Below are 57671 nucleotides of genomic sequence, written 5' to 3'. Positions count from 1 at the left end.
TTCCGATCTATCCTCGCCAAGGAGTGCGACGACGAACCCCTTCGGAGCTGCCGCATTGCCAAAGAAACTGTAGGCCGTCATGGCCCGTGTCACCTTACCATTAACGGTCAGCAGGGCATCCCATTCGCCATCCGGAGTGTCGAGGATCACGTATTCGATCTGACGTTTGACGTCACCGCCGCCACAATAAACCACGCCCTCCGGGGCCTCGGTGCTTGCTATCTCCTGTGCCGCTCCGCCGCAGGCAGACCTGAGTGACTTGATGGCTGCACTGGACCCCGCGAGGTCGAAGATTCCATAGGTGATGTCCTGTTCGACCATGGAAAGGTTGACCGAGGCATTTGCCGCCAACTGATCCAGGACGAAACCGTAATCCTGCGCATCATTGAACGCGATCTCGACCGGGTAGTTGTCAACGATTTGAATGCTGGCGTTGTCCTGCCCGACCTGGAAAGCACCAGCTTCGGTCGTTCCGTCCTGCATGAAACGGATCGACAGTCCCCGCTTGGCCACTATGTCCTCGCTGTCTTCGTAGCCCGCGGGCGCAAAGCGAATTCGGTCGCATTGGAGCTCCAGCGTGGAGTCGTTGGATTGGATGAAAGCATTTGCTGTCGGTCCGGCAACGAAATTCCACTCTGCAAGGACTGGCGTAGCGATGGCGCAGGCCATCGCAAAGCCTAAAGGCATTTTTCGTTTCATTCTGGCTCCCCTCAAATCTCAACAGCTAATCTGGCAAGTTAGTCACGCTGCCGGTGGCCCGTAGGGGTTGGCCCCTTCCTCGGACGGCCGGGTCAGCCACCAGATCATCATGACCGTCAAGACCAATTGCAGCACCCAGACTACGATCATCCCGGTTACTCCGAGGAACGCTGCTGGGCCGCGCAGAACTTCCGGATCGTCTACGCCGCCCTCCAGTACGGAGAAGACCGCAACACCGCTCAGAATCGCAACCATGGTCGCAAACCCCAACGCCATTGGTAGAAGAAGGTACCATCCCGGGCGTCCGGTGTCGTGCAGTCGGCGCCACCCAGCAGCAAGCATCGGTAAGAAAACCGCGACTTGAAATAAGGGGTTAAGGACACTCGTGCCTTCGCCGGTTTCGGGGTTTGCGCCGAACATCGCCCTGTCTAGGACCGAAAAAACGATGTTGCACAAGATGACGAAAAGCACGAACCACCAGTATTCCGAACGTGTTGCCCGCCCTGAAAAGACGACGTATTTCGAAAGGCAGACTTTGATCGATTGCACAAACCCCATTCCAAGCTTACCTTTCTGTGGTTTTGCATTTGAAACTCCGTCATGGCATAGGATTTTGCGTTGCTAGTCAAGCCGCAAGACACGGCCTTCACCGTCGCCTGAAGCGGCTAAACAGACAGAGGATCCCGATGCCTTCAAAGCGAATTTTAGTAGTAGGCACTGCACTTGTTGCTGTTTGCGCCGCGTTCTGGGCTGGTTCAGTGATCCAGAAAGCCGCCTATCTTGACCGATGCCTCGATCTGGGCGGAGGCCGGGTCCCCGGCAACTACCCGATATGCGTGATCGATGGCACAACGGCACCCCTTCAACTTGGACCGATCGTAGTAACGGCGCGGGAGATTGTCGGTGGCGAAATACGCGAGGATCCAAATGGCCAGCCTCTTGTCGAGTTACGCCTAGTCCCTGACATTGCCGCTGCCCTTTCGGCATTCACCAAGGCATCTGTGGGTGGTTCGCTTGACATCAAGGTAGATGGAAGCCTGCTTCGCTCGGTCAACATCGTTGAAGGCGTTGAGGGAGACCGATTGATTCTTCCCATGCCCAAATCAGATGCGCATACACTCTCTCAAAGGCTCGAGCTGGACGGCCTTTGAGCCAGGATTTACACCTGAGTGGCGACTGGCTAGTGGTCGAAATCCGCTTCGACACAACTCGATGCCGCCGAATCCCGGGCCAGAGTCCGTGCCCGTGTGACGTTCTGGTTCGTTCATACGGATAGGTCAGAGGCCTGCACAGTTTGCACCTCGGACATCTCTGCAGTTGGTTTCCCTGTGAGTGGATTCAAAGTCTGCTCTTCTATCTGCGGCGCTGCTAACAATTTTGAGTTTCGAATTGCCACACTTGCGAGCGTCAGCACGGGACCACTTCCGGAATGGGCTCGAAGCAGACATTCGCTGCAACTTGCTTGAACGTCTCCTTCGCGGAAAATTTTACTGAAGCGGGAGATGCGTCTTCTTGCTTCAGTTCGTACAAGTGTTGCTAATAACGCTTTTCTCCTAGGTGCGCGATACCCGAAGCCAGTAGTCGTCTTGCCTCGTAGAGTTCACGCTGACCAGACATTAGGTTTGGAGGTAGAGCACCTATCTTTTCAGAATGCCGAATTGATATCTCTAACCTATCAGCCGCTTCGATTGCGGCTTTTAGTGCAGCCTTGATGGCGGTGCTATCAGAAATGGGCAGGCGAGTTCCAGCCATTCCTCCGTTGTCTGTCCATGACCCTCTCTTCATTTTTGTTCCTCGCTCAGGCGGCCCCATTTTGGTAGTAGTGACTTATCAATTGCGGCGGTCGTTCTATCCGTACGTCGCATTTCCTCGACCTCCGCACGGAGTGCGGACAGTTCTTCAAGCCCTTTGAGCTGGGCGTGACGACCCAGAACATCCTGAAGAAGCCTTGCCTGTTGCAAGCTGATTTCGCCCCGCGATGCTGCAGTTGTGGTCCGCTCTGAAGCGACGAGGATATCTTCAATTGAGCTCAATTTGTTCCTGTCAGCCAATTGAACGAAGTCAGAGCGTGTAGGAGGCCGAACCCGATCAACGAGCCATTGGGCTACGGTTGGATTGCCGTTATCAAGCTCGTCGGAAATTACATCAGTGGCGCGCCCGAGCATCTCTTCAAGCCGTTCGCCCGCAAGCCGTGCTGCGCGTGCTTTAATGCCATTTGCGCCCCGCGGTCGGCCGGTTGACTTTGGCGGTTTGTGCCCGGGCAGGAACTTGCCATCCGGGCCGCGTTTAGCTTGTTGCTCGTCATGCGGCATAGAACCGTCAATCTCGTCATTTATACGTCAATAATACTGACATAATAGCTTAACTTTGCGTTCTTGTCACTGTCTTCTGATTGACCCGTGGGTTAGCCCAATTGACAGCAGTTGAAGTCAGGAGAATTCAGTAATATGTGGGGTTTTATGTGGGGGCGAGATGTCCCAGCTGGCGGAAAACGCAGCGTTTTCAATGAGGGTATGGTGGCCCTAGGCTCCACCAAAATCCCCGCAATTTTCATAGTCCGCGAATTCAGTCCGGTTGGCGTTTGCCTGTCCGTTCTGATCCCCGCGAGCAACCGCTCCCCTTCTATTGCCACAAGGGGTTTTGCTGGCAGCGCAGGGACGGCCGCCGCTGAACCTGACCGCAGATGGCTATTCCGCGTCGCCCAAATAAGCCCTGATTGCGCGGCGGCTGCCGTCACTCCAGATACGGGTGAGCCAATTTGAGAACGCATCCGAGAATTGGGCCACCGTCACCGCATCGCCGTAGAGCTTGCGATTTTCGATCCAAACGCGCGGATTTTCCTTTGCAGCAAGGGCACGCGATTGCAACTGCCCCCAAATCGGGTCGTTCGCCTCGATTTCCGTCCCATCTTCGCGCGTTCCTGAACACATCCGGCACCAGAACGCCTCGGCCAGGGCAAGCCCACCCAACGATGAGCCCGCCTCTATCGCATCGCGCAACGTTGGCAGCAAAAATCCAGGGTGACGGGACGAGCCGTCAAAGGCCACGCGGCGCGTTGTGTCGTGGATGGCCTGGTTCGCGAAACGCCTCTCGATCAGGTCCAGATATCCCAATGGGCTCAGGCCGGGGACAGGTTTTACATGTTCGACAATGTCATCGACCTGAACCTTTCTGAAAAAGGCGGAAATGTCCTTGTCCTGCATACATTCAGCTATGGTCGGGACATGTAGAACCTCCCCCACATTGGCAAGGATCTGATGGCCGCCGTTCAGAATGCGCAGTTTCATCGCTTCGTAGGAGTGAACGTCGGCTGTCATTGTAACGCCAACGTCCTCCAGCTGAGGACGGCCAGCGCAAAAATTGTCCTCGATCACCCATTGGCGAAAGTTCTCGTGTGTCACAGGCGCGCGGTCATCCAGACCCAAGGCGCGGCATTGGGAAATAACCTGTTCGGTCGTTGCAGGAACGATGCAGTCAACCATCGAGTTCGGAAATGCCCCGTTCTCGTCGATCCAGTCGGCCAGAGCGGGGTCGGACAAGCGAGCGAGATCGACGACGCACCCTCGAAGAATCCTGCCGTTGCCTTGAAGGTTGTCACAGCTCAGGGCTGTGAACGGCCGCGCCCCGGCGATCATGCGCTGTTTCAACGCCGCGACGATTGCTCCGAATACGGTGACGGGGCTGTCCGGGTGCTGCGCGTCATGGCGGATGTCATCGTGCGACGTGTCAAAATCGCCCGTATTGGCGTCAAGGTAGTACCCGCCTTCGGTCACTGTAAGCGAGACGATACGTATGGCAGGGTCCGCCATTTCCTGGATCAACGGGGCGTTTCCCTCCTCGATCGGCAGATAATCCACCATCGGCCCGATCACCTCGGCGGACACGCCTGAAGGGTCCAATTCGATCAGCGTTGTGAGACAGTCCTGATCCATCAGCTTGCGGCGCATGTCCGCGTCATAGGCGCGAACCCCGGCCCCGATAATGGCCCAGTCCAGCGCGGCTCCTGTCTGCATCAACTGATGAATGTACCACGCCTGATGTGCACGATGAAAATTGCCCAACCCAATGTGAACAATGCCGGGCGTCAGGTCGTCCCTTTGGTAACGTGGCCGACCTATGTCGGGGCGCAGATCAGCGAGTGCGCCGCGCCCGAGCCGTACCGGTGGAGTGGTCAGAGGGTTCATCAGCTCATCCAGTTTCCGCCATCGACATTGTATGTCTGGGCCACGATGTATTCGGCGTCGTCCGAGGCCAGAAAAACCGCCATGCCTGTCAGATCCTCGGCCGACCCCATGCGTCCGAATGGCACTGCAGCCGCAACTTCCCGCTTTTTTTGACCCGGCTCCTTTCCTTCGTATTTGGCAAAAAACGCGTCTACACCGTCCCAATGCTCGCCATCGACAACACCAGGTGCGATGGCATTCACGTTGATCCCCTGCGAGATCAGGTTCAGACCCGCTGATTGGGTCAGAGAGATAACGGCCGCTTTACTGGCGCAGTAGACCGCGACCAGTGGCTCACCGCGCCGCCCGGCCTGAGACGCCATGTTTATGATGCGGCCCTTCACCTTGTTCTGAATCATGTGCCGCGCCACGGCCTGTAACGTGAAAAGCGTTCCGGCAACATTGATGTCGAAGACACGCTGATAATCGACGCGGTCGATTTCGGTGATCGGTGCTGCGGTAAAGATCGCGGCGTTGTTGATCAGGATGTCGATGGGTCCGAACTGCGCAGCGGTTTCGGCAACGGCAGCGTCGATGCTGTTTTGATCGCAAACGTCCATCTCGACTGCGACCGCAGCAGAGCCAATTTCATCCGCTGCAAGCCGTGCCCGGCCTATATCGATATCGGCAATGGAAACGCGCGCGCCTTCCGTTACATACGCCTTGGCGAATGCCAGACCGATCCCCCGCGCGGCACCTGTAATGAGTGCAGTTTTCCCTTCCAGCCGTCTCATTCAATCCTTAGCCCCTGCGCATCAAAACGATGAATGACATCCGCGCGCGGAGTCAGGTGGATGCGATCTCCGTGGCGGAATCCGACCTCGCCATCGGCACGGACAGTGATTGTTTCGGCCAATCCCGTCTCATGCACATGGAAGAACGTGTCCGAGCCGAGATGCTCGGATACGCTGACAACGCCCGACCACTCTCCGCTGCTGTCAGACACAGCGATATGTTCGGGGCGAATTCCGATCGTGTGCGCGTCATGTTTCGCGGCTTCTTCGCCAGAAATGAAGTTCATCTTGGGCGAGCCGATGAACCCGGCCACAAACAGGTTTCGCGGTGTTCGGTACAGCTCGAGCGGGCTGCCAACCTGTTCGATAATCCCGGCTTGAAGGACAACGATCTTGTCGGCCATCGTCATCGCTTCTACCTGATCGTGGGTGACGTAGATCATAGTGGTTTCAAGCCGCTCATGAAGTTCACTGATTTCAAGCCTCATGCCGACCCGCAACGCGGCGTCGAGGTTGGAGAGAGGCTCGTCAAAGAGAAAAGCTGCGGGTTCGCGAACGATGGCACGCCCGATTGCCACGCGCTGGCGCTGACCGCCCGACAATTGTCCGGGACGGCGGTCGAGGTAGTCGGTCAGGTTCAAAACCTGTGCAGCCCCCTCTACGCGGCGGTCAATTTCAGCCTGATCCAGCTTGGCCATGCGCAATGGGAAGGCAATGTTTTTGCGAACGGACATGTGCGGATAAAGCGCGTAGGACTGGAAAACCATCGCCAATCCGCGTTTGGCGGGCGGCACATCCGTGGCATCTGCCCCATCGATATCGATGGACCCCGACGTTATATCCTCCAGACCCGCAATCAGGCGCAAAAGGGTGGACTTTCCGCACCCCGATGGGCCGACGAAGACGGTGAACTCGCCATCCTCGATGGTCAGATCCAGCGGTGGGATAACCTGCACGTCGCCGAAGCTCTTGGTCACGGACTTGAGTTGTATGCGTCCCATAAATCGTCTTCCTTATTTCACAGCGCCGAAGGTCAGGCCGCGGACAAGTTGTTTCTGGCTGAACCAGCCAAGGATCAGGATTGGTGCAATCGCCATCGTCGAAGCCGCGCTGAGTTTGGCAAAGAACAAACCCTCGGGGCTGGAATAGCTGGCGATAAACGCCGTGAGCGGGGCCGCATCGACAGCGGTTAGGTTCAGCGTCCAGAACGCCTCGTTCCAGGCAAGGATGAAGTTCAAAAGCACGGTCGACGCAATGCCGGGAATGGCCATCGGAGTCAGAACGTAGAGGATTTCCTCTTTCAGCGAAGCGCCGTCCATTCGCGCGGCTTCCAGAATTTCTCCGGGAATTTCGCGGAAATAGGTGTAGAGCATCCAGACGATGATCGGCAGGTTGATCAGCATCAGCACGACCACCAACCCCCCGCGCGTATCCAGCAAACCCAGCCGGATAAACAGCAGATAAATCGGGTACAGCACACCGACGGCTGGCAGCATCTTGGTGGACAGCATCCACAGCAGAATATCTTTGGTGCGCTTTGAGGGCACAAAGGCCATCGCCCATGCCGCAGGCACCGCGATGATAACCCCCAACAGGGTCGAGCCCCCTGCGAGGATGACTGAATTCCACAGGAACCGCATATAGTCCGAGCGTTCCTGCACAACGGCATAGTTCTCGAGCGTCCAGTCAAAATTCAGGAACAGCGGTGGGCTGGCGATGGCCTGTGCCTCTGTCTTGAAGCTGGTCAGGATCGTCCAGAGGATCGGGAAAAAGATCAGCAGACCGACAGCCCAGGCAAGGGCGGTGTTCAGCGATTTGCGGCGGGGTGTGACGGCGCGGGCCATGACTGTTACCTCCTCACGCGTCCAGATTTTTGCCGACGATGCGCATCAGGAAGAACGCAACAATATTGGCAAGGATGATGGCATAGACCCCTCCGGCTGATCCGAGGCCGACATTCTGGCTTTCCAGCACACGCTGGAAAATCAGGTAGGTCAGGGTACGGGTGCCGAAAGCACCGCCAGTGGTCACGAAGATTTCCGCAAAGATCGACAACAGAAAGATGGTCTGGATCAGGATCACGATGGTTATCGCGCGGCCGAGATGCGGCAGGATGATATGATAAAACCGCTTTAGTGGCGGCGCTCCATCCATTTCAGCGGCCTCCAGTTGTTCACTGTCCAACGACTGGATCGCAGTCAGCAGGATCAGGGTCGCGAAGGGTAGCCACTGCCACGAGACGATCATGATGATCGAAGTCATCGACGCTTGGGACAGCCAGGAAATCGGCTCGGCCCCGAAAAAGCGCCACAGATGTGCCAGCAACCCATTCACCGGATCCATGAACATGTTTTTCCATACCAACGCGGACACAGTCGGCATGACAAAAAACGGAGCGATTACAAGGATGCGGACAACGCCTTGGCCCCACATTGGCTGGTCCAGCAACATCGCCAGAAGAACACCCAGAATGACCGTTATCACCAAGACACCGCCAACGATCACAAGTGTCGCCTGCACGGCCGGCCAGAACGAACTGGAAGAAACGAAGCGGATGTAGTTGTCCAACCCGACCCAGCCCAGATCACCGCCACGAAGAGGAAGGTATTTCTTGAAGGAAAAATACAGTGTCATCGTCAGCGGAACGAGCATCCAGCCAAGCAGCAAAACCACGGCAGGTGCCATCATCAGGCGAGCGACGGATCGGGAATGTTGAGTTGCCATGGCGCAAACCCTCTCTGTTCAGGCGTAGCACAAGCCTGCGAGAAAAACGCGAGTTGTAAAAGTGAGAGCGGGGGGCAACATGTGCCCACCCGCCGGGGAGAAGACCTCAGTACCCTGCGGCTTCCATTTCTTCAGCAGTGAATGCCTGAGCTTTTTCAAGCGCTTCGTCCACTGATTGCTGTCCGGCATAAACTGCCGAAAACTCCTGACTCACCTGCGTGGCGATGCCCGCAAATTCCGGGATCGCAACGAATTGGATACCGGTATAGGGCGTCGGCTGGGCGCAGCAGTTCTGCGGGTCAGCCGCCAGGATCGACTTGAGCGTCATCTGTGCGAAAGGGATATCCTTGTATTCCGGGTTTTCGTACAACGAGGTCCGCGCGCCCGGAGGCACATTGGCCCACCCTTCATTCTCGGCAACCAGTTCGATGTATTCCTTCGAGGTTGCCCACTCGATGAACTGCTTGGCCGCGTCCTCTTGCTGTGTGCCTGCCGGAATTGCCAAAGCCCATGCCCACAACCAGTTCGCGCGCTTGTCGACGCCTTCCGCGTTCGGAGCCAGCGCAAAGCCGACTTTGTCAGCCACGGTTGAATCGGTGGGATTTGTTACGAAGGACGCGGCGACAGTTGCATCAATCCACATTCCGCATTTGCCTTGCTGGAACAGTGACAGGTTTTCGTTGAAGCCGTTGGTGGCATAGCCTGCCGGACCGGATTCACCCATCATGTCGACAAAGAAGGTCAGCGCCTCTTTCCACTCGGGCTGGTCGAACTGAGGTTTCCAGTCCTCGTCAAACCAGCGCGCGCCAAACGAATTGCCGGTTACGGTGATAAAGGCACCGCCCTCACCCCAACCAGCCTTGCCGCGCAAACAGATTCCGTTGATGTCGTTGTCGCGGTCCGTCATGGCGGCCGCCGCCTCGCGGATGAACTGCCAGGTCGGGGCTTCGGGCATCTCCATGCCCGCTTTCTCCATCAGGTCCATGCGATACATGATCATCGAGCTTTCGCCGTAGAATGGCGCCGCATAGAGCGTACCTTCATGGCTCAGACCACCGGCCATAGCTGGTAGAAGGTCGCCGACGTCGTATTCCTCGGACAGACCATCCAGCGGCACCAGCCAACCATTCGAGCCCCAGATCGGGGTTTCGTACATCCCGATGGTCATGATGTCGAACTGGCCGCCCTTGGTCGTTATGTCCGTGGTGACACGCTGGCGCAGAACGTTTTCTTCCAGCGTCACCCACTCTACGTCGATGCCCGTCGCTTCGGTGAACTTGTCCGTATAGCCCTGCATCCGGATCATGTCGCCGTTGTTCACTGTCGCGATTGTGATGGATTGCGCGTGGGCTGCTGCCGTTGCGACGAATGTCAGTGCAGTCGCCGCACGAAGTGCGTTCTTCAGATACATCCCTGTCCTCCCTGAGCTTGGATGTCGTGCAGAGAGGGTAGTTTGTAAATTATCGCGGCGTCAATAAAAACTTTACGCGCGTTAATTTTTGAGCGTCACGCGGATTCCCTCAACACCAATCTGGCCGGAAACAGGGTCTCTGTCCGCGCATCAAATTTCCCACCACTTTCAATGAGTTCAAACAACGTCTCGACACTGCGCGCGGCAACGTTGTCATAGTCATGAGCCGCTGTAGTCAACGAGGGGCACGTGAATTTTGCAAAGGGATGATCATCATTAGAGGCCACCCGCAAAGCGCAATCCTCTCTGCGACCGACCCGAATCCCCTGCTCGTAACAGGCTGCCAGAAAGCCGATGGCAAGCCGGTCATTGCTGCACAGGACCGAATCTGTTCTCAGCTCGCCCTCCTCCAGAACCTTGAGCGCTCCGCGACGGCCGATATCCTCGAAGGCCCAGCCTTTGCCTTCGACCTTGATGACATGAGGCTCAAACCCCAGACGCTTCATCACCTCGTTATACGCCTTGCGCCGCTTGTTCGCGTTCGGGTTGGCCGGGGTGCGCATTTCAAAGAAAGACGGAGGTTCGCCCGTGCGGGTCATGTATTCCACGGTCTGGGAAACAAAGCTGAAGTTGTCCGAGCCGATGAAGGCCGCACCCAGCCCCTCCAGGTTACTGTCGAAAAGAACCGTCGGGACGTCGGTGCAGAATTTTTCGATCGCCGACTTGTCGGACGCCCGCCCCAGCGGTGCAAGCAGCACACCCGCAGGTTTCAGAGAGCGCAGGCTATCGAGTATCTCGTTCTCAAGCTTTTGTTCGCCGTGAGAACTGAACAAGGTTGGCCGATACCCTGCCGCAATGCAGCTTTGCTCGAGGTAGCGGGCGATTTCGGCAAAGAACGGGTCGGCCAGATAGGGCACCACGATACCGACGTTCTTTGTCAGTTTTCGGTTCTGATTGATGGCATAGATATTCGGGCGATAGTCAAACCGCTCAAGGGCTTCTTCTATCTTTGCGCGCGTGCTGGCACGCACACTGTCGGGGTCGTGAAAGTACTTTGAAACCGTCGGTCGTGAGATCCCACTTACTGCGGCAAACTCCTCCATGTTCTTTATCTTGGTCATCTGTCGGCCTGCACGTATTGATCCATTGCGATCTTGTCGCAACTTTACATATTCTTTGCGCGCGCCAAAAAATCAATACCACGTCTATTGCCGCCCAATCCAAGCCGAACTACAGATTCAACATGTTCATCGGGATTGATATCGGAACCTCGGCGGTCAAGGTCGTCTGCACGAGTGCGACGGACATTCTGGCTTCGGCTTCCATTGACATCCAAACATCTTCTCCTCAGCCCGGATGGTCAGAGCAAGTGCCCGATATCTGGTGGCGCGCGGCACGCACGGCGCTCAAACAGTTGAGCCGTCAGATCAGTCTGGCCGATGCGCAGGCCGTGGGGCTGTCGGGTCAAATGCACGGGGCCGTGCTTTTGGACGCGGAACTGCACCCGGTCAGACCCGCGATACTTTGGAATGACAACCGAGCCGCCCCACAATGCGAACAACTGCGCGCGGCCGTTCCGCAGATCGGGCAAATCGCCGGTGTTCTTCCCCTTCCGGGCTTCACGGCGCCCAAGGTCATGTGGCTTGAACAATCCGAACCTGAAAGTTACGGGCGGATCGCGCATATACTGTTGCCAAAGGACTATGTCGGCCTGCGCCTCCACGGTGAGATCGTGACAGATGTGTCAGATGCAGCCGGGACGCTTTGGCTGGATCAGTCCCGGCGGGAATGGAGCGCCCGGATCGCCGAGGCCACCTGCACCCAGCCGGATTGGTTGCCTCCGGTCAAACATGGGCATTGCGTTGTTGGGCAGATCACACCACAGGGCGCGCAGGAAACCGGGCTTCCGCGGGGCGTCCCCGTCGTTGCAGGCGGGGGCGATGCAGCAACGGGCGCGGTCTCTCTGGGTGCCACCGAAGCGGGTCGCGGCTTCATATCGCTTGGCACATCGGGTCAGCTTTTTGTTGCAGACCAACGCTATCGCCCTAATCCCGAAAGATACGTTCACGCATTTGCTCACACAGTGCCGGATCGCTGGTATCAAATGGCTGCGATGCTGAACGGCGCTAGGCCAATCGCGTGGATAGGTGGTCAGCTGGGTCTTTCCGCAGCCGAAGTTGTGGCGCTTGCTGAAACCGCAAACCGCACGCGAGCGCCCATTTTCCTGCCCTACCTAACGGGCGAGCGCAGCCCGCATGGAAACCCCCACATCCGCGCCTGCTTTCTTGGCCTTGAAGACGCCACAGGACGGGCTGAGATTTGCTATTCGGTTGTTGAGGCCATCGCCTTTAGTTTTGCCGACGCAATCGAAAGCTTTGGCAACACATTGGGCCAACTCTCGGCGATCGGCGGCGGCAGCCGGTCGGACCTGTTGCTTAGGCTGATCGCCTCAGCGACAGGCACACCGATCCTGAGACCCCAAGGCGCAGACAGCGGCCCGGCATTCGGCGCCGCACGCCTTGCCGCTTGTGGGGTTGGCGCACTGCGCATCAGCGACCTGGCCCAGCAACCACCAACTTTGCAAAAGTTTGAACCCGAAATCTTCGCAGCCCTACCTGACCGCTTGTCTACATTTCGGACAATCTACAGGTCCATCGAAAATGTTCAGTTGCCCATTGGTCTGAACTAAAGCCACCGATGAACATTCCTGGGCGCGTGAAGCAATGCGCCTCTTAGCGGCTTCCAAAAATCGCACCCAGAAAGTTCAAACGCCTGAAATTCAGCTTATGCTGAGGCCGGGACCGCCGGAATGACGCTGAGACGCTGTTCAAGATTTCAATGTTAGCTAAGTTAGTAGTGACGTTGGCCAAATGGAAATGAAGATGATTTGGAAGCGCTGGCATACCTGCGCGAATTTGATCCGCACTAGCGGTGCAACACACTTTTCACCATGCCGACCACAGGAGCAAAAGCTCAACTTGCTACCTTGCGGGGCGTCGCGCCCAAAGCGTCAGGGAATATGGTCGGCCCGCTGTGTCTAACGGATGGCCCAGATTTTCTGGCAATGCAAAGAACCAAGCGCGAGCAAGCTCGCAAATGAAACCGTGGTCTGCAAGTTGCGAAAGCAGCTTTGCGAATTTATCCTGATTGGTGGCGTCAATATGAACTTCGCAAACGATCATCTTGATCAAATGCAACTTCTCCTCGATATCATTGAATACATCATACTCCGCCCCCTCAATGTCGAGTTTCAACAGGTCGACCTGACGGTCAATCCATGGCCTCAGACTTCGCACATTAACTGTCACAATCTCTCCAAGCTGTTTCTTTTCGTGCAGCCGGTGGGTCAGGGTGCCCGCCATGCTGTCTACGCTGGAGACAAAAAACTCTGCAACACCGTCGCTGCCACCAAGAGCATAAGGTTCCAGAGCCACGTTTGACCACGCATTTGTGGACACGTTTTCAGCAGTGAGGTTACGATTGGATGCATCAGGTTCAAAGGCAACAATACGGGCATCGGGATAGAGAGATTTGAAGTAGGCAATGCTGAAACCACTGTGAGCGCCCCCATCAATAATGTACGGCTCAGGATCCTCCGCTGAGAAATAGTATTCTTCGCGAACGAAAATCTCATGCAAGAGGGTCCGCGCCGAAGACCGATCCGCAATCCTAAGCGTGCAGTTTTTCATAGTCAGGATATCGCCCGACAAGACAGCGTCCAAAATGGCTTGGTCGGCATCTTGACGGGTTGCGACACTCGGCCAGACCTCGTCCAAATCTTGCGCATCAATATCAATGTATTTCGACAGTTTTTTCTGCAAATACAATAACTCAGCCTGACCAGCCAAAGAATATTTGTCGAGGCGAAGTTCATCAGTGATTTCGACTTGTCGCTCGAGTGAAATGATCTGATTCTCAAACTGAAACTTGACCACAACAGGCTCAAGATCGCCCAAATCGCACTTGTGAAGCCCCCGGAATGACCATCCTGGTGCGTCGTTTTCATAGTCTGGGAACTGTTTCGAAACATCCTGTCGGCTTTGTCCATACTCTGCCTGTCCTAGAGCTTCACCCGCTTTACTGGATATGTGGATAGCAACCAACTGGCCCAATGCCCAACCGTTCGCCACGATGAGGCCCGATGATGGACTGAAACTTAGTCTGCTCACTGCTGCCTGATTAGGCAGTTCTTTCAGTTCACTGACGTCACTCATGGATACACTTCCCTAAGCATCGATTGGCTGGCTCTTTCGGAGAAGAATGCTTTTGCAGCAATCTGTCTCTCACAAAATAGGCGCCACAATTCATTTCGCAAAGTACAATCGAATTCTAGAACTTCTTGTCCCGTACAGAATTCCCGGTGATATCCGATAGGGTGCCCCACGAAGCGGTACAAACACAAACTGCATTTCGCATGTCTTATCTCACTCGCAGTATTAAACTTCGTCGCTCGACTTCCGCGACTCAGTAGCTTTATCTGCCGCTTCTTGACTACGTCTATCAAATGCGTGGTCAGAATAAGCAGCACTCGCACGAGCCGCGCGCGCATAGATAGGGTTCAAAAATGCCTCCAGCCGGGCTGCAAAATGCTCTGTATGCGCAACAGAAGCAACGCCGTCGTGAAGCACGTCTTCATCGGGCGGTTCGCCGTTGAGCACGGCGGCCAAAGCCATGCGCATCGCATCGGTGTCGCCTTTTGGCACAAAAGTCGTTAGCCCGCCACTGAATTCACGCAAGACAGGCAGGTCGTAAGCAATACAAGGCCGTCCCATATAGAGGCATTCAATCGGCGGATATCCGAAGCCCTCAAACAGCGAGGGGAACACCATACACTTCGAACGCGCGATTTGCTCAAACTTCTCAATATCGGAAATACCGTGCAACAGCTTTAGCGTCACATCGTGTTCGGCAAACGCGTCACGCAGCGTCTCTAGTTCCTGGGCTTCCGGCAAACTTGCCGTTCCGACAATGAGTGCAAAGGTGTATCCGCGGGTTGCTTCGGACAAAAGGGCGGTCAGGCTTTCTATATTCTTGTGCTCTGACTGCGCCCCAAACCGGCTGATACAAATAATCTGCTGTTCCGGTTTCAGTTGCATCGCACGCACCAGATCCGCGGCAGGCGTATTTATGGAAGGCGGCGCCACAGCAAAGACGCAGTCCTCAGCAGGTTGATAATATTGGCGAGCATAGTCGGCACTCGTGTTCGCCGATGACACAACGACATCCGAAAACGCCGATGTCGCCTGCCAGTGTTTCCACCTTTCCTCTGGTCTAGGGGTCTTGTTCCCCTCGTTGAACCAATTGGGTGACTCGAAGTTTACCAACACCGTCACAGCACCTGTCGATTTTGCCATTGCAAGTGACTGCTTGTAGAGCGTCGCGTCGTTTGACAGATCCGGAACGATGAACACGGCATCAAAATTGCCCTCAGGACGAACATGGAAACCGTTCACTACGAACTGAATATGTTCATGGTGTGAGTGTAGGTTGAAGTTGTACAACCACGCAGGATAATTGTTCATCCAAACCACCACATCATACCCGCTCGACGCCAGAGCTTCTGCGAGCATGCACGCATGGTACCGCCCGCCAGAGAACAAGGCATGCGGGCACTGCATGACGATACACACCCGCAGTCGGCTCCCGAATGCCGGTTCGTTTTTTGGGCCTGCAAATCTGGTTTTGGCATCCTCAGACTTGGTGAGAACCCGTTCAGGAGCCGGGCGTGCTTTCAACGCCGGGATGTGAGACGCTGTCAACGAATAATATCTCTTCCCCCACATCTCCCCAGCGACAAAAGACTGTTCGGTGCTTTTGACGAATCGAGTGTATGTTGCCGCCTGGCGGAGCGAGTTAAACGTCGGGTGGTATGCGTGACTGCTGTAGATCAGATCACGATAATGGGCGAGCTCCGAATGCGCCCAAAAGTTATCATTCTCATCCGCGTTTGGATTTCTGCCGTCAAAGCCAAGCAGATAAATTCTGTCGGCAAAGGTCGACGCCAGAGGCAACATGAGCGTATTCAGCGTGCTGCCCAACCTTGGAAGGGCAAAGTACCCGTTCAAGTCAATCACCGGATCGTCTGTAAGTTGGTCACAAAGAATTATCTTTTCGCTCAAATGGGGGTAATGCGCCGTCAGCACATATCCAATCCGCGCAGTCGTCAGGAAAAACGCACCAGACTGTGACAGGTATAGCTCAAGATCCCGCCTGAACCTTTCAGCATACTCAGATACTCCGAAATGGCTGACGACATCACCTGCACAAATGAAGTCCGGCTGTATATGCTTCATCAGTTTCGGGTTGGAAATTAATGTGCCGCATACAACCGTCAGACAATCTGAAAAATCATACTCAAAGGCTTGTTCGGTGGACGTCCCCGTACCTATGACGACCGCGTTACCGCTCCCGGCCGTCTCAACACCACTCAATGCTTTTTTCAGTTTCAGTGCGTTTTTGGTCAAAACCCGTGCACGGTCTTTTTCCGCCAACGCCAGCCATTGGACGATACAATAGCGCTCGAATTCTGGCGACATAGGGTCGTCGGTCGCAACGGTCAGAACTTCGCTGCCGGGAAAGGCCTCCCGAATGAACTCCAGAGTGTGCCTGTCGACAGATTTCCAGATCAATACAATCTTAGCTTTGAAAAGCCGCTCCACATAGGCGGTTTCATCGTCGATACACTCAATGTTTTCAGACTTAATTGTGTCGTTTTTTGAAAAGCCGACGGGCCGGACAGACGGGGCTTCGTGGCTAGTCCAGAAGCTGATCCGGTCCACGGAACTGCCGTTTCCGCCCAGATACCATTGTGCGCGGAAATAGTGGTCGGCGAGATCCTGTTCTGTTTCGAAACGCGGATAGTAAACCACTTCGGGCGATTTCCTATCCGCGTCCTGCGGCGCGCGGCCCCTTGCCTGTGCCATAACGAAAGCGAGGTCGGCAGCCATCATGGATGGCAGCGCAGCCGTTTTAGCGAACTCTATGCTAGGTGGTAAATTGGGGTTTCTGATCTCGATCGGAATTGTTGGCGATCTGACGTTGTCGTCGCCGGAAAGCGTCGCATATACTGTCTCGCCATCAATCACACTAGTGGATAGCCCATCGAAGATCCAGCTGGTCCGTGACTTGTGGTCAGGCGAGATGGCAAGGCCCGCAGGATTCCGGCCAGAAGAGAACACAAGGCGTGGAGGCGTGTCAGAACGACCGACGTCGCAGGATACATGGACGTTCATCCAACGACGGTCTGCATCGTAGAACGCGGCGATATGCAACGAACCCGGCCCATGATCCGAGCCCTCCGAATGGCCTTGGTTTGCATTGGCCTGCAACCGCGCAGCTGCACGCTTGCGTTTACGTTTTTTGCGAATAAGGATAGCCGCAACCAGCGGTACGGAAATAGGGAAGGTCAACAAGATCAAGGGCAGTGCAAAATAGGTTCGCTGACGCCGCAGCGAACGCATTTTTTTCTCCTGCAAGCGGACTTTCTCGCCAAGATGTTGTACCTCGGACGTTCTGCTGCTGAGCGCCAACTCAAGGGCTGCGGTATCCTGACCTTTGCTCAACTGCACCTCACGCGCTGGATGTCCGCCAGGCGCCTTACGGGGGGTGCGCTGCGATGATGATGTAAGCGCAAACAGGACATCTCCGATTTTTGCCGCAGCCATCCACGCCTGTGATCTCGCAGCGAGATTCAAAGTGTTCGCCTCAGATGGTGCACCGCTTTGTATCTCGCGCAGCAGATGTTGCGTGAGAGACAGCCCATTATCTTTCACCGAAGGTGTGAAGGGGGTCGTCACGCCAAATCCATCGACCCTCTTTACCGGCAACCCAATACGCAAAGCGTCCCGACAAATGGCAGTGGTTTCACCAAATCCTGCGATGAAGAAACGCGCTTTGGACAACAGTTCAGCGTGTTTGATCGGGGTGATATCTGCGATGTCCCAAAGCCCGATTTTATGTGTTTTGGCTGCGTCATACAACTTTCGCATTGCGGGTTGTGTGTCCTCACCTATTCCATAAGTGAAGGCGAATTCTAGTCCACCGAACTCAGGACGAAACAGGTCCACCAACGCATCTGCAACACCGGGATCATCAACCGGGACATCGACCACGATCACATCGTCACGCTCGGCCCAAGGGCATCGCAATGGCGCATAGCGTGCGCCCGGAAGAAACGCCGAGTCCAGTTTACTCAAAAGCAGGCGATCTAAGTTGTCAGGCACATCAACGTCAGACAAAGACAAAATACTGCAGTGAGAGTTCAACTTGCGCTGACGTTTTACTTCAGCCAACGCCCAAGATACCGGAGCCGCCACGAAGACAAAATTAGCAGCCCTGGCAGTATCAGGCGCCGAAACAGGCAGATGATCCGTCGCTGTCAGCCTGCGCACAGCCTCAATTTGGTCGGGATCGCTACAAATCAATTCGACAGATCCGCCAATCTCACTCATAACGGACGCGAGAATTAAACCGCTGTAGTCGGCCTTTTCATCCCCGGAAAGCAGGAACACCGAATGTGAATTAATAAAGTAGTCAGGATCGCGTACGTCTTCTGCAGCATACCAGCGCGTTGCAGCGAATGGTTGCGGTTTTGGGTTCACGCCTATAACTTTAGCACTGATGGTAAGTGGAGCCGGGTTGATATCAACTTTATCCCAGCGGCCGTCATAAACGTTGTCGAGCATTTCGAAACGTTTTGTAAGTGCAGACTTTTGATCGGGACTGGTGGCATCATTATAGGTGTTGCGTGCATCTGTTACGCCGCATAACCTCATGTAACGGTCGTACGTAAAAGACCGTGCGCGATACGGAAAATGGTGCAACTCGATGGTTTCGTCGGGCTCACTCAGAGGCTCGTCACACAAGCCCATGTGGAAACCGGACTTCGCACGTATAGCTGACCTGCCCCTTACATACTTATGTAAAGGGTGTTTCCAATGTCGTTGTTTGCAATGCCACGCAGGAAAAGTTGTTGTGTCAAACGCCTCGCAGTCAGGCATGAAATCCCAAGGATGAAAACCGGGTTCGTACTGTGGCCAAGCGCGTGGGAAATGATTGATTTGGACCGCCCCGACTATCCGGTGCATGTCTGGCAGGCGATTTACTAAATCAAAGATGCGCTCACCGGACGGACCGCAGGGTAACTCGTCACAATCCAGCCAAAGCCACCAGATCTCTTCATGCTCTGACTCTTCAGACTGGCGTTCAACGAGGTCATTCATGATGCGGATGCGCTGCATCTCGTCATACATATCCGTTTCAAATGTATGTGCTATTTCCGCGCCTGCCTTGAGCGCTTCGATCGTGGTTCGGTCGCTGCTACCATTGTCAACAAGCAAAACACGTTCAGCCCCCTGAGCGAAGGCGTTGGAGACGGTTGCAGCAATGATATCGACTTCGTTGTAAGCGCCGATTATCGCCCATAAAGGAGTCTTGGCCATGTCAGGCTACCCATTCGCGATTGGATATGGATATCGCCTCTTCCAGCGTGTCTGCCGGGCGTTTGTCCCCAATCATGATTGCGCTTTTTCCCGATGGCAGGCCTGATGCTATTGCTGCGACTTCGGCTTGGTATGCCTGATCCCGCTCGGCGCGGTATGACACGGACAAAAACACTTTGTCGACGTCTCGCGCAGCATCTAAGATGCGTGTTGAGATCTTTTCACTGCCTTCGTCGTAAAATTCTACCTCGGTGTCGTTTGGTGCACGCTTTCCCAGCGCGACGAGTAGTTTTTGTCTATATTCTGTCGGACAGGCGTTCTGCGCACGCAACAGATCCGTTTCATTTTCAGACAAGGCCACGATGAGCGCTGTTTTCTGCTTGTACGCGAACTGGTTGTTGCGTGTTGGTATGTCTGCAAAAACCGTTTCAAAATCGACTTTCTGAAATGAATTCAGCTTGGTGCCCGGCGTGGCGTTGAAGACCTGAACGTTTTTCGACCGAAGTGTTTCGGCAGCACATGCATAAGCCAGATCAGTCATTTTAAAGTCCGGAACGTTCCAAACAACACCCTTGTCATCCGCCATGTAGTTGTCGATAAAATGGCTTGAGGACTCAGAATCACCCCACTTGCCGCCACGCTTTTCGGTGTCTCCGATCTTGTAACTGTAGTCGACGCCAACAAGATAAATTGGATTACATCCCATCAAGTAAGCGAGTTGCAAAAGCAGGTAAGTCACCGTCCAACCCTCGTAAAAAATGTTGGGGGAGGTTGAGAATTTTGGATAGCCTTCGGTACGCCATAGGATATTCAAACCGTATGTATTGGCAGTGGTGAAGAGTGCGCGGTGCTCCTGCGGAACAAACTTTACCATGTTTTCTGGGAGTTCGCTGTTATAGTAGTCCGCGCCCTGAATGATCTGGAGTTCATCTTGACACGCCCAATATGTGAAATCGTAGCCCCACTGTTCAAATCCAAGATATACTCGATTTGACCCGAAGGTGATTTCGTCTTTTAGCAGTCCCATATCAATTTTGTTGAGCGACGGACCGTTTCCCACAATGAAGGCTCTTTTGCCAATATGACGATTTACAAACGGTGCAAAGTTGTTTCTAGCGGATGTGGCAAGTCTGTTTAGCGTGGAATCTCCGCCATTTAGCCCAGGATTGGGGTTTTGCACTGCGTTATCTCCGTATTTCTTACTCGACCTCTTTACCTGCTTACGGGGTAATTTCAAGATACGTTTGGCATATGATCAACAGATCCAAGGCGATCGCTTAACGCAACCGCAGAACAATACCCGCATTTTGAGCATTGAACTGACCTGCCGCATACCGCAATGACACGACCCGTCCATCCTCGAGCTATCACGATATCGTCGCGCAAACCGCTCAACGGCGGCGGTGCATGATCCAGCTCCATAAATTGAGGTGTGTTGGACAATTGATGTAGTACAGAAAATGGGGACTTCTATTCAATTAGGTGCAAGTGAGGCTGACCAACACCGATGTTTCGCGAAACGTAAGTCTTAACCAAATTCGTTTGCGGTTATGATGCCCTTGCGCTAAACGGTTCGGTAGCGTGACGCTGGAAATCAGTAAAGAGGCACGCGTTTATAGTGTAAATCAACCATTCAGTGCTCAATTTAATCTATCTGGCGTATCGCGCGCGTCGCCTTATTCAGTTTCCGTTGCAATAAGGATATCCCTGTGTTCAAACGGTTTTTCAAAAACTGATCTGTTTTCTTATCAAGAGTCACAGAAAACATTTCGAAAAAGAGTTTCGTCAGCGCCATGAAGGTCGGCGTCATGCCGTTGCGCATAGATTTGGCCAAAAGTGTGCACGAACACCGGAACATCTTTCGAAAGCCTGGCAAAGCCTACGCATCGTAGACCTGCTTGTTGCGCCAAACGCTCGAGTCAGTAGCGATGAAGGCTTGTTCAGCGCCGTACAGAGGTTCAATCACTAGTTTCCCACCCGGCTTCAGACAGCGCTGCGCCTCTATCAAAAAGCTTACATCTGCAGGCCCCTAAAAATGTTCCCAGGATTTCAGAGCGTAGAGATAAGAAAAACTGTCGTCATCAAATGGTAGAGTCGTTGCGTTGCACGTTAACAGTTCCACCGATTCAGTTAATATTCATCGCACAATCGCCGCTATCTCCGTGACCGCTCTTGAACTTGGCCAAATGGCAATCTAAACAACAAATGCTCAACCTAAAGGTTCGTTTATGTCGCAAAAAAGTCACTTTAATATAGAAGCGCTTATAGAAGAGCGTCCGAAACTGCACTTTAATAGCAAGGGCGAACGCGTTAGCTGGGGCATAACGCCAGAGGTCCTCCTGTTTCTTCGCGACATAGCAAAAGCAGGTGATCGAACTATTGAGACTGGCGCCGGTCTATCTACTATCTGCCTGACCGGGCTGCACTGCCGGCACACCTCAATCATGCCAGACGCTCGAATCAAGGAGACCGTGCTCGAAAAGTGCGCGGACCTAGGACTGTCGGCGTATTCGCTCAACTTCATCATTGAGAAGAGCCAAGACTATCTCCCCTCCTTAGGAGAAGATGAATTTGATATCGTGCTGATTGACGGCGATCATGCATTTCCCATGCCGTTTTTTGACTACTACTATCTGGGCAAGAGGTTAAAAGTTGGTGGCGTTCTTATTATTGACGACACACTTCTATGGACGGGGGAGGTGCTAAAAGACTTCCTCATGCTCGAGCCTGAGTGGGAATACATAAAAAATGTGTCCAACAATGCATCGGCTTTCAAAAAACTAAAAACCACAGCAACGGACAAAGGCTGGGGTGGTCAGGCGTATCAGGTTGTTAAGAGCAAACGGGTTCCTCCAGAAGTTGCCGTGTTGCATCGTGAGGTACTTGAGAAATCAAAGCCAGAGGAAACGGCAATAGAGGACTTGACTACTAAACTCCAACAGGCGGAAAAAGAGCGAGATCACGCGCGTAGGTACCCTTGGAAGTACTTCCGTAGTGCTTGGAATTTGCGCAGAGACCGAGTAAAAGGAGATCAGTCAAACTGATCACTGTTCCCAGCCTATCTTTGCCGCTTTATATATGTTTCGAATATCACGCGCCGGCTCAGCAGAGCATATGATCAGCCCCACTTAGGTGATCAAGTGTGAGTGTTGGTGCATGACTTCCCTCTGGTTCATCTGGACGACAGTTTCCGGAGCTGGTGGGCGACAAGATGCTGTTGCGCTATCGCTGAGGCCGCGCGTAGTCGCAAAAAATCTTGCGCCGGTTCCAGGAGAATGGACGAGCCCTACATCAAGGTAGAAGACGTGTGGGTTTTCTCTATCGAACTGTCGACACGCACGGCAAGACGCTTGATTTCATGCTTTCGCGGCGCCGAAACATACTAACTGAGCCCAAATTCTTCGCCCAGACGCTGGAGGTCAACGGTCTTCCGAGAACGACTGCCATCAACAAAAGCGGAGCTAATACGGCTAACATCAAGGCCATAAACAAGATGTTGAAAGGGTTTTGGTTGCTCGGTCCCAATTGAAATGTTCAGGCGAAAATACTTGAACATCATTTTGGAACAGGACCACCGTTTCATCAAAAGACGAACCCGTCCGATGCTCGGCTTCAAATCTTTTGCTTCGGCTTCAGCGACTCTGGCAGGCATCGAATTCGCGCACATGATCCGTAGAGACCAAATCACGCCCGGAATCTGCCCTTTTCAACTGTTCAAATAACTGATCGCACAACATAGCAAGACAGATGTATTTCTCTGAACCTAAATAAATTTCACAACAGAACTAGCCCTTGAACATGTCCACGATTTCGATGAAGACGAAACCTGCTTCGATCGGACCACAGGCCTGTGTGGATGTTTGTGGTCAGGCCAAAACTCAGGCCGCGTCTCATATCAGGTTGAGGCTTACATCCCAGTCCAGGGCCTTAACACGCAGAGTATCGCCAGTTGCAACTGGGAAAGCTGGGCTAAGACCACCTGTTGCGACCCATTGTCCTGGCAGTAGTGGCGCACCAAAAGCGGCCGCAACCTGAAGAAACTCGAAAGCAGCTCCTAGCGGACCATTGGACAGATTGGTAGAACTGCCGGATGGAGTTTCGGTTCCGTTATGCCACGTTTGGCATGAAAATTCCTGTTGCAAGGCAGTTTGATCAAATGGAGTGATCCCGTTGATCCAAAGCGCACCTGCTCCGGCCCGGTCCACGATCTGTCCGTTCGGATTTGCTTTCAACGCTTCGGGAAGAACCGATGCAGGAATTTCGAACCCGATTGCCATGCGAGAAAACTGCACATCACCACCAGTATTGTTGCTCGGCACAATCTCGAGCATGATCTCCGGTTCAGCCAGCGGCGCATTGAGATGCGCAATTGAAATGGACGAAGTTCCTAGGAACAACTCGTCCGGACGCAGCGGGCCAATGAAACTGTTTGTGTTCCGGAAGACTCTCCGTGACCATGGATTGGCCCCGCCAACTTTCCATGCCGCGATGTTTTTCATTTGCGCAAAGCTGATGGCATACGCGTCGGACACGCTTTTAGGGATGTCTGACTCGTCCAGCAAAGCAGGGCGCCCCGCTGTTCGGGCTTGCGAGAGCGCTGCGCGAATGTGTTCTGAGCGTTTTTGATCCATAAACTTCCTGCAATTGCTTATGTCGGGTAATTCTTAGCCTCTAACTGGCGCAGTGCAATCGAAGTTTATCTCAATTGGCGCGTACTCACACCCACGAAGGACTTCCAACTTGCGCAAGGTTTGTAGCCTGATATGGTCGGCGCGATTTGGCGTTCAGACTGTATTGCACGGTTTCAGAACGTTGTTGGGCACTGCGCCCCGATGAAGAGAGTTTGGTTTATGACCTTGCGTGTGGCCATAATCGGTTATGGCAAAATGGGACGGATTCGCCACGAGGCTATGGAACGTCACGGCGGGTTTGAAGTGGTGGTGGCTTGCGACACATCGTTGGATCACGATGCAAGTGTTCCCATGGTTTCCGACCCGTTGGCTGTTTATGACTTCAACCCGGACATCATTGTTTGCAGCGTGCCGAACATGATGATCCCGGACGTGGTTTGTACGGCGCTGGAACGCGGAAAACACGTGTTCTCGGAAAAACCTCCCGGCCGCAATTCGGATGATGTGCGCCGTATGATAGCCGCTGAACACGCTGCAAAAGATCGGGTTTTGAAGTTCGGCTTCAATCACAGGGTCCATGACGCGATTGAAGAGGCAAAGAAGCTGATCGATGCCGGCACAATGGGTGAGCTCTATTTCATGCGCGGCGTTTACGGCAAGGCCGGCGGCCCGAACTATGCGCAGAACTGGCGCAATGACCCGACACAGTCCGGTGGCGGCATTCTGATTGATCAGGGCATTCACATGCTGGATCTGTTTCAGATGTTTGCCGGTCGCTTTGAGGATGTGCAAAGCTATGTCCAACGCAATTTTTGGACAGATGTTCCGGTCGAAGACAACGCTTTCGCGCTTATGAAGAATGTTGATGGCATTGTTGCCTCGGCCCACTCTTCCGCCACGCAGTGGCAACACACGTTTCGGCTCGAGCTTTTTTTGCGCAATGGTTTTGTATCCGTGGATGGCATCCTGTCGGCTTCGGGCAGCTATGGGACAGAAGTGCTGACGGTTGCGTTAAACAGGCTGGATGCAAGCGGCAATCCGATCCCGAACCCGGAAAGTCAGGAACTGCGTTTTACGGAAGACAAGTCCTGGGACAAGGAAATCACCGAGTTTTACAACGCAGTTGTAGAGCAAGAACCGTTGCGCTGCGGCACATCTCAGCAAGCGTTGGATGTGATGGAACTGGTCGAAAGAATTTACTCCGCCGATCCAGAGTGGCGTCGAATACTGCAAGACCAAACTACGCTTTCAGATCAGGCAATCTGACAATGCAAACACCTGTTTTTCTTGATCATCTTCCCGATGTCAGCACCATCACCGGGGAAAAACCCGTCCAATACCGTCTTGCTCGTAACAAGGCACTGTTAGAGTTGATGCTGGATGGCGATACGACGTGGACGGCACGTCAGAGTTGTCCGGCCTGTGGTGGAGATTTTGCCAGAAGCAAGAACTTTTCCCAGACGTTGCTGGAATTTAAGCGCTGCACTGATTGCAACACGATTTATGCGCAGCGCGTTCCCAGCCAGCAAACGCTGGACCGTCTGCGGCTTGATATCTTCGATCAGAAAGAAGCCGGAGATACGGGCAATAGCCGTGAGTTCGAATTCGTTTCACTTATGAATTGGATCAGCCTTACCGAAGCACGACTTCAGCGCCCCCTTGATACAGTTGTCGATATTCGGTTTGCCTCTCAGGCGACCGCCTGGCCCAAATCGACGCGACGGCTAAGCCGCAATCGCAGTTGGGATTTCCTGCCGTTCACCCCCGAAAACGCTGAATTTGACGATATCGGTGAGCGTTTGAGGAACATAGCGCCCCGAGCGGTCTTGATGCCGACAGAACTGGACCGTGTCGCCGAACCCGAGTCCCTGATGCGGACGATAAGGCAATCGGTGCCAGCAGAAACGGTGATTTTCATTGCCAGTTCCTGTGCCGACGGTTTGGAGTATGAAATCCTGGGAGCGGATTCCCCCAGCTTTATTCCGCTTGATCGGCTGACCGTATTTTCGATCAAGGGCTTTCAGGCTTTTTGCGCACGTATCGGGCTCTCGGTTCTTGAAGTGTCAACACCCGGTCGGCTGGATGCCGTCATTCTGGATCGCTACTTCAAGACCACCGAGACTTCTGATATCCCCTTCTGGTCAGGCTTTTTTCGAGAGGCAGACCAGAACCGCTTGCGTGATTTACAAATCCTGCTTCAGCGCAGTCTGAGGTCCGGGGTTTTGCGCTTTGTGCTTGAAACCTAAGAGTTACCCATCTTCGAAGGATGAATGGATATGAAAGACTTTTTCCCAAACACGCGTTTTCCGAGTTGTGAAAGTTTTGCTGGACAGTACTTCGAAACCCTCTCGAAGGCTGCCGCACTAAGCAACTTAAGCGCGCTGGATCAGGTTAGCGCGTTGCTCGTCGAAAGGATCCGGGCGGGCAACTTCATCTACATCTGCGGAAATGGTGGCTCTGCCGGTATTGCCAACCACTCATTGTGTGACTTTTTGAAGTGCGTACGTACAGACACAGAGCTTAAACCGCGTTTCATGTCGCTTTCCGCACATACCGAAATGAACTCGGCACTAGCCAACGATATTTCATATGCCGAGATTTTTTCCTACCAATTGCAATCCATGGCCCGTCCCGGTGATCTGCTATGGACCGTAAGCTCGTCAGGGGACAGCGAAAATGTCGTGAGGGCGCTTGAAGTCTCAAAGGGCATTGGCATGAAATCCATCTCGTTTACCGGGTTTTCCGGCGGGCGGTCAAAGGACATGGCGGACGTGAACGTACATGTCGAAGCCACGAACTATGGCGTTATCGAGGACATCCACATGTCGTTCATTCATATTCTGACTCAGTATCTGCGAATGTCGAACATGGACGAAGCACTTATTGCCGAACGAAAGTTCTGACAATGCGTGGTCAGCCAACACCAGACAGCTTACATGCGGCGTTGTGCGCCGCACTGCCCTGTTGGGTGAAAGAGGTATTCAACGAGCGGCCGGAAATCTGGAGCAAAGGCTCTGATGGTTTGGACTTGGTCACCAGTTTAGACCTGAACATGCAAAAGCTGCTTGAGGCCAAGCTGCCGGAATTGCTTCCCGGTTCTTCAGTGGTGGGAGAGGAGGACTACCACCCGCACCAGGGCTCAGGTCCACTCTGGCTGGTTGATCCGTTGGACGGAACCGTGAACTTTGTTGCTGGAGTGCCCGTTTACAGTATTTCTGTGGTTTTGATCAACGACGGCGAACCGGCGCTGTCCGCTGTGTATGATGTCGTACAAAACGATCTTTACTCGGCGCAGAGGGGCAGTGGCGCTTGCCTGAACGGGGCGGTTTTGCATCCCACGCTCGGACAATCAAAATTGGCAGTCGTGTCCTCGGGGTTGCTCAAGGATTTTGCGACGGTCGCGCCTGACGCGCTTGTACAGTTGCTGACCGAGTTCAAACTTCGCAATTTTGGCAGTCAGGCACTACATTTGTGTTACGCCGCAGCCGGGCGCGTCTGCCTTGTTGCCAGCCGGGAAGCAAAAGGCTGGGATGACATGGCAGGCGCCCTGATCGCGCAGGAGGCTGGGCTGCGCTATGCCAGCTATGACCCCGGTGCTGCGCCGGCCCCTCTGGACGACGATCAAAAAAGCCTTTGTGCGCCTTGGGAAATATTTGAAAAGCATAAATCCTTATTTGCACGCAGTTGCGTCTGAGTTAGCTATCGATGGGAAGGAATACATGAAAACAATAGCAATGATACCGGCGCGCATGGGCAGCCAGCGACTGAAGAAGAAAAACCTTGCCCCGCTGGCAGGACAACCGCTAATTACCCACGCGATCGAGAAATGCAAGGCCTCCGGCTGCTTTGACGAAATCTACGTTAATTCGGAAAACGCAGAGTTCGGACCCATCGCCGATCAGTACGGTATCAACTTTTACCAGCGCCCCGAGGATTTGGGCAATTCAGTCGCAACATCAGAGCAGTTTGTTTACGACTTCCTTAAAAATGTAGATTGCGACTTTCTTATTCAGGTACATTCGATCGCGCCCTTGCTGACAGCCGAGGAAATAAAAAACTTTGCTGGAGCGTTTATCGCATCGGACGCGGATGTGATGCTGTCCTGCATCCAGGATCGGATTGAAGTGGCGTATAAAGATCAACCCGTGAACTTCACTTTCCAAGAGAAAACCAACTCGCAAGATCTGAACCCCGTCCAGCGCGTGACCTGGTCTATCACCGGCTGGCGCGCAAAGTCCTATATCGAGGCGGTTCAAGCGGGCACTATCGGCACTTACAATGGCAAGATCGCCTTTTACCCGGTGAGTGCTATCTCGGGCCACGTGATCAAAACGCAGGAAGACCTTGATATCGCCGAAGCTCTTTTGGGCGTTCTGGCAAAACGCAAAAACGCGTAAGGGTTTCGTCATGCATGTGCTTGTTTCCAACATCATGATGATAAACGAAAAAGCTCGTTTTGACACGCTATTGCGAAAAAAAGGGCTGACGCCAATCTGGCCTGAAGTAAACCAGTTTATGGCCGAACCGCAATGTCTGGAATACGCCCAAGACGTGGACGGGTGGCTCGCCGGCGATGATCAGATCACGCAAACCGTTCTCGAGGCTTATCTGCCGCGGCTCAAAGTGATCTCGAAATGGGGCACTGGTATCGACAGCATTGACCTTGAAGCGGCACGGCGCCTGAAAGTGCCGGTTTGCAATTCGCCGGGCGCGTTCCGGGATGCGGTCAGCGAATATGCCATTGGCCTGTTGCTTGCCGCGACACGTCGCCTGGCGCGCACCGACCGGATGATACGCGCGGGTGAATGGCCGAAGGGGCGCTTTCCTGGAATGACCGGAAAGACCATGGGTGTCGTAGGCTATGGGGCCATTGGCCAGGGAGTGGGCCAAAGGGCACGCGGATTGGGCATGAATGTGATTGCCCACGACCCGCATCTGGGCTCAGCGCCCGATGGCACGCAGATCGTTTCGTTCGATGCCCTGCTGGATCAAGCCGATGTGATTTGTTTATGCTGTAATCAAACGCCTGAGAACTATCATCTGATCAACACGGACACGCTGGGAAAGGCCCGCGATCAGGTGATCCTGTGCAACGTGGCGCGCGGCGGGCTTGTGGATGAAGCGGCACTGATTGCCGCGCTGCAAAGTGGTAAAGTTGCGGCGGCAGCGCTGGATGTTTTTGAACACGAACCTCTGACCACCGATCATCCTCTGCTGCAGTTCGAAAATGTCACCGTCTCGAGCCACAACGCCAACAGCACTGTGCAGGCCATCGAATATGTCCATGAAAACACGTTGAATAACTTGTACCAGTACCTGGGGCTGTAGCCGTGCGAGGTGCTCTGCAAGTGACATTGCTTGCGAGAGGTGAACTGGGTGGCAGAATACACCTAGCGGGTATCAAGTTGTCCGAGAATACCTCTGAGGTGCATTATTTTTTGGATCTTCGATGACCTATCAAGCGAAAATTTTTGATGATCGCCCTTGTACTCTTGGCGAAGGCCCCCTCTGGCATCCGGAGCGCCAGCAACTTTTCTGGTTCGATATCGTCAATTCGAGACTTCTGTCGCGCGCAGGGTCCCAATCCTTTAGCTGGCAATTCGACCGTAATGTCAGTGCTGCGGGTTGGATTGATTGGAACAATCTGCTGATTGCCAGCGAAACCGGGTTGAGCCGTTTCAATCTGGTGTCCGGGTCCGAGGAAATGCTATGCGACATCGAAGCCGACAACCCGTTGACGCGCTCTAACGATGGTCGGGCCGATCCGTGGGGCGGCTTTTGGGTGGGCACCATGAGTAAATCTGGAGACGCAGGCATGGGAACGCTCTACCGATGGTTTCCGGACCACCATGGTGGAGGTGAATTGCTGGTTGTGAAGCACAATATGAGCACTCCCAATTCCATCTGCTTCGACCATAGCCGAAAGTGCGCGTATTTTTCGGACACCAAAACCCGTATCATCTGGCGCATCCAGGTCGACCCCGAAACCGGTTGGCCAGTGGGCGAGGCGACGATGTTCGTCGATTTGCGCGCCACGGATGACCACCCCGAACGCAAACCGGATGGTGCCGTGGTAGATGCAGAAGGATGCCTGTGGAGCGCCCAATGGGGTTCGGCCCGCGTCGCGCGCTATAGCCCGAAAGGTGCATTCCTGTCTGCGATTGAGTTTCCCACAGGCCACACGTCTTGCCCCGCGTTTGGGGGGGAAGATTTTCAGCAACTTTTTGTGACGACTGCTCGTCAGAAGCTGCCCGAAAATCGCCCGAAGTGGTTTGAACATGCCGGCAACACGTTTCTTGTCCATATGGATGTGCGTGGTTGTGCTGAACCGCGTGTTATTCTCAAATAGCAATGCGCAAAACTGACCTAGTGAAAACCTGTTATGAAGTGTAGCCTGCTTCTAATTCAGAAGCGAACGCACAGATACGTCAGGCCGGTTCCTAAACGTGGCAGCCGCTACTACTAGAAAACCGATTGATCAACAAACTCTGCCAACCGTTTGTTGCCCTCGGCAGACAGATGCCCGTCGCAGACCGGGTGGATCACATAGGGTCGTGATTTTCCGGATACAACCCGGTCGCATCCAGAAAGTCCACATGCCCCGCATCCTGAAACAACTGCTTAACATCGGGCATGTCCCCCTGTCGTTGCTGACCACTTGTTTCATCGTTACTTTGTAGCTAAGCACGCACCCAATTGAGCGGGCTCTCTCAAGCAGCGCGCCCGCAGCAGAATGGCCACCATACCCTCATTTCGACAGGTCTTCAGATCTATGCGAGAGGGGCTCCGCCGCCCTAAAGACACCCAACAGCGTTTAGAAACGATTTCGCGCCGGCTTAAGGCTTTAGAGCAAGGCCTGAACAGTTTTCAAGCGCGCCAAATTGGAACGCCGCGAGTTTTTTCTGCAAGCAATACGCAGTACCGATCGCAACATTAGCCTTAAAATCAAGGCTCTTTCCAAAGTGAATGATCAACCTATAGTAGGACAAGCCGCTTTGCCTGATCTGCGCGTGGCTTTGGCCGACACTAGCCACAAACTCCGCAGATTGGCGGCATGACCAGCGCCACGTCGAACCGCCTGTGGTCTGGAGTATCACAAAACGCTTCAGTGAGGCGTATATCGAAAGTTAGACTCCTGGAAAGAAGGTCAAATTGCTATCCGCAAAGTCAGGTATTTGCGAACAGAACCTTTCCCTTCGCAGACTTCTGTGTTGTGACACCGGGTTTTAAATCTGTCGAGCCTCAATCGTCTTCAAACTTCTGAAAATACCTAAAACACACAATCGGGTCCTGTTCTTTTTTGCTGACAAGAAACGGGCCTATGGCTAGATAATCCAGATCGGTATTCACAAAACACCGGAACGCATCTTCCGGTGTGCAGACGACTGGCTCGCCGCGAACATTGAAGCTTGTATTTACCAAGATTGGGCAATCGGTGAGTCTCCGAAACTCTTCGATCAGAGCATGAAACTCTGGGTTGGTATTCTTGCTAACCGTCTGAACCCGGGCCGAATAATCCACATGAGTTACCGCAGGGATCTTACTGTGATCCGTTTCGGGCCTGATGTTCTGTCCATCTTCGGTGGTGACTTTGTTGCCACTGCCCTTGGTGCAATGTTCTTCTTTTACTTGCGTGACAAGAGACATGTATGGGCTCGCGCCGTCGAATTTAAACCACTCGTCGGTGAACTCTTCCAAAACCGCAGGGGCAAAAGGTCTGAAGGATTCCCGCTTTTTTACCTGAAGGTTCAGTTTGCGTTGCATCACACGCGAGCGTGGATCCGCCAGAATGGATCGATTTCCAAGCGCGCGCGGGCCGAATTCCATTCTTCCCTGAAACCACGCCACGGAACTACCATTGGCCAGCTCCGAAGCGATTGTTTCGCGCAACTCGTTCATAGGCAATTCAAAAAAAGTAGCGCCCATCGCTGTGAGCCGCGCACGAATATCGTCGGCATCGAAATCCGGCCCCAGATATGCCCCCGCCATCCCGTCGGTTTGGGAGACAACCTTTCGTTCCTTCCCCTCAAGCACATAATGCCCGTAAAGCGCCGCCCCAAGTGCCCCGCCCGCGTCGCCTGCCGCGGGCTGCACCCAAAGATTTCCTGCACCGACTTCCTGAGACAGTCGGCCATTTGCAACAGAATTCAGGGCGACCCCCCCTGCAAGACAGATCGAGCTGCAACCCAATTCCGAAAGTGCGGTGGCTGAGAGCTTAAGAACGATATCTTCAACCACGCGTTGAATGGAAGCTGCGACATCGGCATAGGTTTTTGTCAGCAAAGAGTCGGCGTCCCGATAAGGAACGCCAAAAAGCCTTCCCAGCTTTTCCGCAACCAGTTCATTTCTGGAAAAACCCTGAAAATACTCTTGATTGATCTCGAACGAACCATCGTCGTTGATGGAGACAAGCTCGTCCCGGATCTGTTTCTCAAAAACCGGGTCACCATATGGGGCGAGCCCCATCATTTTATACTCACCCGAGTTAATCTTGAATCCGGTGAAATGCGTGAATGCTGAATAAAGCAGGCCCAGGGAATTCGGATACTTCATTTCCTTGAGCATCGATATCTTGTTTGCTTCACCCAAAGACAGGCTTGCGGTGGCATGTTCACCAACCCCATCCAGAGTGAGCACGGCAGCCCGATCAAAAGGCGACGGAAAAAACGCGCTGGCTGCATGAGCGGTGTGGTGCTCGACAAACATTAGGTTTGATTTGCAATCGAAATCCGGGACAACGCTACAGATTCTCTCTTCAATGTCCCTGTGTTGGAACAAATGGCCGCCCAACCAGCGCGACATCGCCTCGTCGAACTCTTCTTTGCCGTCCGAAGGCAGGCCAAGCACGGTCTCGACAATTCGGTCGAATTTCAGAAGCGGATTTTCATAAAAGACTATCTTTTCAATGCTTTCGCCATGCGCTGCCGCCTGAGCAACGCAGTACTCTAACGCATGGGACGGAAAGGAGGCATCGTGACGCTTGCGGGTAAAGCGTTCTTCCTGCGCGGCGGCCAGCACCGAACCATCGCTTCCAACACACGCCGCAGCAGCGTCATGGTAAAAGCAAGAAATACCAATTATCGCCATGATGTTCTTTCGTTCTCTATTCAGTAGAGGGGATATTTGTATTGCAAAAGCGCGCTGACTGGAGTGTGCAAACGATACTCATCTTCATCAGATGAAATCTTGGTGCATTCTTCCAAAAACGCCGCTGCGTCCGTCCTACCCATCGCGTGGAAAAGGGCCGCCGCTTCCTTGAAGTTCTCAGGCAGGTCCCGGGCGTGGAGAACAACAGATTCATCTGAACCCCGCACACTCCACCCAGTCTGGCTTGGCTTGGCATCTGCGTTGCCGGACCCCAAAGATCTGGATTTGTCCCATAGCCTGTCGAGCGCATCACTCATTCTTCAGCCCCCTGATGTCGAAGCGTTTATCCATTTCGTGAATCATTGCTTGGGCAAGAACCCGGTCGCCTGCTTCATTCTGGTGCCTGTAATCCCGGTACAATTTGACCTTGCCGTCGAACAGTAAGCTCAGATCACAACAATGCGCGTAGCTGTCGGGCTGTGACTGCAACTTGTAGCGAACAGAATTGTAGAAACCGATTGCTACATCCCGGTAGATACTTCCGTCATTCATGTACTTGCTGGCAAAAGGCTCCAGCATGTTCGTTCGCTCCTGTTCATTAAGGTTGTAGTCACCATAGATCATTGTCGGCTGCAAACAGCACAACAGCTGCGTACCCGCATCGATACACAGCGCCTGCATCAATCGCATGTTGCGCAACCAAACTTCGCTCTTGTCATCGCGATGGGGCAGTCCGCCAACCCAGTCGCCAAACGCCTCTGTTGACTCGCAAAGGTAATCTGCGACGCGCCGTTGATACGAGTGTAAGAGCGGATACTCCGGGCGCGTGTGCCCCCAGGTGAAATCATTAATTCCGGACAGTGAAACAACCAGGTCAGGCTTGATGGACGGCAGGTCCCTGAGAACTTTGATAAGTTCCTGACTGGACGAATACCCCGCAACACCGCCGTTCAGAATGACGGCGTTAACCCCTTGATCAATTAGGATATCCCCAAGAAACGCCGGCCATCTTGCGCTCCCAAAGTCTGTCGTTGACCCGCCGATCGTGAGAATGACAATATCCTTGTCTTTCAATCCCTCTCCCTCGGGCCAAATATCATAGCCTGGGATCGCGTTATTCTTCTTCGAGTAACCCAGAAAGGGGTCGTACACACTGTAATCGGGTTTTTCATATGGGAAAGCTTCACCTAGGTTTTCGTAGGGCGTCGTCACTTTGGTGTTCATTCTTCGCACTCTCTTTTTTCCGATCGTGATAGAGGCAGCTTTCTGGTGCTTCACCCCGGCACAAGGCGCGATTGCAGGATTTTACGCAATTTATCCGCCAATTGTCTTTGCGTCTGGGGAGTCCTGATGGCCGGTTTTCGGTTTGCTTCATGCTCACGACCGAACCCAGCACTGTCCGGTATCCAGACCTCCGTTTTAAACAGCATAAAAAGCTTCCACGGTTCCTATTTGGGGCGGCCTCGCAAAGTGCGAGAGGTGCGCTTCAAGGAACGGGCCAATCCGCGCACATATCGTTTCGAAGACCTAAAGATACGTTTATGCGTCTTTGACTTGTCTGCCTTTGGGCGCATCCAACCGGTATTCCGTGAACCGCCTTCCGACAGAGTATTGCGCGATCCGGAAACAGCTTTTGGAACCTCGCCGCGCAAAGCGGAGCGAATAAATTCGACTTTTCCCTGCGACATGTAAGGGAACATGGACGCGAGGTCGTCACGTTCAAAGTATTCATCGTCTCCCGGAAGGAACAGGCCTGAGATGTCGGCCAGATAGGCCTCTTTCAAATCCTCGGGCAACCGGGTCCAGGCAAAGTGCAGAAGGTGAATTTTATAAGGGACGTAGTATTTCTGGAACTCGTCGTAACGTCCGAATTTGGTGTAAATTTCATTCATTAACCGGACAGCGTCCAGCATTCCGATCACACGCGGATTGACCGATTGAGTCATTGAGTTTTGGTTTATACGAAACTTGTAGAACGGCTTGTTAAGAACAAAAATGTTCTGGCTCGAAAGCAAGGTGCGCAAATTCTGCGGGTTATCGTCGAAATTGGCGCAATCAAGATCGAAATAGAGGTCCTTGTCGCGAAAGAAATCGGCCTTGAACACCTTTGCCCAAGGGAAGGGATACTGTGCGAACAGACGTTTATGCTGCTCTTCCATCGCAAAGAGCCCCTGCTGCGGCAAATAGTTCTGAAATTCGCGATGCCTGGGCCGGCCCGTCTTGGACACGTTGTAAAGTTCGTCAAAAAAGAAATACAGCACATCAGCCTGTGTTTCCTGCATCGCTGACAGCAGTTCTTCATACGCGGTGGGGACCAACAGGTCATCGCAATCAAAGAAGTGTAGGTACGCGCCTTTGGCGTGCTTCACCCCAAGGTTGCGAGCCGAGCGCTGGTTGGGTTCTTCCTGATAAAGCGGTTTTACACGCGCGTCCCGGCGGGCAAAATAGTCCAGTATTTCCTGCGACCTGTCGGTGGAGCCATTGTTCACGCAGAGAAGTTCAAAGTCACCAAAACTCTGTGACAATATCGATCCGATACAATCGGCCAGATATTGCTCGCCATTAAAGACCGGCATGATAATCGAAAGAGCGGGCGTTCCCTCGACCAGTTGCGCAGCCTTGTTATGCGCGTTCAGGGCAATCTGTTCGGCTTCCAAATGCGCTGGCCCGGATACGTTTAGCAACGCCTCAATGTCTTCCGCGACTTGCGACTGCGGGCGGCCGAATTCTGCACCCGAAACGGAATAAACATAATACTTCAAAAGCCGCGCGACATGCTCTTCGAATGACGTCTTTTGCGCCGATGTTAAGCCGGTCTGAAGCGCGTTTAGAACATCGTCTCTGAGAGCATCCCTGCTGCTCAGTTCATAAACCGCGCCGGACCCGTTCAACTGGTTGCGCCCAAGCATCAGGACAGGAGTGTCCCGTAACAGTGCTTCGTAATTGCCTTGTGAAACCTTGACCAACGCAAGATCGGCAACCATTAGGCAGTCATCAAGGTTTACGTCCTTAAGGACCGTCACATTGGGGTACTCATCTGTCAGGTCCACGCCACGCGTGATCGAAATGGGATGGGGCTTGTAGATCAGTTGGATGTCCGGATCGCCTGCAAATGCCTCGGACAAGTTGCGGACCACATCATCATTATCTCTGAAAAAGGGGGAATGATATGTCCGGGCGTTTTTACCGTAGGGCACATGGCCGGAAAACGCACAATTGCTGCCGATAAAGGCGACAACCTTTTTCCCTGAATTTTTTAGTCTCCAAAGCTGGTTCGAAACGGCTGGCGAAACATCGACCTTGACGTTGCGCGATGGCCGATCTCGTCGGGTCTTCTCGAGATAGTTTTTGGCGGCCAACATGTCGGCATCCGCCAAGGGCAAAGCGTGGAAGGCATCAACGTTCTGGGCGACCCAGCTTTCCCCCATGTGACCAAGGCAGTCAAAGGCCAGCGTTTCAGGAAGAACGCCAAGTTCCATGGTTAGAAATGGGATTCCGCGTTGCTCGCAAATCTTCCTGAGAATTCGCGAGCAAAGCAGATATGCGCCCCAGCCGACAACCACATCCGGTCTGTAAAAAGCCAATGCTTTGCTTAGATAAATATATGCCGCATTCGCCACTGCACGGGCATTTCTTTGTGAACATCCATATTCTTTGACCAAAGCTGTGATCGCGCCGGAAATTGCCTCTTCGGGGATATCGCTTCGTCGATATCCAAACTGACGGCCCAAATGATTATCGAAAACTGTACGTGTCACATGAGCAAGCAGGTCGGGCAAATCCTCCGCGATCAGCCCGTCAATGTCATTGGCATGGACGTTTCCATCGATCACCGCCAAGTCAAAGGTGTTTTTGTTAAGAAACTCCTTCAATGTTCCGCGCAATGGGCGATGACTGCCAGTATCGAGCCAGGAAAAGAACAGCATACGCTTCTTTTTGCTGTCGGTCGTCAGCTTCATCCATTCCGCACGTGCAGCGGTTTTGGATTTTGTGTTGTGCTCAGTGTAAAACGGCGACGAAGCGTCAAACGGGTCGTAGTCCGTTAAACGGCGGATTTCGTCAAACTGTTCAGTTTGCTCTTCCATAAAGAAGTATGCGTCTTCGTTTACCAGATAGGACGGTGCGATTGACGGATAGGCCCGCCAAGCACCGCCCGCGAAGTGTACAACATAAGGTTTTTCTTGCGTCTTCTTGTGAAAAAACTCTTGCGGGGTACGCTCGTCCACCAGTTTTTCCCCGCCATTGCGCAGATGCAGCACGTCCCCTTCTTCAAACAAGCGGAATAGTTTCGGATTCTGGGCCCGGATCAACCGCACCAAATCCTGATCGTGCCAGAGGCAGTCCCGGAAAAGCTCGATGTTGCAACTTGAGAAAAGCGCTTCGACCCGCCGGAAAACCGAACGCATTGTCAGCGGGGAAGTGATTACAAAGCCGATGTTTATTTCATGCTGGCCAAAATCCAATCCGTCGCTCGAATGAAGCCGGGAATAGTGGGCATTTTTCATCCACAGATTGGTGCCTGGTAAATTTCTGTTTTCTTCCTGCCAATACCACAAGACATCAGGATCAGATTGCGCGGTTCTTTGAAACAGTTCGTTTACGTCTCGTTGAAAATAGAGATCGTTATCACACAGCGCCACGGCGTCATAGTTTCCGCCGAACTTCTCTACCCAGTCATTGATTATCAGCTTGGTCATTCTCTTGTTGCGGTACAGAAGAAAAGCATCCTCTTCTTCAAGTTTCCCGCGCAGGAATTCAGGTTGCGAGCGCGCTATGTCACGGCGGTATTTCCAGTTCTGGAAACTGCTAAGCGGGTTGACTAGATACCGGATTCCACGGCTTTCAAGGTATTCTTGACACCCAGAACTCAGATGAGTGGAAATTACCCACAAATCCCCTTCAAAGTTGCCTTTTTCGGGATCGAATAAAGAATCTATCATCAAATTGGCTTGCGCCACATGCATAGTATTTGCAGTAAAAACGATTGCGTTTCTAGTCATCTCGAAAAACCTCGGTATTAAATGTTATTTAGATCGCAAGCACGCGCTGACCGAGCCGCCGCTATTAAGTTTCAACTTGCCATTGCTCCCTAATTTCTACACAGGTTGGACAAAAACGCGGGCGCTTCTTCGCCATTTAACACTTTGGCCTCGAAACCACGGGCGTTATCTAAAGACTCGCGGATTGTCACACCCATATCGAGATAGCGATAAGTGCCCAACCGGCCCACAAATGTTACGTCGCGTGAGGCATTTGCGAGATCAACATAGGCGCTCAGCAACTCTTTCTCTTTGACCTGACGAATTGGATAATACGGAATGTCCCCGCTCCCTACCGATCGAGAAAACTCACGGTAGTAGACAGATCTTTCATGTTCTTCCCACGGTGCGAACTGCTTATGCTCTTTGAAGCGGGTACAAGGAACGGTCTCCTCGCCGCAGTTCATCACTGCGCATCCCTGACAATCCCTGTCATAGTCGAACCGTTCAAAATCGAGCGTTCGATACCCCAGGCGCCCCAGTTCAAAATCAAAATACCCATCGAGCGGGTCGCAACAGAACACGTGATCATAGCCTTCCCCCATCGCGCGAGTGAAGCTTGTGTCTAGGTGAACCGTGATTTTGGGGTGATCCAATATCGCCTGGATCATCGCGCTATAGCCGTTTCTGGCATGCACTGGAGTTTGTGAAAGAAGTAATTGTCATCGTAATTGAAACGCACCGACAGACGTTTCAAGATGGAAGCCGGCAGCTCTGACGGGTGCATGCCCCATTGCTTGATCGTATAACTCTTGGAAAAGGTTTCATAAAGATCATTACCTACAAATCGCAACGCCTGCCCTTCAAAGGCCCTGGGATCATCAATGCTGCTATCCGCCTGTTCTTCTTGAATAAATTCTCTGGCCTCTTCCGGCCGCAACGTCCTGCCAAAGAGCTGGTTGATGGTATCCAAGTCGATTGGAAGCGAAAAAACGCCTTGCTTGCCACTTGGATCGCAAGAGGTTGTCTCGACCCGGTTTTTGAAGAGCAGAAATTCTTCAAACTGGTTAACGTAGCCCCACACTTCGTCATCATCTGTGTGGAAAATGTGTGGGCAGTACATATGCAGCATTGTACCGGTGTCAGTATCGCGGGCGGTATGGCAATTTCCGCCGATCTGGTGACCGCTGTCGACTATTATGATATCATGCCCGACTTCGGCCAAATAGAGCCCGATTGAGGCACCTGACAGCCCGCCCCCCAACATCAGATATTTTCTCGTCATGCCCTGCCTAACCATATGGACTGATGAGCATATGTTATACTGGAACGTCCTTCTTTGCGCAACCAGACCTGTGCCATCTGCGCGTTGCCGCAAGGCTGTGAAGGCAACGCAGCCAAATAGCGTGGATCCGCGCGGAAAACCGCGCAAAATCCATCGTAAACGACAAGCACCGGCCTGCACGGCGCAACCTTTTGGCTAGCTGAAAAGTCAGAAACGAAGCCACCAAAGACGATCCATGTCCCGAAGCCTGTCTTTTACCAACGCCCCGACGGGGACTAACACAGAAGCAGAGCCTTGTCCTGCTGAAACGACTTGGGCCTTACGACGAACGTGTTTCCAACCTGTCTCACCGGGTCGCGCTGTCGCTTGGACTTCCCGGTCTTGGTTGCTATACGGTACTTCGATGAGTGGGCCATTTAGCCTTGCTCACGTTGTCGCTTAGTCACTAGATCCACAGGCCGCGCAAAAAGTTATCCAGTTTGGAGGTCGCTAATTTACCATGATTCCATTTTGGAAAATAAAAAGGGAGTTGAAGCGTGCGTTTGTGCCCGGGTATCGCGCCAGAATTTACTCACATGTCAGCAGGCGGGATAAAGACTACCTAAAGAGATTAACTGGAAAATACGCAGGAGAAAGATGTTTTGTCATTGGCAATGGCCCAAGCCTTACTGCCTCGGACCTTGAAAAGATAAAGGATGAGATATCGTTTGCTTCCAATAAAATCTTTCTGATTTACGATCAAACATCCTGGCGCCCCAGTTTCTATTGTGTTGAAGATAAATTGGTTTTCACCCAGTGTCTTGATGAAATACATAAACTGTATGGATGCGAAAAACTATTTCCCGTTAATATGTTTTCTGACAATAAAAGATTCGACGGCGCGGTTTGTTTTCCTACGATCCCACCCAAATATTGGGACAACCCGCTGAACGATCCCGAATTCCCTGAGTTCAATCCAGACCTGACCACAGGGATCGCCTGGGGGTCAACGATTGTTTACACCGAGATTCAATTGGCTATTGCTTTGGGCTTCACAGAAGTCTGCCTGCTGGGTTTAGACCACCAATACACCGACGGTAAAGCCTCTAAGGGCGAAAAGGGTGTTATGATCAGCGACGGAGAGCAGAACCATTTTCACCCGCTGTATCGTCCTCCGGGGGAAAAATGGCACTCGCCAAATTTGCATGTTCTGGAGGTTTCCTATGCAAAGGCCCGCTTGGAAGCAGAGAAATTAGGTGTACGCATTGTCAATTGCTCCAGACGCACGAGTCTAAATGTCTTTGAGCGGGAGGATCTGGAGAGTGTTCTAGCCCGTAGCTCGGGTGGTTGGACCGATTTGACTGGTCCAGTTTGATTGTTAATGCATGACTGGTCTCTGGTCCATCGGGGCAGTGGTTTCAGGTGCCGGCGGACGGTAACCCAATGCGCTGTGTGGTCTCTTGGCGTTGCAGCGCTTTCTTCAACTTTCTATGATGACTGGCGCTTCTTTCAATGAGTAGAAGGTTTCCCGGTTTATAAGTTTATCTCTGAACCGAGCGTTGAAACTCTCGACGTTGCCACTCTCCTAAGGACTGCCCAGGCTAGATGAAGGCTGTCTTGGCCCCTACAGCTCCGATCCAAGTTCGAACCGTTTTGGCAACGAACTCCGGTCCATTATCGCTGTGCACATATGCCTGCGGCCCTCTCGGGATGAAGAGATCGGTCAGAGCGTCGATCACCTCGATCGAGTTCAACTTGGGCTTCAACACTCGTGCCATCTCTCGAACTGTCCTAGCCTCCCAAAGTAGAGTGTATCTAGAGACACGCTATTGATAGCAAACTGCCTGCAATGGCGAGCGACCTGTACAAACAAGACTTCGGGTACTTTCGGTATTCTTTGGAATTGACTGATCATCTTCGCCCCTATTTCACAACGGCGTATAGCCCGCACAAACATTTTCGGGCTGGCCAATTGGCCAACATTCTTAGCCTGGGTCGACAAGACAATGCAGAAGAACTTAGTTCCAAAATTAGACTGGTTCTGCGCGATGAAGTGTGTGGAGGAATATCTAGACACAGCGGACACTTAAATTCGCCAAACGAGCTCAAGTTGGACGATATTCAATCAAACCTTAGAAAAATCGGTTTGTCGGATTGCATTGATAGTTCGGACCTTAGCAATCGACAGCTTCAATCTGTCGAAACCCTTTTACTAGCTACACTTTGGCAGAGTTATCGAACAGCTTTTGAAGAGGCCAGACAAGAAGCGGATTACATAGCGCAAACCGTTGAAAAGCTGAGTGGCAAGAATTCTGATTTCAGAAACCAAACTGGTGTCAAACGCTCTACGTTGTCCACGTGGCTGGATCGCGCCGAGTACAAAACACTCAACGCTCTCTCCAAGACCACCCTTTTTGGAGCCGGGTTCCAAAAACGAGTTACTCGTTCGGCATCTAATCGATATAGGAAAGAATACGACCAATAACCGTTTCAAACGTGTTTCTCACCAACCAATTTTACGATCTCAATATGTTTTGCGCAAAATGATAGTTAAAATTTGCCGGGGCGGACGCCATACACCCACGGTTTCGCAAAGCTAGTATACAAGGCGTCCGGCTTGTTTGTCGGTGTGGAATACGTATCAGAAAACTAGAACAGAGGTCGTAGTCATCGCAGTCACAAAGCCTCTTCACTGATCAGTCGTTCGGCTTGGTTGAAAAATTCAATAGCAGACAGGCCCAGCGAAAAAAGGCATGCGATCAACGGAACAACTTCGCCAGATTTGCCCCCGCAACGAAGGCCTGAAGGGTGAAATCCCGCAATCCAAAGCGGAATTGTGATCACGACTGAAGGCCGAACTTCTTGATTTTGTTATAGAGAGTTCGGGTGGTCATCCCCAGTTCCTGAGCGGTCTGCGCGCGGCGATATCCGTTGCGGGCAAGCGCCTCTGCGATCCAGTCGCGCTCAGAGACTGCGACCCGAGCCGGAATTTCATCCTCTTGCACCTTTGGAACGACCGCCGGCTTTCGGCGCAAGAAGTCGACAGTCTTGAGATCAATCGTAGCCCCATTAGACTTGCGAACAGCGCGCTGAACGGCGTGGTGCAGCTCTCTCACATTGCCGGGCCAATCGTGTTCCAGCATCAGCCGCAAGGCGGCGTTTGAGAATTTCGGAGCGTCGCCGCTTACCTTTTTCCCAAGATACATCGCCAACTCGGGGATATCATCCACCCGTTCGCGCAACGGCGGCAGTGTGATTTCGTGACCGGATATTCGGTAGTACAAGTCCTGACGAAACGCTTTCATCTCGACCTGGCTGAACAGGTCCCGAGTTGTGGTCGAAATGATCCGGGCATCGGCTCGTCTAAGCGTGTGATCACCGATCCGCTGCACCGTCTTTTCATCCGTGAACTTTAAGATTCGCCCCTGATGCTCGGGCTGCAATGCCGTGATTTCATCGAAGATTATTGAGCTGCCAGAGGCTTGCTCCAACGCGCCACGTTGGGCACCTGCCCCGCCATATGCACCGGACGCCCTGCCCAGCAGATGCACGCCGCCTTCCTCGCCCCCCAAGGCGGGACAATCTACGACTACAGGCTGCCGCCGGGCTGCCGGGCCCGCCTCGTGCAGCCTGAGCGCCGCACGGCTTTTGCCGGTTCCGGTCTCGCCAACCAGCAGAACAGGGATGTCTTCATAAGCCAGATCATCCAATTCTTCGCGGATCATCTGCATGGCGACGGAGGAGCCAACCAAGTCGTTCTCAATATTTGAAAGGCCAGATTGAATGCGCGACAGACTTGGAATGGCGGTAAAGCCTTTCGTGACCTCGCTGAGAGTTTGCTCGACAGGCAAGCGGTCCAGCGTCGAGCCGGCAACAAACCCCTGCACACCACAGATGCGGGTAATCGCCAACGCTTCCTCTGGCGAGGTGATGGGGCCGCCATGACACAGTTTGTCAACCGACGCAGGCACGCCCTCCAGCACACGTTGGATCTGTGCTGCGGCAGTTTCCAGCGTCAGGTGCGTGCTGACGCCAGTTCCTCCGCTTGTGAAGCCCACGTTGACGCAGATGGCCGTTGCGCCTGCATCGACCATCCTTCGTGCCTGAGCATTTGTGAGAACATAAACGAAGGTGCCCAGACCGGCCCGAGTTGCCTCTTGAACCAATTCTATCTCGCGGTCGAACCCCAGCCCCTCGCGCTCCATCAAAGCGCCAAGCCGCCCGTCTATCAGCGTTGTTGAAGGAAAGTTGCATATGCCCGAAAAGCCAAGACGTTTGGTTCTTTGTACCAGCTCGCCAATGTCGAGATCGGGATCACTAACCGAAAACCCCGCGTAGATCGGCGCAGAGCAACGCCCCAGCATTTCGCGTTCGGCAAATTCGATAACCCAGTCATTGGCGGACCGAACAGGCAGAAAGCTCGTCAAGGACGAGGCGCCTTGCACCCGAAAACGCCCTGCATTCAATGCCAGCAGGTAATCGGCCCCAGCTTTGTCTGCGGCCTTTGCCGTCAGGCCCGATCCAACGACGGCAGCAAAAAGGAAGTTTCGGTCACGAATGGTCACGATGCGCCCTCGCACCAAATCAGTCCATCTACCTCGAGGCTGCTGAGTGGGACCATGCGTTCGTGCCATACCGATGTATAGGCCAGCACGCGGACGTGTTTCGCCTCATCCCGGATCGTTTCGATTAGCCTTTGAAGCGAGCCCAGAACCAACGAGCCGCTGTCCGGGCTTTCCACGTCCAATAGTCCGGGATGCAGAACGAGATGATCCAACCCGGCCTTCACAGCGGCGCGGGCCTGCGTCAACGAGATGAAGAATGCAAGCGTCTGAAACCCGGCGTCCTTGGCGCGGGCCAGAAACGCATACTCAAATTCCGGTGACGCCGGAATAGTGGACATGGACTGACGCAAGCTGCCGTCCAACAGGATAGAGGACGGCCAGTTCGCCACACCGCGATACCCCATCTCAAAAAGTTGCGAGAACATGGTCGCCTCGGACCCGAACGGATCGCTGGCCAATATCGCGGCCCAATCGCCTTGTCGCGACTTTTCGCGCAGCACACGGTTGTGGTCGAGCCGGGGCATCACAAAGGCCAAGTCGGATTGGGAAACCGTCAGCCCAGCCAGAGCCGGACAGTAAATACGGTCACTCAAGTCAGGGTTAGCCGAGAGCGACCCAGTCAGTGTCAGGTTTTTCATGATTATGTATAGGAAAATTTTTCCGCAGTTGAGAAGTGATTTCTCATTTTTTCCTATTTCCCAAGAAAAGCACCAAACGAAACAAGATCAACACTCTGATTATAAACAAAAATATTTCCAACCGCGATTCGCACTAATGCTGTGTCACCCCCGAAAACTCGGACATGATTTCCTCAACGGGAGGAATCATGACTTTATTTCTAATCGTCACCCTGAACGGGCTGACGCTTGCAGCACTCTACTTTTTGGCCGCCAGCGGGTTCAGCCTGATCTTTGGCCTGATGCGGACTGTGAATATGGCCCATGGTGCGTTGCTGCTTTTGGGTGGTTATGTCGGCTATAGCATTGTCGAAACAACCGGTTCATGGGGATTGGGTGTTGTGGGTGGCGGCTTGGCCGCTGCCTTGGCCGGAGCGATAGTGCAGGCCGGGATTCTTGGCTGGATGCAGGGCGATGAGCTTCGCCAGACCCTCGCTTCGATTGCGATTTCGATTATCATGGCGGATCTCATGCTTTGGTACTGGGGCGGGCTGACCTATCAGGTGCAACTGCCCGAAGCTCTGGCCGGTGGGCAGCGCTTGCCTGTCCTGGGCGTCGGATATGCCAATATACGCCTCGCGCTGATGGGGTTTGCGTTGGCCACGGGCGTCGCTCTTTGGTTCCTGATCCAGCGTACTCGGTTCGGAGCCGTGATCCGCGCCGGCGTAGACGATCAGGACATGTTGCGCGCACTTGGCTATCCGATCAACCGCATCTTTATCTTGGTGTTTGCCTTGGGCGGCATGCTCGCCGGCATGGCAGGTGTGGTCGCGGCAAGCGCGTTGTCCATCGCGCCGGGAACAGACCTTCAGTTTCTACTGTCTTCGCTGGTCGTCGTGATCGTTGGTGGCATGGGCTCGATCGGAGGGGCCGCATTGGGCGCCCTGCTGGTTGGCCTGGCCGAACAATACGGGCTGGCCTACGCACCCACCTACGGCGTCGTGTTCACATTTGCGATCATGGTTCTCGTCCTGGCGGTTCGTCCGCAAGGCTTGATGGGGAAAGCGGAACAATGAAACAGTCTCTTATCCTCGTTCCCCTTCTGGCCCTGCCGTTTGCCTTGAACGATTTCTGGCTAACACAAGTCGCAACACGGTCCCTGATCCTTGGGACAATGGCGCTAAGCCTCAGCTTTCTGGCCACCTATCTGGGCGTCGTGTCTTTCGTACAGGCGACAATGGCCGGGATCGCGGGCTATACCATCGCCTATTTCGGACCCAACACCGTCGGGATCGGAGTACCGCTGTCTTTCTGGTTATCGATCCCGCTGGCGCTGATCCTTGCGACGGCATCCGGTGCCTTGGTTGGCCTGATCGCGCGCCGATCCCGTGGAATCTACGCCATTATGATCACATTGGCGATTGGCGTGGCCTTCTTCTATTTCACCCGCCAGAACTACACCCTTTTCAACGGCTGGACCGGGTTCTCTGGCGTTCGCGCGCCTGAGATTGGCGGCATAAGCCTGCGAAACCCTGTGCCACTTTACCTGCTTTCGCTTGGAGTGGCCGCGCTGGCGTTGGCTTTGGTCAGTGGCTTTGTCCGCTCGCCTCTGGGCCTGACCATTCAAGCGGTACGGGATGCGCCGGGGCGTGTTCTTGCGCTGGGAATTTCTGTCACCACACCAATCATAGCTGCCTTTGCCTTTTCAGGTCTGTTGGCAGGGACCGGTGGCATCCTGAACGTCTGGTATCAAGAGCGTATCTCGTCCTTCTCGGTCGGCCTTGGACCCATCATCGACATCCTGATCATTTCGGTAATCGGCGGTCTACGCCATCCCGGTGGAGCCTTCGTCGGAGCAGTGGTCTTTGTCCTTCTGGACACTTTCGCCGTCGATCTGATCGACCGCGAGCGGTTTAACACGCTGATCGGCGCTGTCCTGCTGCTGATCGTCATCGTCGCTCCGGGCGGATTGCAACAACTGGCCGGCGACTGGCTTGCCCGTCTACGCACCCCGGAAACTAAAGAAAAATCAACTGTCTGAGCAAACTCATAGGGAGGAACCTAAGAAATGAACAAGCTCAAAATGGCTGCATCCGCACTTGCCTTGTGCGCAGTGGCGGTCCCGGCATCTGCCGAAGACGTCAAGGTCGGTGTGATCTCGATCCTGGAAGGCGCGTTTGCCGCGCTGGGCCAGGACGGAATTCGCGGCGCGGAACTCGCGGTGCTTGAAACTGGAGGAGAGGTTGACGGCAACAAGATCGAAGTCATCACCATGTCGTCCGACGCCAGCCCCGACAGTGCCGTGAACGCGGCGCGAAAGCTGATCGAACAGGACGGCGTCGATATCATCGTCGGCCCGCTGTCAGGTTCTGAAGGTCTGGCGCTGCGTGACCTTTCCAAATCCTATCCCGGCGTGACCTTCCTGAACGGTTCTTCGGCGGCACAGGACACGACGCTGCGCGACGGTTCCGAGAACTTCTACCGTTTCGGCGGCGATGGCGCGCAGTGGATGGTCGGTGTGGGCGATTACGCCTTTAACGACATGGGCTACAAATCCGTAGCCGTAATCGCCGAGGATTATTCCTTCCCCTATACACAGGTTCTGGGCTTCATGACCGAATTCTGTGAGGCAGGCGGCACGGTGCCCGAGAAGTTCTGGACCCCGATCGGCAACAAGGACTATTCCTCGGTTGTCTACTCGATCCCGGATGATGTTGATGCGTTGTTCGTGGCGCTGGGTGGCGCGGATGCCGTGAACTTCCTGACCCAGTATAGCCAGGCTGGAGGCGAAAAGCCGATCATTGGTGGCTCGATCACCATCGACCAGTCGATCCTGGACAGCAAAGGCCCGTTCAAGAAACTTTTGGTGGGCGCACCCGCTGGCACTCCGACCGTTGGCGACTATGACGGCGACGAGTGGAAGGCCTTCACCGCCAGCTACACCGAAGCCTTCCCGGATGGCTTCTCGGCCCCGTCGATCTTTGCGCATCACTACTACATGAGCGCGAAGGCCGCGATGCTGGCGCTGGACGAGGTGGACGGCGATCTTTCGGATGACCAAGCGGCCTTCCGCGCTGCGCTGAATGACCTGACCTTCACCACGCCCACCGGTGGCACTATGCGTCTGGACAAGAACCGCAATGGCGTGATCGACAACTTTGTGACCGAAGTCTACGAACGTGAAGACGGCTCGCTGGGTAATCGCGTCGTTAAGGTTGTGCGCGATGTGGATCAGCTGCTGGGACAGGACGAAGACGTTTTCCTGGCGTCGGGTCCGGTTAGCCGGGACAACCCCTCGTGCCCGTAAGCCTCTCAGATAATAACACCAATGCCCTGGAGGTCCGGGGCATTGGTAAACGCTTTGGCGGGTTCTGGGCGGTTCAGGATATCGACCTGACCGTCCGGCCCGGAGAGCGTCGCGCGATCCTTGGACCGAACGGAGCAGGCAAGACCAGCCTGTTCAACGTGCTGACCGGGGATACCAGCGCCACGACCGGCTCGATCACCTTGTTTGGCGACAGCGTGACGCGCGAGCCGATCAACAAGAGAATTCAACGTGGGCTGCGCCGCACGTATCAGCACGCCCATCTGTTCAACGGCCTGACCGTGCGCGACACGCTGTTTCTGGCCGTTGCGGGTGTGCGCGGCGGCTGGCTGCAGGTGTTGCCCTTGCGGGCCAGCGATGACCGGCTGGCCGAGGCCGAACGACTGGCCGAGGTTGCAGGCGTGACCGATGTGCTGGACCGCGAAACCTCGGAACTCAGCCACGGTCAGCGGCGACAGCTTGAGATCGGGATCGCGCTGGCCGAGAACCCGAAGATTTTGCTGTTGGACGAACCGGCGGCAGGGTTGTCACCTGCCGAACGTCCTAAACTCAGCGCGTTGCTTATGTCTTTGCCCAAGGACGTGACAGTCGTGTTGATCGAACACGATATGGATATTGCCTTGCAGACCTCGGAAAGTGTCTCGGTCCTTTATAACGGGCGGATGCTGGCCGAAGGCTCGCCCGACGAGATCATGCGCAACGAAGACGTACACCGCGTATATATCGGAGGTGCTCATGGCCACTGATGATCTGCTTGAGATCCGCGGAGTGGACCTGCGCTATGGCTCGAGCCACGTTCTGCACGGGGTCGATCTGAGCCTCGACGCGCGCCCATTGGGCATTCTTGGCCGCAACGGGATGGGAAAAACCAGTCTCTGCAACGCGATCATGGGGTTGCATCCACATTCCGCCGGGGAAATCCGGTTTGATGGCGTGGATATGACTGGCCTGCCCCCTGAGAAACGTGCGCAAATGGGGATCGGCTATGTTCCTCAAGGGCGGCGAGTCTTCCGGTCTCTGACGGTTGAGGAACATCTGAAGATCGTCGAACGCAAGGGGGGAGCCTGGTCGATTGACCGCGTGTACGAGACGTTCCCGCGCCTCAAGGAACGCCGCCGCAATCTGGGCAACAGACTGTCCGGTGGCGAGCAGCAGATGCTGGCAATTGGGCGCGCCTTGTTGCTGAATCCACGCCTGATGGTGTTGGACGAACCCACCGAAGGACTGGCCCCGGCGATTGTTTCTGACGTGATTGACCTGATCGAATTGATTGCACGCGAAGGTATCGCAGTGCTGCTGGTCGAGCAGAACATGCACGCAGCGCTGGCGGCCGTACAGGATGTGGCCATCATGGTTGGCGGAGAAGTCGTCGAGCGGATGACAGCAGAAGCTCTGGAAAACGATCCGGCGATGCAGAAAAGCCATCTTGGGCTTGAACCCGGTCAGTCGGGCTAAGGGAGGGAGAAAGGATGCCAAAAAGAGCTTACGTGATCGGCACCGCCGACACCAAAGGGCCGGAATTGCGATATGTGCGCGATCTGATCGACGCAGCAGGGGTGGAAACCGTTCTCGTCAATGTCGGCACCAAGGGCGGTGAGACCGGCGTGGATGTAACGGCCGCCAGCGTCGCCGCCAGCCACCCCGACGGCCCGGCCGCAGTGTTCGTCAACGATCGCGGACAAGCCGTAACCGAGATGTCGCGGGCCCTGTCTGCCTTCGTTCTGGGCCGCGACGATCTGGGCGGCATCATTGGATTGGGCGGCTCGGGTGGTTCAGGGATAATTGCCCCTGCCATGCAGGCTTTGCCGATCGGGGTGCCCAAGGTGTTGGTATCGACCTTGGCCTCGGGCGATGTCTCGGCCTATGTTGGCGCGTCGGATGTGAACATGTTCCACCCGGTGACGGACGTGTCCGGTCTGAACCGGGTTTCACGTCGATTGCTGGGCAATGCGGCCCACGCCCTTGCAGGCATGATGACGAACGATGTTCCCGAAAATTCCGACGACCGCCCCGCATTGTTTCTGTCGATGTTCGGCGTGACGACCCCTGCGGTACAAGCCATCACTGATGGGCTAGCCAGCGAATATGATTGCCTGGTGTTCCACGCCACCGGCAGCGGAGGCCGGTCGATGGAACAATTGGTAGATCAGGGCGATGTGGCCGGTGTGCTCGACATCACCACGACCGAGATTTGCGACCTGATCGTGGGTGGAATGCTCAGCGCTGGCGAAGAACGGCTGGACAGTATCGCGCGTACAGAGCTGCCTTATGTGGGATCGTGCGGGGCGCTCGACATGGCTAATTTCTGGGCACCGGAATCCGTTCCCGCCCAGTTCAAAGGGCGCAATTTCTATCACCACAATGCTCAGGTCACCCTAATGCGCTCCACGTCCGAGGAATGCGCACAGATCGGCACATGGATCGGCAACAAGCTGAACGCCTGCGACGGTCCGGTCCGTTTTCTTTTGCCGCTTCGCGGTGTCTCGGCGCTGGATATCGAAGGCGGCGCCTTTCATGACCCGGCCGCGAATGACGCACTTTTTCAGGCGCTGCGCGACACGGTGATCCAGACCCCGGACCGACAACTTGTCGAACTGGACATGCACATCAACGATCCCGCCTTTGCCGAGGCTGCGATCAGCAATTTCAATGAAATCTACATCGGGAAGGATACCTGAAATGGCCGTCACGGGACGCACGGAAATCCTCAACCGCCTGAAGGCGAAAATCGCGACTAACAAGGTCATCGTGGGCGGAGGCGCAGGCACCGGACTATCCGCAAAATGCGAAGAGGCGGGTGGCATCGACCTGATCGTCATCTACAACTCTGGCCGGTATCGCATGGCAGGCCGGGGATCATTGGCCGGTTACATGTCTTACGGCAACGCCAATGAAATCGTCGTCGACATGGGGCGCGAGGTTCTGCCTGTTGTAAAGAATGTGCCCGTTCTGGCTGGGGTAAACGCCACCGACCCGTTCTGTATCATGGACAAATTTCTGGACGACCTAAGCGCGATGGGTTTCGCCGGAGTTCAGAATTTTCCCACCGTCGGGATCATCGACGGACGCTTTCGCCGCGAGCTTGAGGCGACTGGCATGTCCTATGACATGGAGGTCGAAATGATCGCCAAAGCCCGCGAACGCGACTTGCTGACCACGCCTTACGTGTTCAGCGCCGACAACGCCGCAGAAATGGCCAAGGCGGGTGCGGACGTGATCGTGGCGCACTTTGGCCTGACAACCGGCGGATCGATCGGAGCCGGTGACAGCGCACCGGATATCGCCGAATGCGCGCGGCTCTACGATGAATGGGCCGCCGCCGCGCGCGCCTATCGCGACGACCTGATCTTTATCTGTCACGGCGGTCCACTGGCCGAGCCTGAGGACGCGCAGAAATTTCTTGATCTCTGCCCTGATTGCCATGGCTTCTATGGTGCGTCCTCAATGGAACGCCTACCCACCGAGCGGGCAATAACGGCCCAAACTGCCGAATTTGGCAAACTGCGGCGCGGCGCGCGCGTAACAGAAGGAGTGTCCCAATGATCCGAGCTTATTCCTCAACCATCATCGCTGTGCCGGTCGATCAGGTCTGGGAGCGCGTGCGTGATTTCAACGGTCTCCCCAACTGGCACCCGGCGGCCACCGACAGCCGGATCGAGGAAGGTCGCGCCAACGGCGAGATCGGCTGCGTTCGCAATTTCGCACTGACTGACGGATCGGGACGTATCCGGGAAACTCTGTTGTCGCTCTCACATACAGACCGCGAGCTGACATATGACATGCTGCCGAATGGTCCACTGCCGTTCGTAGACTACGTCGCCAGAATGAAATTCTCGCCAGTCACAGACCGCAGTGAAACCTTCGCCGAATGGTGGGCTGAATTCGAGGCTGGCGACGGGCAAACTGACCACTGGCACCGCTTTGTCGAGAACGATGTCTTCCTGGGAGGGTTCCGCGCCCTCGAAAACAGCTTTCAGGGTTAAAGCCGGACCACTTCAAACAAACGTGTCCTCCATGGTAGGCTTGAGGTGAGGTGACGTCGCAATTGCGATCGCGTACATTCGTGAAATCCAGCGCGCCAATAGAGTAGACCGAGGATGGCCACATGAAGAAGATCGCAATACTTGCACTCATTGCTGTGCTTCCCAGCGGCGTACTGGCACATTCCAAGATCGAAGAAACAACCCCAGCCGATGGGACTACAGTGCCCACTGTGCCTGCTGAGATCGCCCTCAATTTCTCCAAGGACATCCGGCTGACACGGATAGAAATGGCCCATGATGAGGACTCGGCCATACGCTTGGACCTGGGTGGCCAGACAAGTTTTGGTCAGGCGTTCAAGATCTCATTTCCGGCCAACGGAACTGGCACATATGTCATCGAATGGCGTGGCTTAGGTGAAGACGGCCACGCGATGCAGGGCGAGTTCTCCTTTACCGTGGAATGAGCATGCCAGACATCTGGGGAATTGCTGCAATCCTCGCAAAGCTAATGCTCTACATCGGATTTGCCGGGTCTACCGGGATTGTCATCGTAAATAGCCTCTATTCGGGTTTGGTAACTCCAATAAGCCTTGCGCTGAAACGCCAAGCCATGGTGTTGGCATGGCTTTCTCTCGTGGCAACGGTATTTGGTTTCCTGCTTCGTGGCGCTGCCCTGGCAGGCGGCTTGGATGGGATGTTCGACCCGGCGATGCTTGGTCTACTTTGGCAGACGTCCGTAGGCGACGTACTAATTTACCGAGTTGTCGGCGCAGCATTGATCCTTGTGGGATTGTCCCTTCCTCGCTTTGGTCACTGGGTCGCACTGGGGGGTGGTGCGTTGGCCCTGTGGTCCTTTGCGCGGATCGGGCACGTGCCCGAACTAGAGAGTGTTGGTGTCCAACTCTTGCTCGTGCTGCACCTGCTATGTGTGGCCTTCTGGCTGGGTATCTTTAGCCCGTTACGGAGGTTGGCCCTGATGCCTAAGCAGCTGACCACTGCTGCTGAACTGGGGCATAGGTTTGGGCAAGCTGCTGCAATGGTCGTACCAACTTTGATCGTGGCAGGTCTCTGGATGGCTTGGTTGCTTGTTGGCAATCTCCAAGGGCTCTTGTTCACCGGCTACGGGCGGGCACTGTTGTTCAAAGTGTTCCTTGTAGGGCTGCTGTTGATCCTCGCCGCCGCAAACAAGTTCCGGTTTGTTCCGGCCATGCAAGCCGGAGACGCAAAAGCAGCGCAACATCTCGCCCGATCCATCGAAATTGAAGCGCTAGTCGTTTTCGTGGTTCTGGCGACAACGGCGACACTCACGACCGTACTAACGCTTCCGCATTGAGGTATTCTGAGATGAACAAAAACCTGTGTGCACGGGCTATATGCAGCATTAGTACGAACGTCACTGCAGATCATGAATTGCGAAACTGAGACCTGACGACCTGACGGGGCCACTACACAGAACACTGCGTCTCATGCCACGGGGTCAGTCTGAAAGGATTGTCTAAGCTGCGGTTGCCACTGTCACAACAGCGGGAATTGGTACGTCCCATTCAGGTCCGGCGCCATGCTTCTCGAGCACCTTTGACACTACCGCTGCTCGGATGGCCGCTGCACACTCGGGGGGTTGCGGGCGCAAAAGGGCACCGCCGCGGGCTGTCCCCTCAAGAAAGAAATCATAGGGCGCGCCGGGATCACCAACGCGCCACTTGGATGCAACAGTGGACTGATGGCAATCGGTAAACCCGACCCTCTCCAACACTGGAAAGGCGATTGCCGGATACGCATAGTCATTGGCTCCGGGGCCAGGTGGCAAGGATATTTCTGGAGACCCATATTGGCCAATGGCGCCAAAGACATACCCAAGAGCCGTATCAACGTCCGGCCCGCACCAGACTGAAAACGCCAGCCGCCCACCGGGCCGGAGAACGCGGCGAGCCTCGGCCAAAACTCGCGGCGGGTCTGGCACATGCGGCATCCCGAACCCGATCGTCACGACGTCAAATGTCTGATCCTCAAAGTCGAGAGACATGGCATCGCCCTCGACGAACTGGGCGTCAGGCACGGCAGATCGGGCCATTTCGAGCATAGCCGGCGAGAAATCCAACCCCGTCACACGCGCACCTGCCTTGTACAAACCCGCCGTAACATTGCCCTGACCACAACATAGGTCGAGGGCAGCGACGCCCGGTCCAGCCCGAACCGCCGCCACCAAGGTCGGGACAACCATGTCTGCGGCCTTGGCAAACACTGTCGCATAGGACTGTGCTACTTCGGGTTTCGCCCACTCGCGCCTTTCGAGTGCAGCGAAAGTATCCGGCTTCTGGATGTCTGACATCCCTTCCCCTTTCCCTCTGCGCCCCCTCAATGAACAGTTGGATAAGGATCAATGTCAACGATCAAGCCAAGCAGACATTCGGCAAACCCCGCTTAGCTACTACGAAGCAGGTGTAGCCAAACCGAAGGATGATTAATCCTCAGTGTCAAAAAATGACAAGCAATTGGCTCGACGTCGCAATGGTTTAGACTTATTCAGAATACATACAGAAATAATCTTGCTGTTCAGTCTTGGGGTGGTCCGGGCAGTAAGGGGGAGGTTTAGCAGGGTCAGAGTGAATGCCTGCTGCTATTTCCCAATTTCATGTGTGATAGCTTCCCCCCACTTAACTTGTGCCCAAAGAGTAAGGGATCTCGGTAATGAATGCTGAACAGTTCTTTAACCAAAAAACAATTTTGGATCTAAGTTTCTTCAACTTCAGAAACGCAATAACAGCAGCATACTTCGCCAATCGAGAGCTCGAAATACAAAGGGTCAATGACAACTTTCGGAATTTCTTTCCCATACTGGGCAACGTCACGAACGCTTCGATGCCGGACGTATTGGAACAACTTGGGATACCCGGAACTCAAATTGACAAGTACATTGAGGATCTGAACGAAAAAGGATCAGTCCTGCTGCCAAAAGTCGAGATTGCAGTGAACGGCGAAAATCGTTTCTTTTCACTGCTCTCGGCGCATACATCCGATAGCGACTTCTCCTATCTAAACGGTGTACAGGGCCAGTTCGTCGACCGCACGGACGAGTGGAATTTGCGGCGCGAGCGTGAAGAGCTCTTGAGCCAAAAGATCAAAGACCGAGAGCTTATAGAAGAAAAAAGCAGGCAACTTGAAAATCTGGCCAACAGGTTGGCAAAATATCTGTCTCCGCAAATTTACAACAGCATATTCTCGGAAACTGAAGATACGTCCCTGACGCACAAAAGAAAAAACCTCACAATTTTCTTCTCGGATATCGTTCACTTTACAGATTTGAGCGACACCCTTGAACCTGAGCGACTGGCAATCGTCATCAACTCGTACCTTTCGGAAATGACAAATGTTGCGCTTGAGTATGGGGGGACCATAGACAAATTTATCGGCGACGCGGTGTTGGTGTTTTTCGGTGACCCCGAAACACAGGGGGATGTGGAAGACGCCCTACGATGTGTGGAAATGGCATTGAAGATGCAAGCGCGCATTTCCTCCCTACAGGGATATTGGAAGAAAAATGGAGTCCCGAGCGATCTGCAAGTTCGCATGGGGATAGCGACCGGATACTGTACTGTCGGAAACTTCGGATCCGAGCAGCGGTTGGATTACACAGTGCTGGGCAGCCCGGTAAACCTTGCGGCGCGCTTACAGGAAATGGCAGCACCAGACACCATACTTGTTGATCAGAATACGCTTTCGCTGATTGAGGACCATGTAGACAGCAAGTTGAAAGGCGAAATTACACCAAAAGGTTTCGCCAGATCGGTCAGATATTTTGAGGTTGGTGGCCTGACCGAAGAAGCGCGTTTCAGTGAAAGCCGGAAATTGTCTCACATCGGCGAACACGTAGAAGTCAATGTTCTCGACAGCTCTGACATCCGCGCAGCGATCGAAGAACTGGCCGAAATTCAAAAACGTTTTGAACAACAACTTAATCGCCCTTCGAGCGAGGGAAGTGATCGCTGAACCGATTTTGCTGCAGTGGTGGAAATTCGGCCGCTCTATTTCAGCAGCACGACCCGAGACGGCTCGTCATGGGCAGATTGCCAGTTGAAACGATTGACCAAGCGACTTCAACCGGCCCGTGGTGCAAACTCCGGGAGAGTGTAGACCTGCGTTGATTGTGACATGCCTGCCAATTGATGCCGTCCCAAAGGCTCAAGCCGCGTCGTAACGTCGGCTGCAAATTCCGAGGACATTACCAAAGGTGTTTTCAGAGGCTTGCACAAACCTTCAAGCCGGTTGACCTGGTTAACTGCCGGACCAATCGTGGTGAAATCCAGCCGGCGTTCCGTACCAACGTTTCCATACATTACGGAACCTCTATGCAAGGCAATTCCAAACTCGATTTTGCCGCCGTGCTTTTGCCAGACGATGTTCTTTTCCTTGGCGCGGGCGAGGCACTCCAACACAGAAGACAATGCGGCGCGGCACATGTCGACCGCTGGCCTCGACTTTTTATCAACCGGGAAGATCGCCATAACCGCGTCGCCGATAAACTTGAGGATTTCACCGCCGTGGTCTTCGACGGCCCCGGCCGTGCAGTCAAAATAGTCGTTAATCAACGCAAGATATTGGTCCATTGGCATGTCTTCGGCCAATCGGCTGGAGTTTCTAAGATCACAGTAAAACAAAATGCAATCGATCGCCCCTCCGTCGCCGCGCTCGATGACGCCATCCAGCACACGGTTTCCTGAATAGCTTCCGAGGTAGGCGTCCATCAAACCCTGCGCAAGAATTCGCGATTGCGCGTTCTTTATGACCAAGGCCAAGGCAGGCATAAGCGCCCGAATGTAGTTGATTTCGGAATCGCTGAATCCGCCAATACGACGTGTGGTAATCGACATCATGACGCCCTCCATTCCCGGTGGAAAATCCGACCAACGACTGGTGTCATCGCGATGGTAGCTTTCAAATTGAACGAGGTAGTCAGTCACGCCGTCTGATCTAAGGTCTTCAAGGATCGGAAAGCTGGGCTTGGTCAGTCCGTCTTCCAGCTTGTAGCGCCGAAATGACTCTCCGCTATGCGCCAAGTCAAAAAAAGGAGAATTGCGGAACCCAGGCGTCGCAAGCTGATCTCTTGGCGTCAGGTCCGCCTTTGCTTGGTCGTCACGAACCGTCCAAATTACATTCAGCGCACCGAAATTTGGATGCAGGACCATACCTCCGATGTTGATCCTGACGACGGGTATACCCGCAGAAACCAAAAGATTGCCAAAACCTTGAACGACGTCTTCGGCCTTGGTATCGCGAAGGCCACTTTTCATCAGCCAAGTGGCAACACTATCCAAAAGTGGTGACCTGCTGAATTCAATCATACCGAGAAACTTTCATTTTCAAAAAGCGATTTGAAGCAACTCGGGCCTGGAACCTGGGGCAGCTTGTTTCCATAGGCACAGGAAACCTTGCGCCGAGCGTTCCACCTCCTTTTAGCACAACACTGTTATTCGGTCCTAGCTAGGCGGGCACGGTTGGGCTTGCCAAGAGTCGTTCCCTCTCGATCCAACTTCAGATTTGAGTCCCAGCGAATGTTTCCAAATATCTAATTCTTCGTAAGCGCCCATGAAAACTACCTCGACGTTGCCAGAATCTTTTCGGTTTCGTTTTTTGTATTTGCCAATTGATAGATGGGTTTAAGCAAAGGAAAAAGAACAATATTTCTAGACCATTTCGAACGGATTCCGGCTTCACAGCGCATGTCTTGAACCGTCTTAATCTGGGCAACCGAGTCTTGATAATTTCTCAGCGTTTCTTTCAAATCCGAGAGGGCTGTATTTTGCTCTCTAGCGTAGCACCGGTGTAGCACCGGGCGTTGGAGCCCCAAACGCAAGAAGCGCCCCTTTGGGCGCTAAATGCTTGATATCTGACGTTTAATTTTGGTTGCGGGAGCAGGATTTGAACCTGCGACCTTCAGGTTATGAGCCTGACGAGCTACCGGGCTGCTCCATCCCGCGTCAGAGTCAGATTT

Annotated in this window: 45 protein-coding genes, 1 tRNA gene and 3 pseudogenes (1 of these 49 running past the window's edge); 24 read left to right on the top strand and 25 right to left on the bottom strand. The window is 54.0% G+C overall.

Translation table 11 applies throughout. From position 1 onward, the window contains the following. Together ACR0B7_RS20515 and ACR0B7_RS20510 are read right to left on the bottom strand one after the other, a co-directional pair. Positions 1-699 carry the 5' portion of a hypothetical protein gene (locus ACR0B7_RS20515; RefSeq protein ID WP_170386722.1) on the bottom strand. Its footprint begins 72 nt before the window's first position, so the window shows 699 of its 771 coding nt (coding positions 1-699); it begins with the start codon at positions 697-699; its stop codon lies off the left edge, out of view. 42 nt (positions 700-741) lie between these two features. Next, on the bottom strand, positions 742-1257 hold the full coding sequence (locus ACR0B7_RS20510) for a DUF805 domain-containing protein (RefSeq protein WP_170386721.1): 516 nt from the start codon (positions 1255-1257) through the stop codon (positions 742-744). A gap of 200 nt (positions 1258-1457) precedes the next feature. On the opposite strand from ACR0B7_RS20510, the gene ACR0B7_RS20505 reads away from it, so the two are divergent. Continuing rightward, positions 1458-1850: a hypothetical protein gene (locus ACR0B7_RS20505; RefSeq protein WP_170385925.1), complete on the top strand. Its 393-nt coding sequence runs from the start codon at positions 1458-1460 to the stop codon at positions 1848-1850. Between the two features lie 630 nt (positions 1851-2480). Here the strand turns inward: ACR0B7_RS20505 and ACR0B7_RS20500 are convergent. From ACR0B7_RS20500 to ACR0B7_RS20465, 8 genes are all read right to left on the bottom strand, one after another. Next, positions 2481-3011, bottom strand: a complete 531-nt coding sequence (locus tag ACR0B7_RS20500; protein ID WP_170402035.1) for a hypothetical protein — start codon at positions 3009-3011, stop codon at positions 2481-2483. 375 nt (positions 3012-3386) lie between these two features. Beyond that, positions 3387-4883: a mannitol dehydrogenase family protein gene (locus ACR0B7_RS20495; RefSeq protein WP_170486031.1), complete on the bottom strand. Its 1497-nt coding sequence runs from the start codon at positions 4881-4883 to the stop codon at positions 3387-3389. Further along, entirely contained in the window at positions 4883-5656 is a 774-nt protein-coding gene (locus ACR0B7_RS20490; protein WP_170486032.1) for an L-iditol 2-dehydrogenase, read from the bottom strand. The genes ACR0B7_RS20495 and ACR0B7_RS20490 overlap by 1 nt, the downstream gene beginning before the upstream one ends. Beyond that, positions 5653-6657, bottom strand: a complete 1005-nt coding sequence (locus ACR0B7_RS20485) for an ABC transporter ATP-binding protein (protein ID WP_170418472.1) — start codon at positions 6655-6657, stop codon at positions 5653-5655. Before ACR0B7_RS20485 ends, ACR0B7_RS20490 begins: the two co-directional genes overlap by 4 nt. A gap of 12 nt (positions 6658-6669) precedes the next feature. Continuing rightward, positions 6670-7500 carry a carbohydrate ABC transporter permease gene (locus tag ACR0B7_RS20480; protein WP_170388048.1) on the bottom strand — a complete coding sequence of 277 codons (831 nt, stop codon included), beginning with the start codon at positions 7498-7500 and terminating at the stop codon, positions 6670-6672. Between the two features lie 13 nt (positions 7501-7513). After that, positions 7514-8380: a carbohydrate ABC transporter permease gene (locus ACR0B7_RS20475; protein ID WP_170388045.1), complete on the bottom strand. Its 867-nt coding sequence runs from the start codon at positions 8378-8380 to the stop codon at positions 7514-7516. Positions 8381-8486: 106 nt separating this feature from the next. Continuing rightward, positions 8487-9791 carry an ABC transporter substrate-binding protein gene (locus tag ACR0B7_RS20470; RefSeq protein WP_170486033.1) on the bottom strand — a complete coding sequence of 435 codons (1305 nt, stop codon included), beginning with the start codon at positions 9789-9791 and terminating at the stop codon, positions 8487-8489. A gap of 95 nt (positions 9792-9886) precedes the next feature. After that, on the bottom strand, positions 9887-10912 hold the full coding sequence (locus tag ACR0B7_RS20465; RefSeq protein WP_170418475.1) for a LacI family DNA-binding transcriptional regulator: 1026 nt from the start codon (positions 10910-10912) through the stop codon (positions 9887-9889). Between the two features lie 122 nt (positions 10913-11034). Between ACR0B7_RS20465 and xylB the strand changes: the two genes are divergently transcribed. Beyond that, positions 11035-12480, top strand: a complete 1446-nt coding sequence (gene xylB, locus ACR0B7_RS20460) for a xylulokinase (RefSeq protein WP_170486034.1) — start codon at positions 11035-11037, stop codon at positions 12478-12480. Between the two features lie 292 nt (positions 12481-12772). On the opposite strand, the gene ACR0B7_RS20455 is transcribed toward xylB, so the two are convergent. From ACR0B7_RS20455 to ACR0B7_RS20445, 3 genes are all read right to left on the bottom strand, one after another. After that, positions 12773-14005 carry an FkbM family methyltransferase gene (locus ACR0B7_RS20455; RefSeq protein WP_170577030.1) on the bottom strand — a complete coding sequence of 411 codons (1233 nt, stop codon included), beginning with the start codon at positions 14003-14005 and terminating at the stop codon, positions 12773-12775. A 222-nt stretch (positions 14006-14227) separates the two neighbouring features. Further along, positions 14228-19231, bottom strand: coding sequence for a glycosyltransferase (locus tag ACR0B7_RS20450; protein WP_480682333.1), 5004 nt, complete (start codon positions 19229-19231; stop codon positions 14228-14230). 1 nt (position 19232) lies between these two features. Further along, positions 19233-20411, bottom strand: a complete 1179-nt coding sequence (locus ACR0B7_RS20445; RefSeq protein WP_170577032.1) for a motility associated factor glycosyltransferase family protein — start codon at positions 20409-20411, stop codon at positions 19233-19235. Between the two features lie 1048 nt (positions 20412-21459). Between ACR0B7_RS20445 and ACR0B7_RS20440 the strand changes: the two genes are divergently transcribed. Both ACR0B7_RS20440 and ACR0B7_RS20435 read left to right on the top strand, forming a co-directional pair. Beyond that, positions 21460-22275 (top strand): class I SAM-dependent methyltransferase, encoded by an 816-nt coding sequence (locus ACR0B7_RS20440; RefSeq protein WP_170577033.1) that lies wholly within the window; start codon positions 21460-21462, stop codon positions 22273-22275. A 183-nt stretch (positions 22276-22458) separates the two neighbouring features. Continuing rightward, positions 22459-22953: pseudogene (locus ACR0B7_RS20435) on the top strand (DDE-type integrase/transposase/recombinase); the annotation flags it as partial. A gap of 168 nt (positions 22954-23121) precedes the next feature. On the opposite strand, the gene ACR0B7_RS20430 reads toward ACR0B7_RS20435, so the two are convergent. Next, complete coding sequence (locus ACR0B7_RS20430) at positions 23122-23862, bottom strand: hypothetical protein (RefSeq protein WP_170486039.1); 741 nt, start codon at positions 23860-23862, stop codon at positions 23122-23124. A gap of 219 nt (positions 23863-24081) precedes the next feature. Here ACR0B7_RS20430 and ACR0B7_RS20425 point away from each other — a divergent pair, with 219 nt between their 5' ends. The 7 genes from ACR0B7_RS20425 to ACR0B7_RS20395 all read left to right on the top strand — a co-directional run bounded on the left by ACR0B7_RS20425 (position 24082) and on the right by ACR0B7_RS20395 (position 30211). Next, the gene (locus ACR0B7_RS20425) at positions 24082-25128 is read left to right on the top strand and encodes a Gfo/Idh/MocA family protein (RefSeq protein ID WP_170486040.1); all 1047 of its coding nucleotides are present in this window, start codon (positions 24082-24084) and stop codon (positions 25126-25128) included. Positions 25129-25130: 2 nt separating this feature from the next. Next, positions 25131-26108, top strand: coding sequence for a hypothetical protein (locus ACR0B7_RS20420; protein WP_170570457.1), 978 nt, complete (start codon positions 25131-25133; stop codon positions 26106-26108). Between the two features lie 24 nt (positions 26109-26132). After that, complete coding sequence (locus ACR0B7_RS20415) at positions 26133-26765, top strand: SIS domain-containing protein (protein ID WP_480682329.1); 633 nt, start codon at positions 26133-26135, stop codon at positions 26763-26765. A 2-nt stretch (positions 26766-26767) separates the two neighbouring features. Next, complete coding sequence (locus ACR0B7_RS20410) at positions 26768-27556, top strand: inositol monophosphatase family protein (protein WP_170486043.1); 789 nt, start codon at positions 26768-26770, stop codon at positions 27554-27556. Next, a complete protein-coding gene (locus ACR0B7_RS20405; protein ID WP_480682327.1) occupies positions 27438-28259 on the top strand; it encodes an acylneuraminate cytidylyltransferase family protein in 822 nt (273 codons plus the stop codon). Before ACR0B7_RS20410 ends, ACR0B7_RS20405 begins: the two co-directional genes overlap by 119 nt. Before the next feature lie 10 nt (positions 28260-28269). Further along, positions 28270-29190, top strand: coding sequence for a phosphoglycerate dehydrogenase (locus ACR0B7_RS20400; protein ID WP_170486044.1), 921 nt, complete (start codon positions 28270-28272; stop codon positions 29188-29190). Between the two features lie 121 nt (positions 29191-29311). Continuing rightward, positions 29312-30211 carry an SMP-30/gluconolactonase/LRE family protein gene (locus ACR0B7_RS20395; RefSeq protein WP_170486045.1) on the top strand — a complete coding sequence of 300 codons (900 nt, stop codon included), beginning with the start codon at positions 29312-29314 and terminating at the stop codon, positions 30209-30211. 893 nt (positions 30212-31104) lie between these two features. Here the strand turns inward: ACR0B7_RS20395 and ACR0B7_RS20390 are convergent. The 5 genes and pseudogenes from ACR0B7_RS20390 to ACR0B7_RS20370 all read right to left on the bottom strand — a co-directional run bounded on the left by ACR0B7_RS20390 (position 31105) and on the right by ACR0B7_RS20370 (position 39195). Continuing rightward, entirely contained in the window at positions 31105-32949 is a 1845-nt protein-coding gene (locus ACR0B7_RS20390; RefSeq protein WP_170486046.1) for a carbamoyltransferase N-terminal domain-containing protein, read from the bottom strand. Positions 32950-32969: 20 nt separating this feature from the next. After that, on the bottom strand, positions 32970-33266 hold the full coding sequence (locus ACR0B7_RS20385; protein WP_170486047.1) for a hypothetical protein: 297 nt from the start codon (positions 33264-33266) through the stop codon (positions 32970-32972). Continuing rightward, the gene (locus ACR0B7_RS20380) at positions 33259-34173 is read right to left on the bottom strand and encodes an SGNH/GDSL hydrolase family protein (RefSeq protein ID WP_170486048.1); all 915 of its coding nucleotides are present in this window, start codon (positions 34171-34173) and stop codon (positions 33259-33261) included. Before ACR0B7_RS20380 ends, ACR0B7_RS20385 begins: the two co-directional genes overlap by 8 nt. Before the next feature lie 224 nt (positions 34174-34397). Further along, positions 34398-37646, bottom strand: a complete 3249-nt coding sequence (locus tag ACR0B7_RS20375; RefSeq protein ID WP_170577034.1) for a glycosyltransferase — start codon at positions 37644-37646, stop codon at positions 34398-34400. A 392-nt stretch (positions 37647-38038) separates the two neighbouring features. Beyond that, positions 38039-39195, bottom strand: a pseudogene (locus tag ACR0B7_RS20370) (UDP-galactopyranose/dTDP-fucopyranose mutase family protein). Positions 39196-39712: 517 nt separating this feature from the next. Between ACR0B7_RS20370 and ACR0B7_RS20365 the strand changes: the two are divergent. Continuing rightward, the gene (locus tag ACR0B7_RS20365) at positions 39713-40567 is read left to right on the top strand and encodes a motility associated factor glycosyltransferase family protein (RefSeq protein ID WP_170486050.1); all 855 of its coding nucleotides are present in this window, start codon (positions 39713-39715) and stop codon (positions 40565-40567) included. Between the two features lie 3 nt (positions 40568-40570). Here ACR0B7_RS20365 and ACR0B7_RS20360 read toward each other — a convergent pair. Continuing rightward, positions 40571-40949, bottom strand: a pseudogene (locus ACR0B7_RS20360) (integrase core domain-containing protein); the annotation flags it as partial. 353 nt (positions 40950-41302) lie between these two features. Here ACR0B7_RS20360 and ACR0B7_RS20355 point away from each other — a divergent pair. Beyond that, a complete protein-coding gene (locus ACR0B7_RS20355) occupies positions 41303-41677 on the top strand; it encodes a hypothetical protein (RefSeq protein ID WP_170570463.1) in 375 nt (124 codons plus the stop codon). 355 nt (positions 41678-42032) lie between these two features. On the opposite strand, the gene ACR0B7_RS20350 is transcribed toward ACR0B7_RS20355, so the two are convergent. Together ACR0B7_RS20350 and ACR0B7_RS20345 are read right to left on the bottom strand one after the other, a co-directional pair. Then, positions 42033-43757 carry a phosphoenolpyruvate hydrolase family protein gene (locus tag ACR0B7_RS20350; protein ID WP_170570466.1) on the bottom strand — a complete coding sequence of 575 codons (1725 nt, stop codon included), beginning with the start codon at positions 43755-43757 and terminating at the stop codon, positions 42033-42035. Beyond that, complete coding sequence (locus ACR0B7_RS20345) at positions 43754-44395, bottom strand: phosphoenolpyruvate hydrolase family protein (protein ID WP_170486054.1); 642 nt, start codon at positions 44393-44395, stop codon at positions 43754-43756. The genes ACR0B7_RS20350 and ACR0B7_RS20345 overlap by 4 nt, the downstream gene beginning before the upstream one ends. Positions 44396-44583: 188 nt before the next feature. Between ACR0B7_RS20345 and ACR0B7_RS20340 the strand changes: the two genes are divergently transcribed. The 10 genes from ACR0B7_RS20340 (at position 44584) to ACR0B7_RS20295 (ending at position 53015) form a co-directional block, all read left to right on the top strand. Beyond that, positions 44584-45450: a branched-chain amino acid ABC transporter permease gene (locus ACR0B7_RS20340; RefSeq protein ID WP_170486055.1), complete on the top strand. Its 867-nt coding sequence runs from the start codon at positions 44584-44586 to the stop codon at positions 45448-45450. After that, positions 45447-46415, top strand: a complete 969-nt coding sequence (locus tag ACR0B7_RS20335) for a branched-chain amino acid ABC transporter permease (RefSeq protein WP_170486056.1) — start codon at positions 45447-45449, stop codon at positions 46413-46415. The genes ACR0B7_RS20340 and ACR0B7_RS20335 overlap by 4 nt, the downstream gene beginning before the upstream one ends. 27 nt (positions 46416-46442) lie before the next feature. Continuing rightward, the gene (locus ACR0B7_RS20330; RefSeq protein ID WP_170486057.1) at positions 46443-47681 is read left to right on the top strand and encodes an ABC transporter substrate-binding protein; all 1239 of its coding nucleotides are present in this window, start codon (positions 46443-46445) and stop codon (positions 47679-47681) included. After that, on the top strand, positions 47672-48445 hold the full coding sequence (locus ACR0B7_RS20325; RefSeq protein ID WP_170486058.1) for an ABC transporter ATP-binding protein: 774 nt from the start codon (positions 47672-47674) through the stop codon (positions 48443-48445). Before ACR0B7_RS20330 ends, ACR0B7_RS20325 begins: the two co-directional genes overlap by 10 nt. Then, positions 48435-49154 (top strand): branched-chain amino acid ABC transporter ATP-binding protein, encoded by a 720-nt coding sequence (locus ACR0B7_RS20320; protein WP_170486059.1) that lies wholly within the window; start codon positions 48435-48437, stop codon positions 49152-49154. Before ACR0B7_RS20325 ends, ACR0B7_RS20320 begins: the two co-directional genes overlap by 11 nt. A gap of 14 nt (positions 49155-49168) precedes the next feature. Continuing rightward, complete coding sequence (locus tag ACR0B7_RS20315) at positions 49169-50377, top strand: Tm-1-like ATP-binding domain-containing protein (protein ID WP_170577036.1); 1209 nt, start codon at positions 49169-49171, stop codon at positions 50375-50377. 1 nt (position 50378) lies between these two features. Further along, positions 50379-51242: a phosphoenolpyruvate hydrolase family protein gene (locus ACR0B7_RS20310; RefSeq protein ID WP_170486061.1), complete on the top strand. Its 864-nt coding sequence runs from the start codon at positions 50379-50381 to the stop codon at positions 51240-51242. Further along, positions 51239-51682, top strand: coding sequence for an SRPBCC family protein (locus tag ACR0B7_RS20305; protein ID WP_170486062.1), 444 nt, complete (start codon positions 51239-51241; stop codon positions 51680-51682). The genes ACR0B7_RS20310 and ACR0B7_RS20305 overlap by 4 nt, the downstream gene beginning before the upstream one ends. Before the next feature lie 122 nt (positions 51683-51804). Further along, positions 51805-52146 carry a copper resistance CopC family protein gene (locus ACR0B7_RS20300; protein ID WP_170577037.1) on the top strand — a complete coding sequence of 114 codons (342 nt, stop codon included), beginning with the start codon at positions 51805-51807 and terminating at the stop codon, positions 52144-52146. A gap of 2 nt (positions 52147-52148) precedes the next feature. Continuing rightward, the gene (locus tag ACR0B7_RS20295) at positions 52149-53015 is read left to right on the top strand and encodes a CopD family protein (protein WP_170486064.1); all 867 of its coding nucleotides are present in this window, start codon (positions 52149-52151) and stop codon (positions 53013-53015) included. Between the two features lie 162 nt (positions 53016-53177). Here ACR0B7_RS20295 and ACR0B7_RS20290 read toward each other — a convergent pair whose 3' ends face one another. Further along, the gene (locus ACR0B7_RS20290) at positions 53178-54011 is read right to left on the bottom strand and encodes a methyltransferase domain-containing protein (RefSeq protein WP_170577039.1); all 834 of its coding nucleotides are present in this window, start codon (positions 54009-54011) and stop codon (positions 53178-53180) included. A gap of 359 nt (positions 54012-54370) precedes the next feature. On the opposite strand from ACR0B7_RS20290, the gene ACR0B7_RS20285 reads away from it, so the two are divergent. Further along, complete coding sequence (locus ACR0B7_RS20285; protein WP_170486066.1) at positions 54371-55669, top strand: adenylate/guanylate cyclase domain-containing protein; 1299 nt, start codon at positions 54371-54373, stop codon at positions 55667-55669. A 107-nt stretch (positions 55670-55776) separates the two neighbouring features. On the opposite strand, the gene ACR0B7_RS20280 is transcribed toward ACR0B7_RS20285, so the two are convergent. Both ACR0B7_RS20280 and ACR0B7_RS20275 read right to left on the bottom strand, forming a co-directional pair. Next, positions 55777-56970 (bottom strand): adenylate/guanylate cyclase domain-containing protein, encoded by a 1194-nt coding sequence (locus tag ACR0B7_RS20280; RefSeq protein WP_170486067.1) that lies wholly within the window; start codon positions 56968-56970, stop codon positions 55777-55779. A gap of 610 nt (positions 56971-57580) precedes the next feature. Next, positions 57581-57657 (bottom strand) — tRNA-Met (locus tag ACR0B7_RS20275). Positions 57658-57671 lie beyond the last annotated feature (14 nt).

This window comes from Ruegeria sp. BB6, assembly GCF_056539385.1.
Note: the sequence above shows the minus strand (reverse complement) of the source record. Positions and strands in the feature narration are given on the sequence as shown.

Coding starts and splice junctions, on each gene's coding strand:
- ACR0B7_RS20475 (WP_170388045.1), bottom strand. CDS start 8,380: ATGGCAACTCAACATTCCCGATCCGTCGCTCGCCTGATGATGGCACCT.
- ACR0B7_RS20430 (WP_170486039.1), bottom strand. CDS start 23,862: ATGGATCAAAAACGCTCAGAACACATTCGCGCAGCGCTCTCGCAAGCC.
- ACR0B7_RS20335 (WP_170486056.1), top strand. CDS start 45,447: ATGAAACAGTCTCTTATCCTCGTTCCCCTTCTGGCCCTGCCGTTTGCC.
- ACR0B7_RS20400 (WP_170486044.1), top strand. CDS start 28,270: ATGCATGTGCTTGTTTCCAACATCATGATGATAAACGAAAAAGCTCGT.
- ACR0B7_RS20500 (WP_170402035.1), bottom strand. CDS start 3,011: ATGCCGCATGACGAGCAACAAGCTAAACGCGGCCCGGATGGCAAGTTC.
- ACR0B7_RS20380 (WP_170486048.1), bottom strand. CDS start 34,173: ATGAACACCAAAGTGACGACGCCCTACGAAAACCTAGGTGAAGCTTTC.
- ACR0B7_RS20320 (WP_170486059.1), top strand. CDS start 48,435: ATGGCCACTGATGATCTGCTTGAGATCCGCGGAGTGGACCTGCGCTAT.
- ACR0B7_RS20310 (WP_170486061.1), top strand. CDS start 50,379: ATGGCCGTCACGGGACGCACGGAAATCCTCAACCGCCTGAAGGCGAAA.
- ACR0B7_RS20285 (WP_170486066.1), top strand. CDS start 54,371: ATGAATGCTGAACAGTTCTTTAACCAAAAAACAATTTTGGATCTAAGT.
- ACR0B7_RS20440 (WP_170577033.1), top strand. CDS start 21,460: ATGTCGCAAAAAAGTCACTTTAATATAGAAGCGCTTATAGAAGAGCGT.
- ACR0B7_RS20365 (WP_170486050.1), top strand. CDS start 39,713: ATGATTCCATTTTGGAAAATAAAAAGGGAGTTGAAGCGTGCGTTTGTG.
- ACR0B7_RS20375 (WP_170577034.1), bottom strand. CDS start 37,646: ATGACCAAGCTGATAATCAATGACTGGGTAGAGAAGTTCGGCGGAAAC.
- ACR0B7_RS20280 (WP_170486067.1), bottom strand. CDS start 56,970: ATGAAAAGTGGCCTTCGCGATACCAAGGCCGAAGACGTCGTTCAAGGT.
- ACR0B7_RS20330 (WP_170486057.1), top strand. CDS start 46,443: ATGAACAAGCTCAAAATGGCTGCATCCGCACTTGCCTTGTGCGCAGTG.
- ACR0B7_RS20470 (WP_170486033.1), bottom strand. CDS start 9,791: ATGTATCTGAAGAACGCACTTCGTGCGGCGACTGCACTGACATTCGTC.
- ACR0B7_RS20410 (WP_170486043.1), top strand. CDS start 26,768: ATGCGTGGTCAGCCAACACCAGACAGCTTACATGCGGCGTTGTGCGCC.
- ACR0B7_RS20290 (WP_170577039.1), bottom strand. CDS start 54,011: ATGTCAGACATCCAGAAGCCGGATACTTTCGCTGCACTCGAAAGGCGC.
- ACR0B7_RS20405 (WP_480682327.1), top strand. CDS start 27,438: ATGCCAGCTATGACCCCGGTGCTGCGCCGGCCCCTCTGGACGACGATC.
- ACR0B7_RS20390 (WP_170486046.1), bottom strand. CDS start 32,949: ATGGCGATAATTGGTATTTCTTGCTTTTACCATGACGCTGCTGCGGCG.
- ACR0B7_RS20340 (WP_170486055.1), top strand. CDS start 44,584: ATGACTTTATTTCTAATCGTCACCCTGAACGGGCTGACGCTTGCAGCA.
- ACR0B7_RS20455 (WP_170577030.1), bottom strand. CDS start 14,005: ATGAGTGACGTCAGTGAACTGAAAGAACTGCCTAATCAGGCAGCAGTG.
- ACR0B7_RS20420 (WP_170570457.1), top strand. CDS start 25,131: ATGCAAACACCTGTTTTTCTTGATCATCTTCCCGATGTCAGCACCATC.
- ACR0B7_RS20495 (WP_170486031.1), bottom strand. CDS start 4,883: ATGAACCCTCTGACCACTCCACCGGTACGGCTCGGGCGCGGCGCACTC.
- ACR0B7_RS20490 (WP_170486032.1), bottom strand. CDS start 5,656: ATGAGACGGCTGGAAGGGAAAACTGCACTCATTACAGGTGCCGCGCGG.
- xylB (WP_170486034.1), top strand. CDS start 11,035: ATGTTCATCGGGATTGATATCGGAACCTCGGCGGTCAAGGTCGTCTGC.
- ACR0B7_RS20300 (WP_170577037.1), top strand. CDS start 51,805: ATGAAGAAGATCGCAATACTTGCACTCATTGCTGTGCTTCCCAGCGGC.
- ACR0B7_RS20415 (WP_480682329.1), top strand. CDS start 26,133: ATGGATATGAAAGACTTTTTCCCAAACACGCGTTTTCCGAGTTGTGAA.
- ACR0B7_RS20295 (WP_170486064.1), top strand. CDS start 52,149: ATGCCAGACATCTGGGGAATTGCTGCAATCCTCGCAAAGCTAATGCTC.
- ACR0B7_RS20345 (WP_170486054.1), bottom strand. CDS start 44,395: ATGAAAAACCTGACACTGACTGGGTCGCTCTCGGCTAACCCTGACTTG.
- ACR0B7_RS20485 (WP_170418472.1), bottom strand. CDS start 6,657: ATGGGACGCATACAACTCAAGTCCGTGACCAAGAGCTTCGGCGACGTG.
- ACR0B7_RS20395 (WP_170486045.1), top strand. CDS start 29,312: ATGACCTATCAAGCGAAAATTTTTGATGATCGCCCTTGTACTCTTGGC.
- ACR0B7_RS20425 (WP_170486040.1), top strand. CDS start 24,082: ATGACCTTGCGTGTGGCCATAATCGGTTATGGCAAAATGGGACGGATT.
- ACR0B7_RS20305 (WP_170486062.1), top strand. CDS start 51,239: ATGATCCGAGCTTATTCCTCAACCATCATCGCTGTGCCGGTCGATCAG.
- ACR0B7_RS20510 (WP_170386721.1), bottom strand. CDS start 1,257: ATGGGGTTTGTGCAATCGATCAAAGTCTGCCTTTCGAAATACGTCGTC.
- ACR0B7_RS20385 (WP_170486047.1), bottom strand. CDS start 33,266: ATGAGTGATGCGCTCGACAGGCTATGGGACAAATCCAGATCTTTGGGG.
- ACR0B7_RS20315 (WP_170577036.1), top strand. CDS start 49,169: ATGCCAAAAAGAGCTTACGTGATCGGCACCGCCGACACCAAAGGGCCG.
- ACR0B7_RS20480 (WP_170388048.1), bottom strand. CDS start 7,500: ATGGCCCGCGCCGTCACACCCCGCCGCAAATCGCTGAACACCGCCCTT.
- ACR0B7_RS20465 (WP_170418475.1), bottom strand. CDS start 10,912: ATGACCAAGATAAAGAACATGGAGGAGTTTGCCGCAGTAAGTGGGATC.
- ACR0B7_RS20450 (WP_480682333.1), bottom strand. CDS start 19,231: ATGGCCAAGACTCCTTTATGGGCGATAATCGGCGCTTACAACGAAGTC.